The organism is Kineococcus haloalkalitolerans, assembly GCF_050871905.1.
Lineage (GTDB): Bacteria > Actinomycetota > Actinomycetes > Actinomycetales > Kineococcaceae > Kineococcus.
In genome coordinates, this window is record NZ_JBJLSH010000027.1 from 1 (window position 1) to 57,671 (window position 57,671).

The following is a 57,671-nucleotide window of genomic DNA, read 5'->3' on the forward strand; positions in this document are numbered from 1 at the left end:
GCCCCGGTCCCCTCAGGGGACCGGGGCCGCGTCGCGCCGGGACCTGCTCGTCCCGGGCGGGCTCGTCAGTCGTCCGCCGGCACCAGCCAGGTGACGCCCAGCGGCGGCACGCGCAGGGCGAGGGAGTGCTCGCGGCCGTTCCACTCCCGCTCCTCGGCGACGAGGGGGCCGGTGTTGACCACGCCGGAACCGGCGAAGCGCTCGGCGTCGGTGTTGAGCAGCTCGCGCCACGTCCCGCCGTGCGGCAGGCCGACGCGGAAGTCCTCGTACGGGCTGCCGGCGAAGTTGCAGACGGCCACCAGCGGCTTCCCGTCGGCCGACCAGCGCACGTAGGAGATGAGGTTGCGCTCGCTGTCGCCGCCGTCGATCCAGCTGAACCCGTCGGACGTGAAGTCCTGCGACCACAGCTCCGGGCGCGCCTTGTAGGTCGCGTTCAGCTCGCGCACGAGGTCGTGCAGGCCCTTGTGCCAGGGGGTGTCCAGCAGCCACCAGTCCAGCGAGCGCGCCTCCGACCACTCGGCCTCCTGGCCGAGCTCGGCGCCCATGAACAGCAGCTGCTTGCCCGGGTGGCTCCACATGTAGGCCAGGTAGGCGCGCACGTTGGCCAGCTGCTGCCACCGGTCGCCCGGCATCTTGCGCAGCAGCGATCCCTTGCCGTGGACGACCTCGTCGTGGGAGATGGGCAGGCAGAACTTCTCGCTGAAGGCGTACACGAGGCTGAACGTCAGCTCGCCGTGGTGGTACTGCCGGTGCACCGGGTCCTCGGAGACGTAGGCCAGCGAGTCGTGCATCCAGCCCATGTTCCACTTCAGCCCGAACCCGAGGCCGCCGCCGCTGGTGGGCGCGGTGACGCCGGGGAACGCGGTGGACTCCTCGGCGATCATCATGATGCCGGGGGTGCGCTTGTAGGCGGTGGCGTTGGCCTCCTGCAGGAAGCTGATCGCCTCCAGGTTCTCCCGGCCGCCGAACTGGTTGGGCAGCCACTGGCCCTCGGCGCGGGAGTAGTCCAGGTAGAGCATCGAGGCGACCGCGTCCACGCGCAGGCCGTCGGCGTGGAACTCCTCCAGCCAGTACAGCCCCGAGGCGACGAGGAAGTTGCGCACCTCGCTGCGGCCGAAGTCGAAGACGTACGTGCCCCAGTCCATCTGCTCGCCGCGGCGCGGGTCGGGGTGCTCGTACAGGGGGGCGCCGTCGAAGCGGGCCAGCGCGAACTCGTCCTTGGGGAAGTGCCCCGGGACCCAGTCGATGATGACGCCGATGCCCGCCTGGTGCAGGCGGTCGATGAGGTGGCGCAGCTCGTCGGGCGAGCCCCAGCGCGACGTCGGCGCGAAGTAGGAGGTCACCTGGTAGCCCCACGAGCCGCCGAACGGGTGCTCCATGACCGGCAGGAACTCCACGTGGGTGAACCCGGCGTCGGTGACGTACTCGACGAGCTCGTCGGCCAGCTCCCGGTAGCCCAGGCCCTGCCGCCAGGAGCCCAGGTGCACCTCGTAGACGGAGATCGGCCCGGCGTGCGGGTCGGTGGCCGCGCGGCGCTCCAGCCACTCCGCGTCGCCCCAGGTGTACGAGCTGTCCGCGACGACGGAGGCGGTGGCGGGTGGCACCTCGGTGGCCTGCGCCATCGGGTCGGCCTTCTGCCGCCAGTGCCCGTCCGCGCCGAGGATCTCGAACTTGTAGCGGCTGCCGGCGCCCACGCCGGGCACGAACAGCTCCCAGACGCCGGAGGAGCCCAGCGAGCGCATCGCGTGCTCGCGGCCGTTCCAGTGGTTGTGGTCCCCGACGACGCGCACGGCGCGCGCGTTGGGCGCCCACACGGCGAACGCCGTGCCCTCGACGGGGCCGATCGCGCCCGGCCAGCGCTTCACGTGCGCGCCGAGCACGTCCCACAGCTGCTCGTGGCGGCCCTCGCCGACGAGGTGCAGGTCGACCTCGCCGAGGGTGGGCAGGAACCGGTACGGGTCGTCGGCCGTGACCGGCTCCCCGCCCGGGTAGGACGTCTCGACGCGGTAGTCGCCGACCTCGGCGCCGGGCAGCACGCCGACCCACACGCCGTCGTACTCGTGCACGAGGCCGACGCGCGAGCCGTCCTGCGTGACGACGGTGACGGTGGAGGCGAAGGGGCGCAGGACGCGCCAGGTGACGGCGCCGTCGTGGGGGTGCGCGCCGAGCACCGAGTGCGGCGACCAGTGCGCACCCGCGGCGACCCTGGCCAGGTCGTCGGCGTCGACGGGGGCGGGGATGGGCGCAGAGCTCATGTCGGTCAGTCTCCCGGGGGGAACGGTGGGTCGCCTCTCGGCGCGGTCGCGGAGCCTCAGCTCAGCAGGCGGCGGACGGCGCCCAGGGGCACGTCCAGCCACGTGGGGCGGTTGCGGGCCTCGTAGACCACCTCGTACAGGGCCTTGTCCAGCTCCAGGGCGCCCAGCAGCACCTGCGCGGGGGAGCCGTCGACGCGGGCGTCGACGGCCGGACCGGTGCCCGCCACCTCCGCGTAGCCGGCGAGGAACGCCTCGCGGCAGGCCAGCGCCCAGGTCCGCGCCGCCTCCGGGTCGACCCCGGCGGCCGGACCGGCGGAGCTGCCGGCGTAGTCGAAGGAGCGCAGCATCCCGGCCACGTCGCGCAGCGCCAGGTCCGGCAGGCTGCGCTCGGCCAGCGGGCGCAGCGGCTCGCCCTCGAAGTCCAGCAGCACCCAGCCGCGCGCGGCCGAGTGCAGGACCTGCCCGAGGTGGTAGTCGCCGTGCACGCGCTGCAGGTCCGGCGCGCCGGTGACCGAGCGCACGGCCTCCACGCGCTCGCGGGCCGCTCCGGCCAGCTCGCGCAGCGCGGGCACCTCGGCGGCGGCCCACGCCACGCGGGCGGCGAGGGCGTCGGCGACGGCGGCGAGCCGCTCGGGGGTGGCCGGCTCGGTGGGCAGGGTGCCGGCCAGCACGGCGTGCACCTCGGCGGTGGCCCGGCCCAGGGCGGCGGCCTCGGTGTCGAAGGCGCGCCCACCGGCCACCGCGGCGGTGGCGACCCGCCAGGCGTCCTCGGAGCCGGCGAGGAACTCGGTCAGGTGCGCCAGGTGACCGCGCGCGCGGGTGCCGTCGGGCGCGGTCCACGTGCCGTCGACCCACCCGGCGGGGCGGGGCACGCGCTCGCAGCCGGCGGCGGCCAGCGCGGTCTGCACGACCACGTCGGGGTTGTCGCCGGCGTTGAGGACGCGGAAGACCTTGGCGATGAGGGCGGGACCGCCGTCGTCGGGGGTGATGACCAGGGAGGTGTTCGACTGCTCGCCCGACAGGACCTTCGTCCGGGCCTCCACCGGCACACCGAGCCCGCCGTCGGCGCTGGTGCCCTGCGCGCCGAACGCGCGGTCACCGGCGCCCTCCTCGGAGGCCACCAGGACGCGCAGCGCGCGGGTGAAGGTGGGGTCGTGGGGGCCGTCGTAGACCCACACGGGGAACCCGTCGACGTCGGGCAGGTGCCCGACGAGGGCGTGCGCGAGGGCGTCGTCGGGGGCGTGCCGCACGGTCACCGGGACCTGGTAGACGGTGGACACCGGTGCCGCGCCGCTCTCCGCCGGCGTCGTGGAGACGGTGAGCGCGACGAGGTGGGCCACGCCGGTCTCGTCGAGGGTGGTGCGCTCGAGGCGCTCCACGCGCACGGCGGAGCCCTTGTGGGCGAACCAGCGCTGGCGAGGAGCCCAGTCGGCCAGCAGGCCGGCGAGCGGGTCGGTGACCCCGGCCGCGGTGGTGGCGGGACCGGCGCTCACGCGGCGGCCCCCAGACCGAGCCAGTAGAAGCCGCGCGAGCCGAGGGTGACGGTCAGGCAGCCGTCGGCGTCGACCGCGGGGAACGAGGCGCCGCCGAACAGGTCCCGCACGGCGGCCCCGGCGTGGTCGGGCAGGCGCAGCCGCGCGGCCTGCGGGTTGTCGGAGAGGTTGTTGACGCACAAGACGGTCTCTCCCTCCAGCTCGGGGGTCGGGGCCAGGACGCGCAGGAACGCCAGGACGGCGTCGTTGTCGCACGTCGCGGCGGGGTGGTCGTCGCGCTCGTCGGGGGCGGGCCCGTCCACCCCGGCGGAGCGCCGGGACGTCAGGGGCCGGTACTCGCCCAGGCCGAACGCGGGGTGGCGCCGGCGCACGGCCAGGACGCTGCGCACCCAGTGCAGCAGCGAGCTGGACGTCGCCAGCTGCGCCTCCACGTTGACCGACTGGTAGTTGTAGACCAGCGACTGGATCGTCGGCAGGTACAGCTTGCCGGGGTCGGCGGAGGAGAAGCCGGCGTTGCGGTCCGGCGTCCACTGCATCGGGGTGCGCACCGCGTCGCGGTCGTCCAGCCAGATGTTGTCGCCCATGCCGATCTCGTCGCCGTAGTACAGGCACGGGCTGCCCGGCAGGGACAGCACCATCGCGTGGATGAGCTCGATCTCGGGGCGGGAGTTGTCCAGCAGCGGCGCCAGCCGCCGGCGGATGCCGACGTTGGCGCGCATGCGCGGGTCGGGCGCGTACCAGCCGTACATGGCGGCGCGCTCCTCGGTGGTGACCATCTCCAGCGTCAGCTCGTCGTGGTTGCGCAGGAACGTGCCCCACTGGCCGCTGGCGACGGGGATGTCGGGCGTCGCGGACAGGATGTCCGTGATCGGCGTGGCTCGGCCCTCGCGCAGCGCGTAGTACAGGCGCGGCATGACGGGGAAGTGGAAGCACATGTGGCACTCCGGCTCCTCCTCGGTGCCGAAGTACTCCACGACGTCGAAGGGCCACTGGTTGGCCTCGGCCAGCAGCACCCGGCCGGGGTACTCCTCGTCGACCATGCGCCGCAGCCGCCGCAGGAACGCGTGCGTCTGCGGCAGGTTCTCCCCGTCGGTGCCCTCCTCCTCGTACAGGTAGGGCACGGCGTCCAGGCGGAACCCGTCGATGCCCATGTCCATCCAGAAGCGGACGGTGTCGAACATCGCCTCCTCCACGGCCGGGTTCTCGTAGTTGAGGTCCGGCTGGTGGGAGAAGAAGCGGTGCCAGAAGAACTGCCGGCGCACCGGGTCGAACGTCCAGTTCGACGTCTCGGTGTCGACGAAGATGATGCGCGCCTCGGTGTACTTCTCGTCGGTGTCGCTCCAGACGTAGAAGTCCCCGTACGGGCCGTCGGGGTCGGAGCGGCTGGCCTGGAACCACGGGTGCTGGTCGCTGGTGTGGTTCATCACCAGGTCGATGATGATCCGGATGCCCCGCTGGTGGGCCTCCTGCACGAGCCGCTGGAACTCCGGCAGCGTGCCGAACTCGGGCAGGACGGCGTTGTAGTCGGAGATGTCGTACCCGCCGTCGCGCAGCGGCGAGGCGAAGAACGGCGGCAGCCAGAGGCAGTCCACGCCCAGCCACTGCAAGTAGTCCAGGCGGCTGACCAGGCCGGCGAAGTCGCCGCTGCCGGACCCGTTGGAGTCCGAGAACGCGCGCACCAGCGCCTCGTAGAAGACGGCCGTCTTGTACCACTGCGGGTCGTGCCGCAGTCCCGGTGCGGTGGCGGGGAGGGCGTCCACGGCTCAGGCGCCGCGGACGTGGAAGACGTGCGCCGGCTCGGTGTACGGGTCCAGGCGCACGTAGTCGTGCTCGCCCCACTCGTAGGTGGCGCCGGTGAGCAGGTCGGTCACGGTGAAGCGGTCCGACCACGTCCGGCCCAGGGCCGCCATGTCCAGGTGCACCGTCGTCTCGCGCACGGCGTGCGGGTCCAGGTTCACCACGACGATGATCAGGTCCTCGCCCTCAGCCGTGACCTTGCGCCGGGAGAACGCCAGGACGTTCTCGTCGTCGGTGGCGTGGAAGGCGGTGCCCCGCAGCTGCTGCAGCGCCGGGTGGTCGCGGCGGACCCGGTTGAGCTTCGTCAGGTACGGCGCCAGGCTCCAGCCCTCGCGCTCGGCGCGGGCGAAGTCGCGCGGGCGGTACTGGTACTTCTCGTTGTCCAGCTGCTCCTCGGCGCCGGGGCGGGCGGCGTGCTCGACGAGCTCGTAGCCGGTGTAGATGCCCCAGGACGGGCTCAGCAGCGCTGCGAGGACGGCGCGCAGCTTGAACACCGGCGGCCCGCCGTACTGCATCGTCGGGGTGAGGATGTCGTGCGTGGTGGGCCAGAAGCTGGGCCGCATGTAGTGGGCCGACTCGGTGGTCAGCTGCGTCAGGTACTCGCGCAGCTCCCACGCGGCGTTGCGCCAGGCGAAGTAGGAGTAGGACTGCTGGAAGCCCACCTTGGCCAGCGTGTGCATCATCGCCGGCTTGGTGAACGCCTCCGACAGCCACACCACCTCCGGGTGCTCGCGGTTCACCTCGGCGATGAGCCACTCCCAGAACTCCACCGGCTTGGTGTGCGGGTTGTCGACGCGGAAGAGCGTGACGCCGTGCTCGATCCACACGTCCACGACCCGCTTGACCTCGGCGTAGATGCCCTCGGGGTCGTTGTCGAAGTTCAGCGGGTAGATGTCCTGGTACTTCTTCGGCGGGTTCTCCGCGTAGGCGATGGTGCCGTCGGCCCGGGTGGTGAACCACTCCGGGTGCTCGGTGACCCACGGGTGGTCCGGGGAGCACTGCAGCGCCAGGTCCAGGGCCACCTCCAGGCCCAGCTCGCGGGCGCGGGCGACGAAGAAGTCGAAGTCCTCGAAGGTGCCCAGGTCCGGGTGCAGCGCGTCGTGCCCGCCCTCGGCCGCGCCGATGGCGTACGGCGAGCCGGGGTCCAGCGGGCCGGCGACGAGGCTGTTGTTCGGGCCCTTGCGGTTGGTGCGGCCGATGGGGTGCACGGGCGTGAGGTAGGCGACGTCGAAGCCCATCTCGGCGATCGCGGGCAGCCGCTCGGCGGCGGTGCGGAACGTGCCGGAGACCCAGCGGCCGGCCTCCTCGTCCCAGCGGGCGCCCTCGGAGCGCGGAAAGAACTCGTACCAGCTCGTGAAGGCCGCCAGCTGCCGCTCCACCCGCAGCGGGAAGGTCGGGGAGGGGCTGACCATCTCGCGCAGCGGCAGCCGCTCCAGGGCGGCGTGCACGTCGCCCGCCAGGCCGGCCTGCAGGCGGGTCTTGTCGTCCAGGGAGGTGTCGCGCAGCCGGGCCGCGGCGTGCCGCAGCGCCCCGGCGCCCTCCTCGTCGCGGCCCGGCAGCGCCGCGGCGCGCTCCAGCAGCCGGGCGCCCTCCTCGAGCATGAGGGCGCTGTCCACCCCGGCGCGCACCTTGATGGTGGCGTCGTGCTCCCACGTGCCGTACGGGTCGGACCAGCCCTCCACGCGCAGGCCCCACTCGCCGGGGGCGTCGGGCGTCAGGACGGCGTGGTGGTCGTCCAGGCCGGGGGTGCCCAGGGTCATCCGCGCGGTCAGCTCGCTGCCGTCCGGGCGCACCAGGACGGCCGTGGCCGCCACGGCGTCGTGGCCCTCGCGGAAGACCGTCGCCGAGACGGGCACCTGCTCGCCCGGGACGGCCTTGGCGGGCCAGCGGCCGTCGTCGACGACCGGGCTCACGCCCAGCACGGGGATGCGCCCGACCTTCGTGCCGCGCGCGGCCGTGCTCGCGCGCGCCGCCGTGGAGTGCTCCGTCGTCGTCACGTGCGGCAACCTACCGAGGACCGTGCCCGCCGTCGCGTCGTCGCGCCCGGGGGGCCGCGCCCGGCTCCGGCGCGGTCCCGGCGGGCGCGGGGGCGCGCGGGGGACGGGGTGCGGGGGAGCGCCCGGGGGAGCGCCCGGGGGAGCGCCCGGGGGAGCGCCCGGGGGAGCGCCCCGGGGAGCGCCCCGGGGAGTGCCGGAGGAGTGCCCGGAGGACTGCGCGCGGGCCCCCCGCGCGGCTACGTTGCTGACCGTGAGAGCCATCCGCCGCTTCACCGTCCGCACCGTCCTGCCCGCGCCGCTGGCGCCGCTGGGGGACCTGGCGAGCAACCTGCGCTGGTCGTGGCACAAGCCCACCCGCGACCTGTTCGAGTCGATGGACCCGGCCGCGTGGCAGGCGGTCCACCGCGAGCCCGGCGCCCTGCTGGGTGCCCTGAGCACCGAACGGCTCGACGCCCTGGCCGCGGACGCGGCGTTCGTCGCGCGCGTGGACGCCGCGGCGGCCGACCTGCGCACCTACCTGGCGCGGCCCGGCTGGTACGCGGACCTGGGCGCGGACGCCCCCGCGGCCGTGGCCTACTTCTCGATGGAGTTCGGCATCACCGGCGCGCTGCCGCAGTACTCCGGCGGCCTGGGCATCCTCGCCGGCGACCACCTGAAGTCCGCCAGCGACCTCGCGGTGCCGGTCGTCGGCGTCGGCCTCTTCTACGCCACCGGGTACTTCAAGCAGTCGCTCTCGCGCGACGGCTGGCAGCAGGAGACCTACCCGGTCCTCGACCCCGACGGCCTGCCGCTGTCGCTGCTGCGCGAGGACGACGGCACGCCCGCGAAGGTGTCCCTGGACCTGCCCGGCGGGCGCCGGCTCGTCGCGCACGTGTGGCGCGCGCAGGTCGGGCGCGTGCCGCTGCTGCTGCTGGACTCCGACGTGGAGGAGAACGACGAGGCGGCCCGGGGCATCACCGACCGCCTGTACGGCGGCGGCGGGGAGCACCGCCTGCAGCAGGAGCTGCTGTGCGGCGTGGGCGGCGTGCGCGCCCTGCGCCTGTGGTCGCGCCTGACCGGCGCCCCCGAGCCGGAGGCGTACCACACCAACGAGGGGCACGCCGGCTTCCAGGGCGTGGAGCGCATCGCCGAGCACGTGGCCCGCGGCCTGAGCTTCGAGGAGGCGCTGGAGGCCGTGCGCGCGGCCACGGTGTTCACCACGCACACCCCCGTGCCGGCCGGCATCGACCGCTTCGGCCGCGACCAGATCGAGCTGTACTTCGGCGCGCAGAACCCGCTGCCGGGCGTCCCCGTCGCCCGCATCCTCGCCCTGGGCGCGGAGGACTACCCCGGCGGCGACCCGGGCGTGTTCAACATGGCGGTGATGGGCCTGCGGCTGGCGCAGCGCGCCAACGGCGTCTCGCAGCTGCACGGCGCCGTCTCCCGCGGCATGTTCGGCGGCCTGTGGCCGGGCTTCGACGCCCCCGAGGTCCCGATCTCCTCCATCACCAACGGCGTGCACGCCCCCACGTGGGTGGCGCCGGAGGTCATGGAGATGGGCAAGCGCTACATCGGCCGCGAGCTGGTCGCCACCGGCGACGGCTTCGAGAAGGTCGACCAGGTGCCCGACGAGGAGGTGTGGCGCACCCGGCGCGTGCTGCGCGCCCGCCTCGTCGAGGACGCCCGCCGCCGCCTGCGCCTGTCGTGGCTGCAGCGCGGCGCCAGCGAGGCCGAGCTGGCCTGGACGCGGGAGGTGCTGGACCCCGACGTCCTCACCATCGGCTTCGCCCGCCGCGTGCCCACCTACAAGCGCCTGACCCTCATGCTGCGCGACCCCGAGCGCCTGAAGCGGCTGCTGCTGCACCCGCAGCGGCCCGTGCAGCTGGTCATCGCCGGCAAGTCGCACCCGGCCGACGAGACCGGCAAGCGCCTCATCCAGCAGATGGTGCGCTTCGCGGACGACCCGGAGGTCCGCCACCGCATCGTGTTCCTGCCCAACTACGACATCACGATGGCGCAGACCCTCTACCCCGGCTGCGACGTGTGGCTGAACAACCCGCTGCGCCCCTTCGAGGCGTGCGGGACCTCCGGCATGAAGTCCGCCCTCAACGGCGGGCTGAACCTGTCGATCCTCGACGGCTGGTGGGACGAGTGGTACGACGGCGGCAACGGCTGGGCCATCCCCACCGCCGACGGCGTCGACGACCCCGAGCACCGCGACGACCTCGAGGCCGCGGCCCTGTACGACCTGGTGGAGAACTCCGTCGCCGCGCGCTTCTACGACCGCGACGAGCGCGGCCTGCCCCCGCGCTGGCTGGAGATGGTCCGGCACACGCTGGCCTCGCTGGGCCCGAAGGTCCTGGCCAGCCGCATGGTGCAGGACTACGTGCAGCAGCTGTACCTGCCGGCGGCCGCGGCCGGCCGCGCCGCCGCCGCGGGCTCGGCGGCGGGCGCCCGCGAGGTGGCGCGCTGGAAGGCCGGGGTCCGCGAGCAGTGGCCGCTGGTGCGCGTGGACCACGTGGAGTCCTCCGGGGTGGGTGACTCCGCCGAGGTGGGCGACGTGCTGCACGTGCGCAGCTTCGTCACCCTCGGCGCGCTGGAGCCGGGCGACGTGCAGGTGCAGGTCGTGCACGGGCGGGTCTCCGAGTCGGACGTCCTGACCCCCTCCGGCGTGGTGACGCTGCGGCACGCGGAGGCGTTCGGCGACGGCCGGCACCGCTTCGAGGGCGAGCTGTCCCTGCGCCAGACCGGGCCGTTCGGCTACACGGTGCGCGTGCTGCCGCAGCACCCCGGGCTGGCCAACGCCGCGGAGCTCGGCCTGGTCGCCAACGCCTGACGGGTCCGGCCCACCCGCCGGACGGGTCCGGTGGGTGGGCCGGGGGGTCGGCCCGCCTCAGCCGTCCCGGGCGGGCCGCGCCGTCCCGGGCGGGTAGCGGGTGCCGGCCGGCAGGGCGTCCGGCGTGTCCGCGTCCCGCAGGGCGCCCGCCACCTCGACCTGGCGGCACCCCCGGCGCAGCAGTTCCCGCAGCCCCGCCCCGGACGCGGCGCACTCCGCCGCGCGGTCCCAGTGCCGGTGCCCCAGGAGCACCGGGTGCCCGCCGCGGCCCCGCCACCCGCCGCGCACGAGGGCGTCCGAGGGGTCCGGCGCGGCGGCGTCCAGCACCCGGGCCACGTCGGCCGCGGTGACGTCCGGCAGGTCCACCAGCGTCAGCAGCAGCGCCCGTGCGCCCACGGCCCGCCCGTGGCGCAGCGCCGCGAGGACGCCCGCTCCCGGGCCGCGGCGCCAGTCCGGCACCCCCAGCACGTCCACGTCGTCCGGCAGGCCCGCGCGGACCTCGTCCGCGGCGGCGCCGACGGTGACGGCGACCGGCGCGCAGCCGCCGGCGCGGAGCACCTGCGCCGTACGGGCCGCCCAGCCGGTGCCGTCCCGCGTGCGCAGCAGCGCCTTCGGCACCCCGGCGCGCGTCCCCGCACCCGCTGCGAGCACCACGCCCAGGACCGGCACGCGCCCATCCCACCACGGCACCGTCGGCCGGCCCGCGGGTCCTCGGTGGTCGGTCCGCTCCGGCGGGTCGGCGTCGACGGGGGCGCTGGACCGGCCGTGTTTCCGGCGGGTTTCCGGCGGGTTCCGCGCGCCGCACCGCTTGGTGGTTCCGACGACGCAGCGCGCCCGGGCCGCCGGAACGTTGGAGGTCCGGCCGCTGCGCTCCGCCGCCCCGCCCGGGAACACTGGCCGTCCCCCACCCGCAGGAGGACCCGTGGTGAGCACCACCGAGCGGGGCGCTCACGGCCCCGCCGCCGTGAACGGCCTCCCCGACGGCGAGTTCCGCGACCTGCTGCTGTCGTGCTGCCGCGCCCCCGGGTGGGCCGACGCCGTGGTGGCGCAGCGCCCGTTCCCCACCGCGACCGCGCTGCTGGACGCCGCCGACGCCGCGCTGGCCGCCGCCGCCGAGGAGGACGTGGACGTCGCGCTGGCGGCCCACCCCCGCATCGGGGAGCGGTCGGCGGAGGCGTCCTCGCGCCGCGAGCAGGCCGCGGCGCTGACCGCCGACCCGGCCGTGCTCGAGGAGCTCGCGGCCGGCAACCGCGCCTACGAGGCCCGCTTCGGCCACGTGTACCTGGTGCGCGCGGCCGGGCGCGGCGCGGACGAGCTGCTCGCGCTGCTGCGCGCCCGGCTGGGCAACGACCGGGCCACCGAGCGCGCCGTGCTGCGCCGGGAGCTCGCGGAGATCACCCGCCTGCGGCTGGCGCGCGTCCTGGCCGGCGCTGCGGACGGGGCTCCGGGCGCCGCCCCCGGGAGGACGTCGTGACGACCCTGTCCACCCACGTCCTCGACGCCGTCACCGGGACCGCGGCGGCGGGCGTCGGCCTCGTCCTCACCGGCCCCGGGCACGACGTCCTGGCGCGGGGCCGCACCGACGAGGACGGCCGCGCCGGGCTGGGCGCCGACCTCGGTGCCGGGCCGCACCGCCTGGCGTTCGCCACGGGGGAGTGGTTCGCCGCCGCCGGGCGCGAGACGTTCCACCCGGAGGTCGTCGTCGCCTTCACCGTCGCCGCGGACGGGCCCGCGCACCTGCACGTGCCCCTGCTGCTGTCGCCGTTCGCCTACTCCACCTACCGCGGGAGCTGACCGTGCCGATCGTGCTGGCGGACCACCGCTACGGCAAGGCCGAGAACCGGGTCGTCCGCTTCCGGCGGGACACCGCCCGCCACGAGGTCGTCGACCTCAACGTCACGACGACGCTGCGCGGGGACTTCGCCGACGCGTACCTGCACGGGGACCAGTCCAAGGTCCTGCCGACGGACTCGCAGAAGAACACCGCGTTCGCGTACGCCGCCGCGGACGGCGCCACGACCGTCGAGGGGTACGCGCTGGCCCTCGCCCGCCACTTCGTCGACGACGTCGCCCCCGTCAGCGCCGCGCGCGTCGACGTCGAGGCGTACCCGTGGACGCGGGCGCGGGTCGGCGGGGTGGAGCACGACCACACCTGGGTGCGCTCCGGCGCCGAGGTCCGCACGGCCGCCGCCGTCGTCAGCGACGAGGGCGGGGCGCGGGTCGTGCACCTGCTCGCCGGCCTGGAGGACCTCACGCTGCTGAAGTCCACCGGTTCGCAGTTCAGGGGTTTCCTCGTCGACGAGTACACGACCCTGCCGGAGACGGACGACCGGGTGCTGGCGACGTCCCTGGAGGCGACGTGGCGCTACGCCCCGGCGGCCGTGGCGGCCGGGTTCGACGTCGACGCCGCGCACGCGGCGGTCCGCGAGGCGCTGGTCGAGCAGTTCGCGACGCTGCACTCCCTGGCCCTGCAGCAGACCCTGTGGCACATGGGCCGCTGCGCCCTCGAACGCGTCCCCGAGGCGGTCGAGATCCGGCTGACGGCGCCGAACAAGCACCACGTCGGCTACGACGTGGCGCGCTTCGGCGTCCCGGACCGCGGCGAGGTGTTCCACGCCGACGACCGCCCCTACGGGCTGATCCGGGCCGTCGTCGCGGACGACGAGTTCCCGGCGGCGCCGGAGGCGTGGGCGTGAGCCCCGAGGGCGCCGACGCGCGCTTCCTGGACCGGGCCGTGGAACTGGCGACGCGCAACGTCGCCGAGGGCGGCGGTCCGTTCGGCGCGGTGCTCGTGCGCGACGGGCAGCTGCTGGCGACGGGGCAGAACCGGGTCACCCGCGACAACGACCCCACCGCGCACGCCGAGGTCCAGGCCATCCGGGACGCGTGCCGGCGCACCGGCACGTTCTCCCTGCACGGCAGCACGCTGTACTCCAGCTGCGAGCCGTGCCCGATGTGCCTGGCCTCCTCGCTGTGGGCGCGGGTGGACCGCGTCGTGTACGCCGCCGACCGCCACGACGCCGCCCGCGGCGGTTTCGACGACCGCACGTTCTACGAGCTGTTCTCCACCGACCGGGCGTCGTGGTCCACCGCGGTGCTCCAGCGGCGCGTCCCCACGGCCACCGACCCCTTCGACGCGTGGCTGACGAGCACTGCGCGCGTCGACTACTGAGGGGCCGCGCCGTGCCCGTCGAGGTCGCCCGGACCACCGGGGTCGTCGAGGTCGTCGTGCAGCCGCAGGGCGACGTGCACGTCGGCGAGGTCGGCGACGTCGCGCAGGTCCCGGCCGAGCAGCTCCTCCAGGCGGCCCACCCGGTAGCGGACGGTGTTCTGGTGCACGTGCAGCGCCTGCGCGGTGCGGGTGGGCGAGAGGCCGTGGCGCAGGTGCGCGCGCAGCGTCGTGAGCAGCTCGCCGTCGTCGAGGACCGGCCCCAGGACGCGGCGCGCGAACGCGGCGCGCTCGCGGGCCGGGACGGTGCGCAGCAGGTCCACGACCGTGCCGGTGGCGGTGTCCTGCACGACGGCGACGGGGCCCGCGGTCCTCTCGTGCGCGGCGGCGAGGGCGCGCCGGGCGCCGGCCACCGCGTCCTCGCCCCCCTCGCCGGCGCGGCTCACGCCGACGAGCAGCCGGCGGGCGCCGAGGGAGGGCGCCAGGCGCGACAGGCGCCGGCGCAGCAGCGCGAGGAGGTCGGGGCGGTCCTGGACGACGGCGGTGGCGCCGCTGGAGGTGACCTGCACCCGGTGCGGCACGTCGGCCAGGGCGTCGGCCAGGGCGCGCGCGGACCACGCCCCGCCGGCCAGGGCCACCACGACGTCCCCCCGCGGAGCCGGGGGTGCCGCGGCCGTGCGCCGGTGCACCGCGACCGCCCCGGCGAGCGCGTCGAGCAGCGCGCCCGCCGCGGCGGGGGCACCGGCGTCGGTGAGCACCCACCAGCGCTCGGCGGGGTCCTCGGCGGCCACCGGGCGCACCTGCGCCGCGCCGGCCACCAGGTGCACCAGGGCCGGGGCGGCGGCCGCGCGCGCCCCGGCGCGCACGGCGTCGTCGACCTCGTCCTCGCGCAGCGGCACCGGCCCGGGCACCACCTGCCGGCCGGTGGCCGACAGCACGCGCACGGGGCCGCCCAGGTGCGCGGCGACGTCCTCGGCCTGCTCGGCCAGGGGGCGCCCCTCGGCCAGGCCGCGCAGCAGCCGCAGCAGGGCGCCGTCGTCGGCCGGCCCGGTGCCCGCACCCCCGCCCGCGCCCGGCGCGACGGCGGCGGCCACGCGCGCGCTGACCTGGTGGAAGGGCAGGTCGGCGGGTACCGCGAAGACGGGCAGCCGGTGGCGGCGGGCGGCCCGCACGACGTCCTCGGGCACCTCCCCGAGCAGGCCCTCGCCGACCGCGAGGGCGCTGGCCCCGGCGTCGGCGACCGCGGCGACGAAGCGCTCGCTGTCGGCGCCGTCGCGGCGCCACGCCAGGCCGGTGAGCACCAGGTGGGCCACGCCGACGTAGCGGCCGGGGTCGAGCAGGTCCACGGTGCTGGTGCCGGTGACGGGGCGCTGCAGCGCCGCGGGCTCCCCGGCGATCATCCGCAGCCCGGCGCCCGCACCCGCGGGTCCCTCGCCGTCCCGTCCCGGCAGCAGGTCGCGGACCCGCACACGCACCTCCACCGTCTCGAGGGGGGCTCGCGCCCGTGGACCTGAACGCGGTCGAGGCCATCATCCCCGTGCGGGACCGCGCCGCGCTGGCCCTCGCGCACACCGGCGCGGCGGGCACCGCCGTCCTGGCCGGGGGCACGTGGCTGTTCTCGTGCGAGCAGCCGCACCTGCGCGTCCTGGTGGACCTGACCGCCATGGGCTGGGAGCCGTGGACCGTCTCGGCGCGGGGCCTGCGCTTGGCCGCGACCTGCCCCGTGGCCGAGCTGGCCGCCGTGCCGGCCCGCCCGGGCTGGTCGGCGCACCCGCTGCTGCGCTGGTGCGTGCGGGCGCTCCTGGCCTCCCCGGCGGTGCGGGCGGCGGCCACCGTCGGCGGCAACGTGTGCACGGCGCTGCCGGCGGGTGCCGTGACCTCCCTGGCGGTCGCCCTCGACGGCGCGGTGGAGCTGTGGGGCGCGGACGGGTCCACCCGGCGCCTGCCGGTCGAGGAGTTCGTGCTGGGGGACGGGCGCACCGCGCTGCGGTCCGGGGAGGTGGTGCGGGCGCTGGAGCTGCCCGAGCGGGCGCTGCGCGGGCGCACCGCCTCGCGCCGCACCTCGCTGCAGCGGCTGGGGCGCTCGGCGTCGCTGGTCACCGCCCGCGCCGACGAGGACGGCGGGTTCGTGCTCGCGGTGACGGCGGCGACGGCGCGGCCGGTGGTGCTGCGCTACCCGGCCGCCCCGTCCCCCGGGCGGGCGGTGCGGGACGTGCGCGCCGCCGTGCAGGAGGGGCCGGGGTGGTTCTCCGACGTGCACGGCGACCCGGACTGGCGGTGCGCCGTGACGCTGCGCAGCGTCGCCGAGGTCGTCGAGGAGCTGGACCGGCCCGGGGGTGCCCCGTGAAGATCACCGTGGACGGGACGGCCACCGAGGTGGAACCGCGGCCGGGCCAGTGCCTGCGCACCCTGCTGCGCGAGGGCTCCTGCACCGCGGTCAAGAAGGGCTGCGACAGCGGCGACTGCGGCGCCTGCACGGTGCTGGTGGACGGTTCGCCGGTGCGCTCGTGCCTGTACCCGGCGCTGCGCGCCGCGGACCGCGAGGTCACCACCGCCGCGGGCCTGGCCCCCGCGGGGTGCCTGCACCCGGTGCAGCAGCGGTTCGTGGACGCGGCCGGGTTCCAGTGCGGTTTCTGCACGCCGGGGATGGTCGTCACCGCCGCGGCGCTGGACGAGGAGCAGCGCGCCGACCTCGACGAGCACCTCAAGGGGAACCTGTGCCGCTGCACCGGGTACCGGTCCGTGCGCGAGGCGGTCGCGGCGGAGGGTGCGCCCCCGGCCCCGCTGGCCCGCAGCGGCGCGGTGGGCCAGGCGGTGGGCGCTCCGGCCGCGCACCGCGTCGTCACCGGCACCGAGCCGTTCACCCTCGACCTCGCCGACGGCGACGTCCCGCCGGGGCTGCTGCACGTGGCGGTGCTGCGCAGTCCGCACGCCCACGCCCGCGTCCGCTCGATCGACGTCCGCGCCGCTGCGGCGCTGGAGGGGGTGCACCTGGTCCTGACCCACCACGACGTCCCGCAGGTGCTGTTCTCCACCGGCCGCCACCAGGACCGCCTCGACGACCCCGACGACACCCTCGTGCTCGACCCCGTCCTGCGCCACCACGGCCAGCGGGTCGCGGTGGCCGTGGCGGAGTCCGTGGCGCTGGCGGAGGAGGCGCTGCGGGCGGTCGTCGTGGACTACGAGGTCCTGCCCGCCGTCCTGGACCCCCACCGGGCGAGCGAGCCCGGCGCGCCGCTGCTGCACGGCGACAAGGACGCCGCCGCCAGCCGCATCGCCGACCCCGGCGCGAACGTCGTCGCCGAGCTGCACAGCGAGGTCGGCGACGTGGCGGGTGCGCTCGCGGCCGCGCACGCCGTCGTGGAGGGCACCTGGCGCACCCAGCGCGTCGCGCACCTCGCGCTGGAGACCCACGGCGCCGTGGGCTGGCTCGACGAGGACGGGCGCCTGGTGGTGCGCAGCAGCACGCAGGTGCCGTTCCTCGTGCGCGACGAGCTGGCCCGCGTCCTGGGCCTGCCCCGCGAGCGGGTGCGGGTGCTGGCCGCCCGCGTGGGCGGGGGTTTCGGCGGCAAGCAGGAGATGCTCGTCGAAGACCTCGTGGCCCTGGCGGTGCTGCGCACCGGCCGGCCCGTGCAGTACGAGACCACCCGCCGCGAGGCGCTCACCGCCCTGCCGACGCGCCACCCGATGAGCGTGCGGGTGCGCCTGGGCGCGGACGCCGACGGCGTCCTGACCGCGCTCGCGGTGGACCTGCTCTCCGACGCCGGCGCCTACGGCAACCACTCCCCGGGGGTGATGTTCCACTCCGTGCACGAGTCGGTGGCGACGTACCGGTGCGCGAACAAGCGCGTGGACGCCAGGGCCGTCTACACGAACTCCGTGCCCTCGGGGGCGTTCCGCGGGTACGGCCTGGGGCAGGTCGTCTTCGCCCTGGAGTCGGCGCTGGACGACCTGGCGCGCGAGCTCGGCCTGGACCCGTTCACGGTGCGGCGCAGGAACGTCGTCGTCCCCGGCGACCGGTTCGTCGCGACCTCCGACCCCGCCGTCACCGGTGAGGACGACGGGCTGCGGTTCGGCAGCTACGGACTGGACCAGTGCCTGGACCTGGTGGAGCGGGAACTGCCGCGCGGCGGCGACCCCGTGCCGGAGGGCCCCGGCTGGCGCACCGGTTCCGGGATCGCCCTGTCGATGATCGCCACCGTCCCGCCGCGCGGGCACGTCGCCGAGGTCTCCGCCGCCCTGCTGGCCGACGGGACGTGGGAGCTGAACGTCGGCACCGCGGAGTTCGGCAACGGCACGACGACCGTGCACACCCAGATCGCGGTGCAGGCCCTGGGCACGACCGCCGACCGGTTGCGGTTGCGCCAGGCCGACACCGACGTCACCGGTCACGACACCGGGGCGTTCGGTTCTGCGGGTTCCGTCGTCGCCGGCCGCGCGCTGCTCACCGCCTGCGAGCGCCTCGCGGGGCAGGTGCGGGCCCTGGCCGCCGCCCGGTTCGGGGTGGAGGAGTCCGCGGTCGTCCTGGGACCGGAGGGGGTGCGCTGCGGGGACCGCTCGGTCTCCCTGTCGGACCTGCACGACGAGGCGGTGCGCGCCACCGGCGGCGGGCCGCGGGCCGAGGGCCGCGACGACGCGGCGCTGCGCTCGGTCGCGTTCAACGTCCAGGGGTTCCGCGTCGCCGTGCACCCCGGCACCGGTGAGGTGCGGGTCCTGCGCTCGGTGCACGCCGTGGACGCGGGGGTCGTGCTGAACCCGGTGCAGCTGCGCGGGCAGGTCGAGGGTGGGGTGGCCCAGGCGATCGGCTCCGCCCTCTTCGAGGAGGTGCACCGCCACGCCGACGGCAGCCCGGCCACGACGTCGCTGCGCGAGTACCACGCCCCGCGCGCGGCCGACCTCGGCGAGACGCAGGTCCTGTTCGCCGACACCGTCGACGCGGTGGGCCCGCTGGGGGCCAAGTCGATGAGCGAGGCGCCCTACAACCCCGTCGCTCCCGCCCTGGCGAACGCGGTGCGCGACGCCGTCGGGGTGCGCCTGCGGGAACTGCCGATGCGCCCCGACCGCGTGTGGCGCGCGCTGCGGGGGGTGGAGGAGCGTGCGTGAGCTGTTCCCCCGGCTGCGCCGGGTCCTGGCCGCGGGGGAACCGTTCGCCGTGGCGACCGTGTTCCGCGTGGAGGGTTCCGCGCCGCGACCGGTGGGCGCGTCCCTCGTCGTGACCGGCGACGGGGCCGTGAGCGGCAGCGTCTCGGGCGGCTGCGTGGAGGGCGCGGTCTACGAGCTGTGCCGACAGGCGCTGGAGGACGGGTGCGCCCGCACCGAGCGGTTCGGGGTGGAGCCCGGGCTGGACGACCCGTTCGCGGTGGGGCTGACCTGCGGCGGCACCCTGGACGTCCTCGTGCGGCCGGTCGCGGGGGCGGACGCGGACCTGTTGCGCCGGGCCGTCGAGGTGGAGGCGCTCGGGCGGGCCGTGGTGCTGGCGACCGTCGTCGGCCCGGCGGGCCCGGTGGGCCCGGCCGGTGCCGGCCTGCTGGGGCGGACCCTGCTCGTCGACGACCGGGGCGTGGCCGGGAGCCTGGGCGACCGGGTGCTCGACGAGGTCGTCGCGGGCGCGGCGGCCGGAGCGCTGCGCGGCGGCGGGGACGGCGGGTCCCTGGTGCGCGGGGGTCCCGGCGGGTGGCGCGCCGCGGTGGAGGTCCTCCTGGAGGTCCTCGCCCCGCCGCCCCGGATGCTGCTGTTCGGCGCCGTCGAACCGGCGGCGGCGCTGAGCCGGCTGGGCGCTTTCCTCGGCTACCGCGTGACCGTCTGCGACGCCCGGGCCGTCTTCGCCACCCGCGCCCGGTTCCCGGACGCGGACGAGGTCGTCGTGCAGCGGCCCGAGGCGTACCTGCGCGCGACGGCCGTCGACGAGCGGACGGTCGTGTGCGTCCTGACCCACGACGAGAGGTTCGACGTGCCGGTGCTGCGCGAGGCGCTGCGCGGGCCGGCCGGGTTCGTCGGCGCCCTGGGCTCGCGGCGCACGCACCGCGACCGCCTGGCCCGGCTGGTGGCCGCGGGCGCGGGTCCGCGGGAGCTCGCGCGGCTGTCCTCACCGGTCGGCCTGGACCTGGGCGGGCGGACCCCGGAGGAGACCGCCCTGTCGATCGTCGCGGAGGTCGTCGCGCAGCGGCGCGGGGGCAGCGGGGTCCGTCTCAGCGGCACCGCCGGGCCGATCCACCACGCCGGCACCGCGCTGCCCGCGCTCGTCGAGGAGGTGCGCCGGTGCTCGTGAGCGGTCGGACGGACGGGACGGCGGCGGAGGCGGTGCCGCCGGTGGGCGGTGCGCCGCGGCCGGACCTGGTGGTGCGGGCGGCGCGGGCCGTGGTGGGCGGGACGGTGCGCGCGGTGTCGGTGGCCGTGCGCGACGGGCGGGTCGCCGGGATCGAGGCGCTGGAGCACCCCTGGGACGCGGCGGGGGAGGTGGTCCTGGCCGCCGACGAGGTCCTGCTGCCGGGGCTGGTCGACACCCACGTCCACGTCAACGAACCCGGGCGCACCGAGTGGGAGGGTTTCGCCTCCGCGACCCGCGCGGCGGCCGCCGGGGGCATCACGACCCTGCTGGACATGCCGCTGAACAGCGTGCCCGCGACCCTGGACCCGGACGCGCTGGCCACCAAGCGGGCCGCGGCCCGGGGGCGGTGCGCGGTCGACGTCGGTTTCTGGGGCGGGGCGGTCCCCGGCAACGCCGGCGGGCTCGCGGCGCTGCACGAGGCCGGGGTGTTCGGCGTGAAGTGCTTCCTGCTCGACTCGGGGGTCGAGGAGTTCCCGCCGCTGGACGCCGCCGGCCTGCGCGGGGCCCTGGCCGAGCTGGCGCGCTTCGACGGCCTGCTGCTGGTCCACGCCGAGGACCCCGGCGAGATCGCCGCCCACGCCCACGACGGCGGCCGCCGGTTCGCCGACTTCCTCGCCTCCCGCCCGCCCTCCGCCGAGGCCGTCGCGGTGCGCGCGGTCGCCGAGGCCGCCGCCCGCGCCGGCGCCCGGGCCCACGTCGTCCACCTGTCCTCCGCCGCGGGGGTGGCCGAGGTGCGCGCCGCCCGGGCGGCCGGGACGCGGCTGTCCACCGAGACCTGCCCGCACTACCTGACGCTCGACGCCGCCGCCGTGCCCGACGGGGACACGACGTTCAAGTGCTGCCCCCCGGTCCGGGGACGGACCGAGCAGGACGCGCTGTGGGCCGGGCTGCTCGACGGGACGATCGACTGCGTCGTCTCGGACCACTCCCCGTGCACGGTGGAGCTCAAGCGCCTGGAGGAGGGCGACTTCGGCACCGCGTGGGGCGGCATCGCCTCGGTGCAGCTGGGACTGCCCGTCGTGTGGACCGCCGCCCGCGAGCGGGGGGTGGGCCTGGAGACCGTGGTGGGCTGGATGTCCTCGGCCCCGGCCGACCTGGTGGGCCTGACCGGCCGCGGCCGGATCGCCGTGGGCGCCGTCGCCGACTTCGCCGTGTTCGCGCCCGAGGAGGAGTGGACGGTCGACGCGCGCTCGCTGCGGCACCGCAACCCGGTGACGCCCTACGACGGTCGCGCGCTGACCGGCGTCGTCCGCTCCACCTGGCGGCGCGGGCAGCGGGTCGACCTGGACGGCGAGGCCCGGGGGCAGCTGCTGGAGCGCCCGGCGGGCGCGGGGGGAGGGTGAGCGCGGTGGACGGTCGAGGGGTTCGTCGAGAGGTCCGGGTGAGGGGGTCGCTGGTGGGGGAGCCGTCGCACGGGGTCCGCGTCGCGGGACCGGTGGTCCGCGACACCCGCCTGCTGCGCACCGCGGTCGGTGCCCCGGTGGCACCGCCCCCGCGGCTGCTCATGGGTCCCGGCCCCGTCACCGTCGACCCCCGCGTCCTGCGCGCGATGTCCGCGCAGCTCGTCGGGCAGTACGACCCGGCGATGACGGCGTACATGGACGAGACCCGGGCCCTGTACCGGGAGGTGTTCGCGACGGACAACGAGGCGACCGTCCTCGTCGACGGCACCTCCCGCGCCGGGATCGAGGCCGCGCTGGTCTCGCTCATCACCCCCGGCGACACCGTCCTCGTCCCCGTGTTCGGCCGCTTCGGGCACCTGCTGCGCGAGATCGCCGAGCGCTGCGGCGCCGACGTCCACGTCCGCGAGGTGCCGTGGGGGCGGGTGTTCACCCCCGAGGAGCTCGAGGCGGCGGTGCGGGAGGTCCGCCCATCGCTGGTCGCGCTCGTGCAGGGCGACACCTCCACGACGATGAACCAGCCGCTGGAGGGCGTGGGGGCGATGTGCCACCGGTACGGCGCCCTGCTGTACGTGGACGTCACCGCGTCGCTGGCGGGCAACCCCTTCGAGATGGACGCCTGGGAGGTCGACGCCGCCACGGCCGGGTTGCAGAAGTGCCTCGGCGGCCCCTCGGGCAGCGCCCCGCTGTCGCTGTCGCCGCGGGCGGTCGAGGTGGTCCGGCGCCGCCGCAGCGTCGAGGCGGGCCTGCGCGCCGACCCCGGCCCGGGCGGGCGGACCGCGGCGGGCGACGCGCGCATCCGCTCCAACTACTTCGACCTCGCGATGATCCTCGACTACTGGGGCGAGGAGCGGCTGAACCACCACACGGAGGCCACCACCATGCTCTACGGCGCGCGCGAGTGCGCGCGGCTCCTGCTGGAGGAGGGCCTGCCCGAGGTCCTCGCCCGGCACCGCCTGCACGGGGCCGCGATGCTCGCCGGGGTCCGGGGGCTGGGCCTCGCCGTGTTCGGCGACGTGGAGCGCAAGATGCACAACGTCGTCGCCGTCCACGTGCCCGCGGGCGTCGACGGCGACGCCGTGCGCGCAGAACTGCTGCAGGACTACGGCATCGAGATCGGCACGAGCTTCGGCCCGCTGGCCGGGCGGGTGTGGCGCATCGGCACGATGGGCTACAACGCCCGCAAGGACGCCGTGCTGGTGACGCTCGCCGCGCTGGAGCAGGTGCTGCGCCGCCACGGCGCGCCCGTCGAGCCCGGGGGCGGGACGGCTGCCGCGCAGGAGGTGTACGCGTGAGCGCGGCGACCGGTACCTCGGTGGACGTCCGGCGCGGCGCCGGCGCCGGTGCGCGGCGGGTCCTGGACCGCTGCGACGAGCTCGCCGCGGTCTCGGCGCTCGCGCACGGGATCGAGCGCGTCCACCTCTCGCCCGAGCACGCCCGGGCCAACGCGCTGGCCGCGGGCTGGTTGCGCGAGTGCGGGGCGCGCACGTGGACCGACCAGGCCGGCAACCAGTGGGGCCGGCTGGAGGGCCGCGAACCCGGCCTGCCGGCCCTGGTGCTCGGCTCGCACCTGGACACCGTCACGGACGCCGGGCGCTACGACGGCGTCCTGGGCGTGCTCAGCGCCGTCGAGGTCGCGCGGCGGATCGCCCCGCGGGCCGGGGACCTGCCCTTCGCGCTGGAGCTCGTCGCGTTCTCCGACGAGGAGGGCACCCGGTTCGCCACCGCGCTGACGGGCAGTTCCGCGGTCGCCGGGACGTGGGACGAGGACTGGTGGGAGCGCCGCGACCGGGACGGCACGAGCGTGCGGCGGGCGGCCGAGGAGTTCGGGCTGGACCCCTCCCGGATCGCCGAGGCCGCCCGCGCGCCGCAGGACCTCGTCGGCTACCTGGAGCTGCACATCGAGCAGGGCCCGCTCCTGGAGGCCGCCGGCCGCCCCCTCGGGGTGGTGACCTCCATCGCCGGGGCGCGGCGGTTCGCCGGCCGCGTCGTCGGGGAGGCCCGGCACGCCGGCGGCACCCCGTACCCCGCGCGCCGCGACGCCCTCGTCGGCGCCGCCGACGTCGTGCTGGCCGTCGAGCGCCTCGCCGTCGAGCGCGGCGGCATCGCCACCGTCGGCCGGTTGCAGGCCCACCCCGGCGGGGTCAACGTCGTCCCCGGGCTGGTCGAGTTCTCCCTCGACGTCCGCGCCGAGCGCGACGAGGACCGCGACGCCCTCGTCGCGGCCGTCGAGGCGCACGCGCAGCGGGTCTGCGCCGGCCGCGGGCTCGGGTTCGAGCTGACCGAGGTCCACCGCGCGGCGGGGGTCGGCTGCGACGCGGAGCTGACGGCCTCGGTGGTGGCGGGCATCGCCGCCACCGGCGACGCGGACCCGCTGCGGACCTTCTCGCGCGCCGGGCACGACGCGATGGCGATGGCCGCCCTCACCCCGGTCGCCATGGTGTTCGTGCGCTGCGAGGGCGGCGTCAGCCACGCCCCCGCGGAGGCCGTCACCGCCGCCGACGTCGCGGCCGGTCTCGACGCCCTCGAGGCGGCCGTGCTCGACGTCGCCGCCCGCCGCTCGTGAGCGCGCCGGACCCCGGCGCGCTCACCTGGCGCCCCCCGGACGCCGCGCCCCTGCCCGCGGGCAGCGGGACCGGGCCGCTGGCCGGCGTCCGCGTCGCGGTCAAGGACGTCGTCGCCGTGGCGGGGCAGCGCACCGGCGGCGGGGTGCCCCGCTGGCTGGAGCGGGCCCGGCCCGCGGTGGCCAGCGCCCCCGCGCTGCAGGCCCTCCTGGACGCCGGCGCCGCCGTGGCCGGGATCGCCCGGACCGACGAGCTGGCCTTCTCCCTGCTGGGCGTCAACGCCCACTACGGCACCCCGCCGAACCCCGCGGCGCCCGGGCGGGTCCCCGGCGGCTCCTCCTCCGGCTGCGCCGCGGCGGTGGCCTCCGGTGCCGCCGACCTCGGCCTGGGCACCGACACCGCCGGGTCGCTGCGCGTGCCCGGCTCCTTCAGCGGCCTGCACGCCTGGCGGCCCACCCACGGCGTCGTCGACACCACCGGCGTCCTGCCGCTGGCCCCCTCGTTCGACACGGTGGGGCTCCTGGCCCGCGACGCCCGGCTGCTCGCCGCGGCGGCGCGGGTGCTGCTGCCCTCGTCCGCGCCCGTCCGGCGCCCGGCGGCCCTGCTGCGCAGCCGCACCCTCCTCGGGCTGGCCGAGCCCGCCACCGCGCGGGCGGTCGAGGCGGCGCTGGCGGCGCTGGCCGGGCGCACGGGCCTGCCCCTGCGCGACGTCGACGACGACGTCACCGCCGACGAGGTCGAGGCCTGGACGGCCGCCTTCCGCACCGTCCAGGCCGCCGAGGCGTGGGCCGCCCACGGCGCCTTCGTCACCGCCGAGCCCGGCGCCCTGTCCCCGGCGGTCGAGGCGCGGTTCCGGGCGGGGGAGCGCACGAGCGCCGCGGAGCTCGCCGCCGCGCGGGCGACGGTCGAGCGGACCCGCGCGCGCCTGGAGGCGGTCCTCGGGGCGGGGTGGTTGTGCCTGCCGAGCACCGCGGCGCCGGCACCGCCGGTCGACGCGGCACCGGAGCGGTTCGAGGCCGCGCGCGCCGGGACGCTCCCGCTGACGACCCTGGCCTCCCAGACGGGGGTGCCCGCCGTCGGCCTGCCGTCGGCGAGGGTCGGGGACCTGCCCGTCGGTCTGTGCGTGCTGGCCCCGCGCGGCGAGGACCGCTCGCTGCTGGCGCTGGTCGCCGGCCCGGGACCCGTGGAGCGCCGCGCCGCTGGACGCTGACCCGCAGCGGGTCGCGCGGCCTCAGGCGGCCAGCCACTCCTGCACGCGCGCCACGTGGGTGGCGGCGAAGCCCTCCGGGGCCGCCGCCCCCTCCAGGGAGGCCGTCGCGCACGAGGCGAGCTGCTCGTCGTCGAGGCCCAGCGCGGTGCGGGCCGTCTCGTACTCCTCCAGCAGGCCCGGCCCGAACAGCAGGGGGTCGTCGCCGTTGAGGGAGCAGCGCACGCCCGCCTCGAGCAGCGCGGGCAGCGGGTGCCGGCCGATCTCGGGCACCACGGCCAGCTCGACGTTGGAGGTCGGGCACACGTCCAGGACGACGCCCTCGGCGGCCAGCCGCTCGAGGAGCGCGGGGTCCTCCACGGCCCGCACCCCGTGCTGCACGCGCCGGGCGCCCAGCAGGTCGAGGGCGTCGCGGACGCTGTCCGGCCCCAGCAGCTCGCCCGCGTGGGGCGCCGCGAGCAGCCCGCCCTCGCGGGCGATCGCGAAGGCGCGCTCGAAGGGCGCCGGGGGGAACAGCGACTCGTCCGCGGCCAGGCCGAAGGAGACCACGCCGTCGCCGGCGTAGCGGACCGCGAGGCGGGCGAGGTCCTCGGCGTCCGCGGGGGGCTGGTGGCGCAGCCCGCACGCCATCCAGCCGAACCCGATCCCGAGCCGCGCCGCCGTGGTGAGCCCCTCGTCCAGCACGGCCTCCAGGACCGCCTCCGGGCCGCCGAGCGCCTCGGCGTACGGCACCGGGTTGCCCTGCGGCTCCACCCACACCGCCCCGTCGCGCGCGGCGTCCTCGACGACCTCGCGCACCAGCCGGCGCAGGTGCGCCTCGGTGCGCACGAGGCGCACCGCGCCGTCGTACACCGCCACGAACTCGGAGAACGAGGTGAACCCGCGGACCGGGGGTTCCGGCGCCCCGGCCTCGGCCGCGAGGTCGGCGAGGGTCGAGGGGCGCATCGCCCCCTCGAGGTGGACGTGCAGGTGGGCCTTGGGCAGGTCGACGAGGGCGCGCACGGGGTCTCCGGGTGTCCGGGCGCGGGCGTGGCCCGCGGCCTGGTGGGGGCGTGGTGGGGGCGGGGGTCAGGCTCTCACGCGACGGGCGCCGGGCCGTCGACGCGGTCGCGGTCCCGCCGGCCGCCGGGCAGCCGCGGGCCGGGGGAGCCGAGCCGCTGGCGCAGCGTCGGGCCGGGCAGCGCATCGGCGGCCGGCAGCCGCCCGCGCCGGCGCAGCTCGGGCACGACCAGGTCGCAGAACAGGCGGTGGTCGGCCGGTGAGAACACGGCCTCCAGGAGGAACCCGTCCACGTCGGTGACCTCGACGAGCTCCTCGAGCTGGTCGGCCACCTCGCGTGGATCGCCGACCACGGTGAAACCCCGGGTGCCGCGGCCGCGCAGCTCCTGCAGGACCTCCCGCACCAGCGGCGTCGTGCCGTCGGGGCGCCGGAACCGGTCGATGTTGCTCTGCCCCATCTGACCCACGCGCGAGGCCGCGGGTCCGGTGAGGACCTGGTCCAGCGGGCGGTCCGGGTCGAGGGCGGTCAGGTCGATCCCGGTGTTCCCGGCGTAGATCACCGCGGCGACCTCGTCGGTCTGCATCGCCTCGAACTCGGCCCGGCGCTCCGCCGCCGCGGCCGACGTCTCGGCCACGGTGACCGTCGCCCCGACGAGGACCTTCACCGACGCCGGGTCGCGCCCCTGCCCGGCGGCGCGGGCGCGGATGTCCGCCACGTTGCGGGCGGCGTGGCCGGGCGTCGTCCCCTGCAGGAACACGCACTCGGCGTGGCGGGCCGCGAACGCGCGGCCGCGCTCGGAGGACCCGGCCTGGAACAGGACCGGGGTGCGCTGCGGCGACGGCGGCACCGTGAAGTAGCCGGAGGAGCGGAAGTGCGTGCCCCGGTGCTCGATCCGGTGCAGCCGCCGCGGGTCGGCGAAGACGCCGGCGGCCTTGTCCTCGACGAGGGCGCCGTCCTCCCAGCAGTCCTCCCACAGCCGCCGGCACAGCTCGACGTGCTCCTCGGCGATCTCGTAGCCGGTGTCGTGGGCGGTCATCGTCGCGTGCCCGAACAGGGCGGCGACGGTGTCCTGCGACGCGCCGGTGACGACGTTCCAGCCGATCCGACCGCCCGTCAGGTGGTCCAGCGTGGCGAACCGGCGCGCCATCGCCACGGGGTGGTCGACGCCGGTGGAGGCGGTGACGACGAACCCCAGCCGCTCGGTGGCGCGGGCGAGGGCCGGGACCAGCAGCATCGGGTCGAGCCCGGAGAAGTTCAGCCCGCCCCGGACCGCGGCGTCGGGCAGGTCGCCGTCCACGCTGGGGTAGCCGTAGCCGTCGGCGAAGAACAGGAAGTCGAAACCCGCGGACTCCAGCAGTCGCGCGACCCCCACCCAGTGCTCGACCTCCCGGTGGTGCACGGAGTCGCTCCACGGGTGCGACCAGCTGAGGGTGCCGCCCACCTGGGGCGCGGCCACCTCGAAGACTCCCAGGTGCATGCGTCGCACCGCGGACCACCTCTCGCTCTGCGGCGCGCGCCGCGCGGACCAGCCGGTCCGAAGGAGAGCACACCCGTGTTTCCTCCGTGTGACGCCGGCCGGAGCCGGGGCCGCGCGGGAGGTGGGGCGGGACGGGGGAAACACGGCGTTCACACGACTGGAACGCCGCTGCCGCGCGCGGCTGGTTCAGTACCGACGGCCGGTCCGTCCGGCCCGTCCGCGCGCCCCGTGCCCGCAGCCCTCCCACCTCCGGAGCCGCCCCGTGAACGCACCCGCACCCCGCACCCGCACCGCCGTCCCGGCGGGGCTCGCGCTCCCGGCCAGCCGCCGATCCCTGCTGCGCGGTGCGGGGCTGGGGGTCCTGGGCGTGGCCGCCCTGGCCGCGTGCGGCGAGGAGTCGGGGGCCGCTGGCACCACCGACGGCGGTGGGGAGGGTTTCGGCGACATCGCCGTCCAGCTCTCCTGGATCAAGAACATCGAGTTCGCGGGGGAGTACTTCGCCATCGAGCGCGGCTACTACGCGGAGGAGGGTTTCGGGACGGTCGACCTGCTCGCCGGTGGTGCCGCGGGCACGGCCGCGGAGGCCATGGTGCTGTCCCGGCGCGCGCAGGTCGGCCTGTCCGCACCGACCCTGACGGCCCCGGCGATCGTCAACGAGGGCGCCCCCCTGAAGATCATCGGCGCGACGTTCCAGCTGAACCCCTTCTGCCTCGTCTCGGTCGAGGAGCGCACCCCCGTCCGCACGGTCGAGGACCTGGCCGGCAAGCGCATCGGCGTCCAGACCGGCGGCAACGAGCAGATCTTCGCGGGCTTCTGCACCGCCAACGGCGTCGACCCCTCGACCTTCACGATCGTGCCGGTCCAGTACGACCCGTCGGTGGTGGCCTCGGGCGAGGTGGACGCGTTCATGGCGTACCTGACCAACGAGCCGATCCTGCTCGCGGGGCAGGGCCTGACCCCGGTGACCCTCGGGTTCGCCGAGCAGGGACTGCCCTTCGTCGCCGAGACGTTCACGGTCCTGCAGTCGACCATCGACGACCAGCGGGACATGCTCAAGGCGTTCCTGCGCGCCGAGGTCCGCGGCTGGACCGACGCCGTCGCCGACCCGGCCGAGTCCGCGCGCCTGGCCGTCGAGGTCTACGGCGCCGACCTGGACCTGGAGCTGGAGGAGCAGACGGCCGAGGCCGAGGCGCAGAACGAGCTGGTCGTCACGGACGACACCCGCGCCAACGGGCTGTTCACGATGACCGAGGAGCTGGTGCAGCAGAACGTCGAGGCCCTCGCCGTCATCGGCACGGACATCACGGCCGAGCAGCTGTTCGACCTCACGCTGCTGGAGGAGGTCTACGCCGAGGACCCCGGCCTCGTCACGGGCTGAGACCGCCCCGCCGTCCGCCACCCACCCGCGCGAGAGGGGCCCGACCGTGTCCCACGACACCACCGCCGCCGCTGACGCCACCGCCGCTGACGCCACCGCCGCTGCCGCGGCGCCCGCCCCGGCACCCCGGGCGCCGTCGGCCACCACGACGCCGTCGCTGCACCCCGCGGCCGCCACCGGCTTCCACCTGCAGGGCCTGAGCAAGCGGTTCACCCTGGGCCGCAGGACGGTCCAGGCCCTCGACGAGACCCACCTGGGGACGCGCAAGAACGCCTTCCTGTCCCTGCTGGGCCCCTCGGGCTGCGGGAAGTCGACGGTCCTGCGCGTCCTCGCCGGCCTGGAGGAACCGACCAGCGGGACCGCGCTCGTCAACGGCCTCACCACCCGGGAGCTGCAGCGGCAGCACGAGCTGGGGATCGCGTTCCAGGACTCCGCCCTGCTGCCGTGGCGCACGGTGGAGAGCAACATCCGCCTCCCGCTGGAGGTCGCCGGGGTCCGCCCGGACCGCGGGCTGGTGAGCGACCTCGTCGACCTCGTCGGCCTCCGGGGTTTCGAGAAGGCCAAGCCCGCGCAGCTGTCGGGCGGCATGCGCCAGCGGGTGTCCATCGCCCGCTGCCTCGTCGTGCAGCCCAGCGTGATGCTGCTGGACGAGCCGTTCGGCGCGCTGGACGACATGACGCGCCAGCGGATGAACGTGGAGCTGCTGCGCATCTGGACCGAGAAGCCGGCGACCACGCTGATGGTGACGCACGGGATCGCCGAGGCGGTGTTCCTGTCCGACGTCGTGGCCGTGATGAGCCCGCGCCCGGGGCGGGTCGTGGAGGTCGTCGAGATCGACCTGCCCCGGCCCCGGACGCCCGGCCTCATGCGCACCCCGGAGTTCCACGCCTACCACGACCGGCTCTCGGAGCTCCTGTTCGGCGGCGGCGCCGGCGGGCCGGAGGAGGAGCGGTGAGCACCACGAGCCTGGGCGCGGCGGCCCGGCAGGCTCCCCCCGCGGCGGTGCCGGCCGCCCGCCGCGGCCTGCGCGACCTGCCCCCGTGGTCGGGGGGGATCGTCGGCGCGGTGGTCGTCCTCGCCGTCTGGACGGTCCTGGCCCTGACGGTGTTCCGCGCCAGCGGCATCGTCCCGACGCCCTGGGCGGTCGTGGGCAGGGTCGTCTCGGACGGCCCGGACGTGTACTGGGCCAACCTGTCGGTGACGACGTGGTCCGCGCTGCAGGGGTACCTGTGGGGCAACCTGGCCGCGTTCGCCCTGGCCGTCGTCGTCCTGCTCGTCCCCGCCTCCGAGGGGGCGGCCACGCAGGTGGCCGTCATCTCGTACTGCGTCCCCATGACCGCCGTCGGGCCGATCGTCCTCATCGTGTCCGAGCCGGGCTCGCGCACGACCTCGGTGTTCCTCGCGGCCCTGAGCGTGGTGTTCACCTCGGTCGTCGGCTGCCTGCTCGGCCTGCGCGCCGCCGACCGCACCGCCCTGGACGTCGTCCGCGCCTACGGCGGCACCCGCTGGACGCAGCTGGTGAAGGTCCGCTCCGTCGCCGCGCTGCCGAACGTGTTCGCCGCGCTGAAGCTCGCCGCGCCCGCCGCCTTCCTCGGCGCGGTGCTGGGCGAGTACTTCGGCGGGGTGGACTCCGGCCTCGGCCTGCTCATCACCGCGGCGCAGACGCAGCTGCGCTACTCGCAGCTGTGGGCGCTGGCGATCGCCTCCGGCCTCGTGGCCGGTGCCGGCTACCTGCTCGTCGGGTTGGTGGCCCGGCTCGTCACCCCGTGGTCCTCGACCGGTCAGCGGACGGGAGGGGTCTCCTGATGGCGAGCACGAGCACGAGCACCAGCGCGGCCGTCCGCCCCGCGGCGGGCGCCGGCCCGGCGCACGAGGACCGCAGCGCCACGTCGGTGGCCGGGTCCGCGGCGCGGCGGATCGCGGTCTCGGTGCTCACGCTCGTCGTGTCCACCGTCGTCCTCGTCCTGGCCTGGTACGCGCTGCTGGCGCTGCTGGACGTCGACCCCTTCGTGGGCAAGCGGCCGCTGGACGTCCACGCGTACCTGGTCACCGCCGAGGGCGCGGCCGCGAACCGGGCGGAACTGGCCGGCCTGCTGCTGGTGACGCTGGGCAACGCGGGTACCGGGTTCGCGGCCGGCCTCGTCTCCGCCGTCGCCGTCGCCTCGCTGTTCACGCTGTTCCGGCCGCTGGAGTTCGCGTTCATGCCGCTGGCCATGCTGCTGCGCTCGGTGCCGCTGGTGGCGATGGCCCCGCTCATCGGCATCGTCTTCGGCCGCGGTGCGGCGGGCGCAGCCGCCATCGGCGGTGTCGTCGTGTTCTTCCCGGTGCTGGTGAACCTGGCGCTCGGGCTGCGCTCGGCGTCGCCGCAGGCCGTCGACCTGGTCCGGGTCAACGGCGGGACGCGGTGGACGGCGCTGCGGAAGGTGGCGGTGCCCAGCGCGCTGCCGAACCTCTTCGCCGCGGTGCGCATCTCCGTGCCGGGCGCGGTGATCGGCGCGATGCTCTACGAGTGGCTGTTCAGCGGCCGGGGCCTGGGCGCGGAGATCTTCCGGGCCAACTCGCAGGTCCAGTACTCCAAGCTGTGGGCCATCGTCGTCGTCGTCACGTTCACCTCGATCCTGCTGTACACGCTGGTCACGATCGTCGAGACCCTCGTCCTGGCCCGGTGGGGCCCGGACGCGGGGCGCCGCTGACCGGCGCAGCTGGGAGACGGCTGGGCGCCCGCCGGGTGCCGACGGGGTGCGGGCTGGGCGGAAACGCCCCGCCGCGGCACCGCGCGCGGTTAGGGTCGCGGCGGCGGTCGCGCTCGTCCGTGCCCGCCGGTGCCCGTCCCGTCCCGTCCCGCCCGGAGGCCCCTGCGCCGTGCCCGAGGTCCCCGTGGTGCCCGCGGCGCGGCGGCCCCCCGCCGCGGCCCTCGCCCGCCGCGAGGAGTTCGGCCCCTACGACCGGCTGGCCGAGCTGGCCTTCGCCCAGTACCTCGCCGGGTCCTGGGACGCGGCCCTGCGCGCCTGCCGCGAGGGCGTCGCGCTGTGCACCGCCGCCGGTGACGAGACGACCGTGCGCTACCTGTCCTTCACGACCGCGGCGTGCCTGCTGGAGGTGCTCGACCCCTCGGGCGCGGCCGCGGAGGCGCAGGCCCTCCTGGACCGCCTCCCGGAGCAGGAGACCGCCTGGCGCGCCAAGACCCTCGCGCTGCTGGCCGACGCGCGCCTGGCCCTGGGGCGCACGTCGGCGGCCATGGACGCCCTCGCGCGGGCGCACGCCCTGGCCGCGGACCCCGGCCGCAGCTACAACGGCATGTCGGCGGCGTTCTCCACGGCCACCGCGTTCCGCTCGCTGCTGCTGTTCGAGCTGTGCCAGGAGCTGCTGGAGGGCGTGCGCCGCTCGCCCTGGCTGGACGTGGCGCGCACGGCCGTCCTGCGCGCGGTGGCCGTCAACCGCACCCTGTGGGGCTGCTGCCTGGCCCTCAGCGGCGACCCCGCCGCCGCCCGCGCCCAGCACGTGGCCGCGCTCAGCGACGTCGCCGCCCTGGCGGCCGCCGCCCGCGAGGGCGGCGACGCCGCGATGGCCCGCCGCGCGCTGGCGCTGGAGGGCTTCCTGCTGCACCGCCTCGGCGAGGACCCGCTGGCCCTGGCCCGGGTGCGGGAGGCCCTGGCCGGCGGCGGGGTGCGCGACGGGCTCGTGGAGCTGCGCGCGGCCCGGCTCGCCCTGGCGGTGGTGCTGGCCCGGTCGGGGGAGCCCGAGACCGCGCGGGCGGTCCTCGCGGAGGTCGCCGCCGTGCACGTCCACGAGGACCGCGAGCTGTGGGAGGCGCTGGGCCACGAGGCGCTGGCCGAGGTGGAGAGCGCCGCGGCCGCCGTGCCCGCGCCGGTCGTGCGGGCGTGGCGGCAGCTGGCCCGCGCCTCGACCGCGCGGCTGTGGCGCGACCGCGAGTCGCGCTTCGAGGCCCTGACCGACCGCATCCGCCTGCGCGCGCTGGACGAGGAGGCGGCACGCGCCTCCCGCGAGCTGCGCACCGACCCGCTGACGGGCCTGGGCAACCGGCGCGAGCTGCAGCGCCTGCGCGAGCGCGCCGGCGCCGCAGCGCCCGCCGCGGGGGGCGCGGCCGCGGTGCTGTTCGTCGACGTCGACGACTTCAAGGCCGTCAACGACACCTTCTCCCACGCGGTCGGCGACGCCGTCCTGCGCCGGCTGGCCGACGTCGTGCGCGGCGCGTGCCGGGGCGCCGACGTGCCGCTGCGCTACGGCGGCGACGAGTTCGTCGTCGTCCTGGCCGACCCCGCCGGCGCTGGCCCGGCCGCCCGGCGGGTGCTGGAGGCCGTCCGCCGGCTGGCGTGGGACGAGGTCGCGCCGGGGCTGCGGGTGCGGGTGTCGGTCGGCTCGGCCACCCGCGGCGACCTCGCGTCGGCGCTCGCCGCGGCCGACGCCGCCATGCTGGCGGCCAAGCGCTCCGGCCGCGACCGCCTCGTCACCGGCTGAGCCTCCCGTCAGCGGCGCGGGCCGCGCCGCACGTCCGCGGCACCGGGACCGGACAGCTCGTCCGGGCCGACCGGGCGCCCGCTGAGCAGCAGCAGGAGCGCCTCGCCGCTGCCGCGCACCTCCGGTCCCTGCCCGTGCTGCCAGCCGACGTCCTCGGCGACGAGGCGGCGCCCGCGCACCCGGGCGCCCGCGCTGCCGCCCACGGTGACGTTCAACGGCCAGCGCGTGCGCACCAGGACGTCCGCGGCGGTCCGCACCGCGCGGAGGTCCGTCCGGTGCCCCAGGCCCAGCGGCCGCCGCACGTCGAGCCCGTGCAGGACGGCCTCGAGGACCGCCGCGGCGCGGGGGACGCCGGGCGGTGCGGCCAGCGTGACGGCGTTCTCGCGCAGCTGCGCCAGGACCGCCGCCCGGCCCCGGGCGGTCCACGCCGTCGCCGTGCGGCGGTTGAACCGGTTCGGGTCGAAGCCCGCGCCGGCCAGGCCGCGCAGGGCGGCCCCGGGTCGCAGGACCGGCGCCCAGGCCAGGTGAGCGGCGACGTGCTGCACGGTCCACCCCGCGCACAGCGACGGCACGGCCCACGCCGCCTCGTCGAGCACCTCCAGCTGCTCCAGCAGCGCGAGGCGCTCGGCGCGCAGCAGCTCGTCCAGCAGGGCCCGGTCAGCACCGCTCACGACGCCTCCCCTCGGGTGGGAGGTGAGGGTCGACCCGGGCGCCGGCGGTGTCAAGGGCCGGTGGCGGTGTCGAGGGCCGGCGGCGCCGGGCAGCGGCGAGGTGGGACCGCGGGTCAGCGCCCGGGGCCGCGCCGCGCGTTGCGCCTCGTGGCGTCGAGCGCGAGCTCCACCAGCAGGACCAGGACGGCCACGACGAGCGCCACCAGCGCGGCCTCCCCGCCGCCCAGGCCCAGCACCGTCCCGCCCAGCAGCGCCGCGGCGAACCCGGCCAGCGCCCACAGGACGGGCCGGACCAGGGCGCGCAGGGGCCGGGACGGCGGCCGGTCCGGCGGGTCCGGCAGCCCGGCGGTCACCGGAGCGCCCCGGCGGAGGGCCGGCCGACCGCGCCGCGCAGGAAGTCGCGCAGCCGGGCGGTGACGGCGTCCGGCTCCAGCAGGTGCGGCCAGTGCCCGGCCCCCAGGTGCCGCAGGTCCACCGAGCGGGCGCGCGGGTTCAGCGCCGCCAGCGCGGCGGCGTCGACGTCGCGCGTGGTGCGCAGGTGCAGCAGCGGCGCGCGCACGACTGCCAGCAGCGGCCGCGGGTCCAGCTTCAGGACGTCGGTCCACAGCGGCCGCAGCACCTCCTCGGGCGTGGCGGCGATCCCGGCGACGACCTCCTCGCGCAGCTGCGGCTCGCGCTCGCCCCAGGCGGTGCGCATCGACGTCACGAGCACGTCCGGCCACGGCCCCGAGCGCACCCGCCCGGCGCGGGCGCGCTTGGCGGCCAGCGCGTCCGCCGTGACGGGCACGTTGGAGTCCACGAGCACCAGCCCCGCGACCAGCTCGGGGCGGCGGGCGGCCACCACCAGGGCGACGACCCCGCCGGTGCTGTGCCCCACGAGGACGGCCGGCCCCGCGGGCCCGTCGGCCGGTCCGCCCGCGAGCCCGTCCGCCAGGCTGTCGGCGAGGTGCGCCGCGACGGCCTCCAGCGACACCGCCCCGGGCAGCGGCGGCGCGCCGTGGTGCCCGGGCAGGTCCCGCGCCTCGACGTCGTGGTCACCGGCCAGGGCCGCCGCCACCGCGGCCCACTGACCGGCGTCGCAACCGGCGCCCGGCAGCAGGACGACGCGGCGCCTCCCCGGGACCGCGGGGTGCACCACCGTCAGCGCGAGGCCAGGACGCGCACGGTCCACGGCGCCACGCGCAGCGCCCGGCCCGCGGGCGCGGCTCGGCGGCGGCGGTCCGGCGCGGAGCTCCACCGCGGCAGGTACCGCGGCAGGCCCTCCACCTCGGGGACGACGACGTCGCGCTGGCGGGCTCCGCCGTTGAGGACGACGAGGACGGACGCCTCGCCGCGGTCGCGGCCGTCCACCAGCACCTGCAGCACGCGCCGCTCGCCCTCGTGCCAGCGGTCCACGTTCATCGGCTCCCCGTCCTCGCCGAACCACAGCAGGTCCGAGCGCTGCTCGCGCACCGGGTGGCCGCGCAGCACCCCCGCCGTGCGCAGCACGGGGTAGCGCCGGCGCAGCTCCAGCAGCGCGCGGGTGTCCTCCAGCAGCTCCCGCTGCCAGGGCGCGAGGTCCCAGTCCACCCAGGACACCGGCCCGTCCTGGCAGTAGGCGTTGTTGTTGCCGCCCTGCGAGCGGCCGAACTCGTCGCCGGCCGTGAGCATCGGCACCCCGCTCGACAGGACGAGGGTGGCCATGAGGTTGCGCACGCTGCGCCGGCGCGCCTGGAGCACCTCCGGGTCGGAGGTGTCGCCCTCGACGCCGTGGTTGTAGCTGGTGTCGGAGTCGCTGCCGTCGCGGTTGCCCTCGCCGTTGGCCTCGTTGTGCTTGCGGTCGTAGGAGACCAGGTCGGCCAGCGTGAACCCGTCGTGGGCGGTCACGAAGTTCACGCTCGTCAGCCGCCCGCGCCGCACGTCGAACGTGTCGGCCGAGCCGGCGAAGCGGGTCGCCAGCTCCCGCAGGCCCCGTCCGCCCATCGCCGGCGCGCCGTGCCCGAGGGCGGTGTCGCGCGCGTCGGTCAGCCAGAAGCGGCGCACCCCGTCGCGGAAGCGGTCGTTCCACTCGTGCACGGGGGCGGGGAACTGCCCCGTGCGCCAGCCGGACGGGCCGACGTCCCACGGCTCGGCGACGAGCTTGACGTCGGCCAGCACCGGGTCGGCGGCCAGCGCCACGAGGAACGGGTGGTCGGGGGTGAACCCGTCGCGCCCGCGCGCCAGCGTCGTCATGAGGTCGAAGCGGAACCCGTCGACGCCGTGCTCGGTCACCCAGTACCGCAGCGAGTCCAGGGTGAACTGCACGACCCGCGGGTCGGTGAAGTCCAGCGAGTTGCCGCAGCCGGTGACGTCCAGCGGCCGCCCGCCCGCGTCGCGCAGGTAGTACGTCGCGTCGTCCAGCCCGCGGAAGGACAGGTGCGGGCCCTCGGGGCCCTCCTCGCAGGTGTGGTTGTAGACGACGTCGAGGAGCACCTCGATCCCGGCCGCGTGCAGCGAGCGCACGGCGCGCCGGAACTCCTCGCGCACCCCCTCGGGCCCGGCGGCGCGGGCGCGGCGGGTGGCGTAGGGGGCGTGCGGGACGTTGAACGCCAGCGTGTTGTAGCCCCAGTAGTTGCTCAGCCCGCGCCGGCGCAGCGCCACCTCGGAGGTGCTGGCGTGCACCGGCAGCAGCTCCAGGGTGGTGACGCCCAGGGAGCGCAGGTGCTCCACGACCGCCGGGTGCGCCAGCGCCGCGTACGTGCCGCGGTCCTCCTCGGGCACCTCGGGGTGCTGCTGCGTCAGACCGCGCACGTGGGCCTCGTAGACGACCGTGTCCGCCCACGGCACGCGCGGGCGCTCGCCGGGGGTGGGGCGCAGGTGCCGCGGCAGGGGACCCAGGACGACCGAGCGCGGCACGTGCGGGGCGCTGTCGCGCGGGTCGGGCACGGCGAGGTCGCCGCGCAGGTCGTCGTCGACGGCGTGCCCGAACACCTCCGGGCGCAGCGCCACCTCCCCGTCCAGGCCGCGCGCCCACGGGTCCAGCAGCAGCTTGGCGGGGTTGTGCCGCAGACCGCGCTCGGGGTCCCAGCGCCCGTGCGTGCGCAGGCCGTAGCGGGAGCCGACCGCCAGGTCCGGCACGTGCCCGTACCAGACGCCGTGCTCGACGTCGGGCAGCGCGGTGCGCGTCTCGCGGCCGTCGGCGCTGAAGACGCACACCTCCACGCGGTCGGCGTGCGCGGCCAGGACGGCGACGTCGGCGCCACCGCCCTCCTCGGCGCTGCGCGGGGTCACGCCCAGCGGGTGGGGCCTGGCGGGGCGCGTCGGCGGGGACGGTGCTGGCACCCGCCGCAGTCTGCCCGACCCCGCCCCCGCTCTTACACTCGAGACGTGCGGACGGCCTACCTGGACCACGCGTCGACGGCGCCCACCCGGCCCGAGGCCGTGGCGGCCTGGACCGAGCGGGCGGGTCTGGTGGGCAACCCCTCGTCGCTGCACTCGGCGGGCCGGCGGGCGCGCAGCGCCGTGGAGGAGGCCCGCGAGGAGGTCGCCGCCGCCCTGGGCGCGCGCGCGGGGGAGCTCGTGTGGACCTCGGGGGGCACCGAGGCCGACAACCTGGCCGTCAAGGGCCTGTGGTGGGCGCGCCGGGCGGAGGACCCGCGCCGGCGCCGCGTCCTGGTCAGCGCGGCCGAGCACCACGCCGTCCTGGACCCCGCCGAGCACCTGCGCGAGCACGAGGGCGCCGACGTGCGCCTGCTGCCCGTGGACGCCGAGGGCCGCACCGACCTGGACGCGCTGGCCGCGGAGCTGGCGCAGGCCCCCGAGGAGGTCGCCCTCGTCTCGGTGATGTGGGCCAACAACGAGGTGGGCACCGTGCAACCGGTGGCCGAGGTGGCGGCGCTCGCGCGCGCCGCGGGCGTGCCCGTGCACACCGACGCCGTGCAGGCCGTGGGGCACCTGCCGGTGGACTTCGCGGCCGCGGGCGTGGACGCGCTGTCGCTGTCGGCGCACAAGTTCGGCGGGCCCGTGGGGGCCGGGGCGCTGCTCCTGCGGCGCGGGACGCCGCTCGTCCCGCTGCTGCACGGCGGCGGGCAGGAGCTGGGCGCCCGCTCGGGCACGCTGTCGGCGCCGGCCGCCGCCGCGACGGCCGCGGCCCTGCGGGCGGCGCTGGCCGGCCAGGACGCCGAGCGGGCGCGCGTGGCGGGCCTCCGCGACCGGCTGCTGGCCGGGCTGGCCGAGCGCGTGGACGGGGTGCGGGTGCGCGGCTCGCTGACCGACCGGCTGCCCGGCAACGCGCACGTGACGGTCGACGGCTGCCAGGGCGACTCGCTGCTGTACCTGCTGGACGCCGCCGGGGTGGAGTGCTCCACCGGCTCCGCCTGCCAGGCGGGGGTGCCGCAGCCCAGCCACGTGCTGCTGGCGATGGGCGTTCCGGCCGCCGATACGCGGGGGGCCCTGCGCTTCTCCCTCGGCTGGTCCTCCACCGAGGAGGACGTCGACGCAGCGCTGGCGGCCGTCGGCCCGGCCGTGGAGCGCGCCCGCCGCGCCGCGGCCGGCTCCTCGCGCGCCGGGCGGCGCCGTCCCGCCGCGGTGGCGTCCTGATGCGCGTCCTGGCCGCGATGAGCGGCGGGGTGGACTCGGCGGTGGCCGCCGCCCGCGCGGTGGACGCCGGGCACGACGTCGTCGGCGTGCACATGGCGCTGAACCGCTCGCCGGGCACCCTGCGGACCGGCTCGCGCGGCTGCTGCACGATCGAGGACGCCCTCGACGCGCGGCGGGCGGCGGACCTGCTCGGCATCCCGTTCTACGTGTGGGACCTGTCGGAGGACTTCGTCGCCGACGTCGTGGAGGACTTCGTCGCCGAGTACGCCGCCGGGCGCACCCCGAACCCGTGCGTGCGCTGCAACGAGCGGATCAAGTTCGCGGCGCTGCTGGACAAGGGGATCGCCCTCGGCTTCGACGCGGTCTGCACCGGTCACTACGCGCGCGTGCTGCCCGGCCCGCGCGGCCCGGAGCTGCACCGCGCCGCCGACGCCGCCAAGGACCAGTCGTACGTGCTCGCCGTCCTGGACGCCGACCAGGTCGCGCACGCGATGTTCCCCCTGGGCGACGCGCCCGCCAAGGAGCGGGTGCGCGCCGAGGCGGCGGCGCGCGGGCTGCCGGTGGCGGCCAAGCCCGACAGCCACGACATCTGCTTCATCCCCGACGGCGACACCCGCGGTTTCCTCGCCGACCGGCTCGGCGAGGAGCCCGGCGAGGTCGTCGACGCCGACGGCGCGGTGCTGGGCACCCACACCGGCACGTACGGCTTCACCGTCGGCCAGCGCAAGGGGCTGGGCCTGACCCGGCCGGCGCCCGACGGCCGGCCCCGGTACGTGCTGTCCATCGAGCCGGTGCGCCGCACCGTCGTCGTCGGGCCCGCCGAGGCGCTGCGCGTGGACGGGCTGTCCGCCGCGGACGCGGTCTGGTGCGCGCCGCGCCCGGCCGGTCCGGTCGAGGTCCACGTGCAGGTCCGCGCGCACGGCGAGCCCGTGCCGGCCGTCGTCGAGGCGACGGCCGGCGACGGGCTCGAGGTCGCGCTGCGCTCACCGCTGACGGGGGTCGCGCCGGGGCAGACCGTCGCGGTCTACGACGGCACCCGCGTGCTGGGCTCGGCCACCGTCAGCGCGACCCGCTGACGGCGGCCGGCGCGGTCCAGGGTTCAGGCCGCCCGCGGCTGGTGGTCCGCGGGGACGACCTCCTCGGGGACCGGCGGCGGCGGCGGGGTGCCGTCGCCGAACGGACGACCGCCCAGCTCCTCGCGCCCGTGCGGTTCCAGCCACCCGGACAGGTCGGGGCCCGTCGGGAAGATCCCCGTCGGGTTGATGTCGCGCTGCACCTCGTAGTAGTGCCGCTTGATGTGGTCGACGTCGATCGTGTCGCCGAACCCGGGCGTCTGGTATAGGTCGCGGAAGTACGCCGACAGCACCGGCATCTCGGACAGCTTGTGCCGGTTGCACTTGAAGTGCCCGTGGTAGACGGGGTCGAAGCGCGCCAGCGTCGTGAACAGCCGCACGTCGGCCTCGGTGATGGTGTCGCCCACGAGGTAGCGCTGGCGCGACAGCCGCTCGGACAACCAGTCGAGGCGGGAGAACAGGCGGTCGTAGGCCTTCTCGTACGCCTCCTGCGTCCCGGCGAAACCGCACTTGTAGACGCCGTTGTTCACGTCCCGGAAGACGTGCGCGTTGACCTCGTCGATCTCGGACCGCAGGTGCTCGGGGTACAGCTGCGGCGCGCCCTCGCGGTGGTGCTCGGTCCACTCCAGCGACAGGTCGATCGTCATCTGCGGGAAGTCGTTCGTGACGACCTGCCCGCTCGGCACGTCGACGATCGCCGGGACGGTGATGCCGCGGTCGTAGTCGGGGAAGCGGGCGAAGAACGCCTCCTGCAGCCGCTCGTAGCCCAGCACCGGGTCCCGGCCGCCCTCGTCGAGGTCGAACGTCCAGCTGCGCTCGTCGTGCGTGGGACCGGCCACCGCCATCGACAGCACCGGTTCCAGGCCCAGCAGCCGCCGCACGACGATCGCCCGGTTCGCCCACGGGCACGCGCGGCTGACGACGAGCCGGTAGCGGCCCGGCTCGACGGGGTAGCCGTCGCGGCCGTCCGCGGTGATCCGCGTCGTGATGTACCGGGAGTCCCGGTCGAAGCCGCCTGACGGGTTCACGTACGGGCTCATGCCCGCGACGGTAGTGCGTCAGCCGACCAGCAGCACCGTGAGACCGTGGATCACCAGGCCGACCAGGGCCCCGACGACGGTGCCGTTGATGCGGATGAACTGCAGGTCCCGCCCGGCGAGCAGCTCGATCCGGTTCGCGGCCTCGCGCCCGTCCCAGCGCTGCACGGTGTCGGAGATGACGCTGGACAGCTCGGGCGCGAAGCGGCGCACGAGGAACCCCGTGGCGTCCGTCAGGTGCCCCTCGACGCGGCGGGCGAACACCTCGTCGTCCACCAGGCGGTGCCCGACGTCGGTGACGGCCTCCAGGGTGCGCGCGCGCAGGGAGGACGTCGGGTCCTGCACCGCGTCCAGCAGGTAGCCGCGCAGCGAGGTCCACACGCCCTGCACGGTGTCGGCCAGGCCGGGGGAGGACAGCAGCCGCTGCTGGAACTCGTCGGCCTTGGCCCGGGTCACCGGGTCGTGCTGCAGCGCCTCGGCGTAGCGGGCCAGCAGGTCGTCGATGGCCCTGCGGCCGGGGTGGTCGCGGTCGGCGACGACGTCGTCGACCCAGCGGGTGGCCTCGGTGTGCACGCGCCGGCCCAGCCGCTCGTTGAGCCAGTTCGGCGCCCACTCCGGCGCCCGCTCCTCGACCAGGCGCCGGACGGTCAGCTCGTTGGCGCGCAGCCAGCGCTGGGCCTCGGCCAGCGTGAGGTCCACGACGGGGTGGTGGGTGCCGTCGCGCACCACCTCGGCCAGCAGCCGGCCCAGGGCCGGGCTCCACGGCTCGGCGGCGAAGCGCTTGACGAGCACCTGGTCGAGGACGGCGGTCACCTCCTCGTCGCGCAGCACCCCCAGCGCGCCGCCGACGACGCTGGCGGCCTCCTGCACGACGCGCTCGGCGCCCCCCTTGCGGGTCAGCCAGAGGCCGACCCGCCGGGGGACGCCGGCGCGGGCCACCTTGTCCCGCACGACCTCCTCGGCGAGGAAGTTGTCGCGCACGAACTCCTGCAGGGTCGCCCCGAGGGCGTCCTTGCGGCGCGGGATGAGCGCCGTGTGCGGGATCGGGATCCCGAGGGGGTGCCGGAACAGCGCGGTGACGGCGAACCAGTCCGCCACCGCGCCGATCATCGCGGCCTCGGAGGCGGCGTTGACCCACTCCCAGGCGCCGTCGCGCCCGGCGGTCGCCCAGTAGACGACCGCCGCGAGCACCAGCAGACCCGTCGCCACCACGCGCATCCGGCGCAGGCCGCGCCGGCGCTCCTCCTCGCCGGCCGCGCCCGCCCACGAGGGCGCGGCGGGGGGAGGCGTCGCGGCGGGAGTCGTCGCGGCGGGGACGGGCGGGGTGCTCACGGCTCCATCATCGGGTCAGGCCGCCGGTGCCGCTCAGGCGCCGGGCAGCAGGTCGCGCAGCGGGGTGTCCAGCAGCCGCGCCAGGCCCGGGTCGGGGATCCCGGTGCCCTCGCAGGTCACGTCGCCCGCCGGCGCCTCGCCGGTGACGAGGAACGTCGTGACGACCTCGTCGACGCAGGCGTTGCCGACGGTCCCGTAGAGGCCGTGGTCGCCCTCCCCGGTGACGGTCACCATCCGGGAGCTGGGCAGCGCCTCGCGCGTGGCCCGGGCGCCCTCGACCGGGGTCGCGGGGTCGTTCTCGGACTGCACGACGAGCAGGGGCGGCAGGTCGCGGCCGTCCGGGCGCGGCAGGGTCAGCGCGGGGCGGTCCCAGTACCCGCACGGCTGCTGCAGCGTCGCCCACCCGCGCAGCGGGTACGCGCTGCCCTGGCGCTCGCTGAGCTCCTCCCAGAACGCGCTGCCGCGCGACCAGGCGGTGTCGTTGCAGGTGGTGGCGAGGAAGGTGGCCTGGAGGGTGAACGGGTGCGGCGGGACCCCGCCGTCCTCGGCCCCGGCGTCCTCGGCGCTCATCAGCTCGGGCGGCAGCAGCTCCTCCAGGCGCCGGGTCAGCTCCGCGGTGGCGCGCTCGGCGCCGGCGCGGTCACCCCAGGCGGCGAGGTCGGCCACCGTCCGCAGGCCGCGCAGCGTCCAGGCGAGCGTCTCGAAGTTCGCCTTGCCGTACATCGACTGCAGCACGAGCGCGTCCAGGAGCGGACCGTCGACGCTCAGGCCGAGGACGGGCACCTGCAGGGGACGCGCGGCCAGGTCGGCGCGCAGCCGCTCGTAGGTGGCGCCGACCTCCTCGGGCGTGGCGCCGAGGTGGAACAGCCGCGCGTGCTGCGCCGCCCACGGCGCGAAGTCCTGCTCGAAGCGGCGCTGGAAGGCCGGCGGCTGGTTCTCGGCGAAGACGCTCTGGAAGGCGGCGGTCACGTCGACGGCCGAGTCGAGGACGAAGCGGCCCGTCCGCGCGGGGAAGTACGTCGCGTACTGAGCGCCCAGCCAGGTGCCGCCGGAGTAGCCGACCCAGTCGATCGTCTCGCGGTCCAGGACGTGGCGGACGAGGTCGATGTCGGCGACGGTCTGCTCCGTGGTCACGACGTCCACCAGCGGGTCGTCGGCGCAGGCCGCGGCGGTGGCGGCCATCGCGTCGGCCGTCGCCACCAGCGCCTCGGCGGAGCGGTCGCGGTAGTCGGGGGCGGAGGCCTGCGCGAGCGCGGCCGCCTGGCCGCAGCGCAGCGGGGAGCTGGCGCCCGTGCCGCGCACGTCCAGGCCGACCACCTCGGTGCCCTCCAGCCCGGGCACGGCGCCGATCGCGGCGGCCAGCTCCAGGCCGGACCCGCCCGGCCCGCCGGGGTTGGTGACCACCGTCCGCGCGGGGCGCTCGCCCTCGGGGCGCGGCAGGCGGCTGATCGCCACGCGCAGCGGCTCGCCCTCCTCGGGAGCACCCCAGTCGCGCGGCACCTGCACGGCGGCGCACTCCAGCAGCTCGGCGGACTGCGGCAGCTGCAGCCACTCCGGCGGGCACGGCGCCCAGACGACCTCCTGCTCGGCGTAGCGGGCCGGGGTGCGGGCCAGGAACTGCTCCTGCGCGGCCGCGAGCGTGGCCGGGCGCGCCGTGGCCAGCGCCGACAGCTCGCCCGTGCCGGGCAGCCCAGCCGTGGGCGGGGCCTGCGGGGGAGCGGGCGGGGCGGGGGCCGCGGCGGCCGGGCCCGCGCCCAGCAGCACGGTCGCGGCGAGCGCCGCGCCCGTGCCGGCCGCCAGCGCGGCGGTGCGGCGGGCGGGCCGGGACGGGCTGGCGGGCGGGGTGGGGGCCGGGGAGGTGGACCGTGGTGCGGTCGGGTGCATGGTGCGCCTTCCGTGCGGGAGCTGTGCGGGTCCTGGGTGATCACATCCACTCGCACCCCGCGCGCCCGTGGCGACGGACGAGCGGTGCGAGCCGGGTCCCCCGATCGGCCGACCCGCGGGTAGCGTCCGGCGACGTGCCCGACCGCCCCGACCACGCGCCCGACTCCCCGCCGGAGGAGGGGCCCGCCGCGGTCCACCGGCTGCGGGGGACGGCCGCCGCCCCCGGCCCCCTGCCCGGCACCGACCCCCGCGAGGCGCTGCGCACTGTCCTCGGGGAGCTGGGCGAGGCCCCGCACGCGCCGGCGCTGCCGCAGCTGCCGGCCCGCGGTCCGGGCGCCGACGCGACCGGCCGCACCGCCGCTCTGCTCGTGGAGCTGCCCGTGGACCTGCAGCCGGCCGGGTGGCGCTTCGTGGACCGCCCGGGCCGCGACCTGGAGCGCGCCCGATCCTTCCTGCGCGCCGACCTCGACGAGCTCGCCGAGGCCGCGCAGGACTGGCGCGGCCCGCTCGTGGTGCGGGTGCTGGGGCCGTGGTCGCTGCTGGCGGCCGTCGAGCTGGCCCGCGGGGAGCGCAGCGTCTCCGACGCCGGGGCGCGCAGGGACGTCGCGGCGTCGCTGGCCGAGGGCGTGGCCGCGCACGTGGCCGACGTGCGCCGCCTCGTGCCGGGCGCCGACGTCGTCGTCCAGCTCGACGAGCCGTCGCTGCCGGCCGTCCTGGCCGGGCGCCTGCCCACCCAGAGCGGGTACGGCACGCTGCGCGCGGTCGAGGAGCCGGAGGTGCGGGCGGTGCTGACGTCGCTGGTGGACGCCGTGCGCGCCGCCGGGGCGGGCGCGGTCCTGCGGCTGCCGGCGCAGGAGACGCCCTGGCCGCTGGCCCGCTCCTGCGGCGCCGACGCGCTCGCCGTGGACGTCACGGGGCTGGGCGACGCCGGCTGGGAGTCGGTGGCCGCCACCGTGGAGTCCGGGGTCCGGTTGTGGGCGGAAGTGCTGCCGGCGCGCGCCGCGCTGCCGCCCGTGCCGGAGGTCGTCGACGCGCTCCGCGCGCCCTGGCGGCGGGTGGGCCTGCCCGCCGCGGACCTGGCCGACGTGGTCGTCGCCCCGGCCGGTGGCCTGACCGGTCTGTCCCCGGCGGCGGTCCGCCCGCTGCTGGGACGGTTGCGCGACGTCGCCGCGGCCGTGCTGGAGTCCTCCGGTGACTGAGCGACCTCCCGCCCCGGACCTGCGGGTGCGCCCCGCCGGCCACGACGACGTGCCCGCCGTGGTGGCCCTCGTGGAGTCGGCCTACCGGGGCGAGGCCAGCCGCGGGGGCTGGACCACCGAGGCGGACCTGCTCGACGGCCGGCGCACCGACGAGGCCGCGGTCGCCGCGGTCGTCGACGCGCCCGACGCCCTGGTCCTGCTCGCGCTGGACCCCGCGGACGCCGGGGACGACGCCGCTCCGGTCGGGTGCTGCGAGCTGCGCCGCGCCGGCCAGGACGCCTACTTCGGCATGTTCGCCGTCGACCCCTCGCGCCAGGGCCGCGGCACGGGCCGGGCCCTGCTGGCCGCCGCGGAGGCGGAGGCCGTGCGCCGCTGGGGGGCCGGGGCGCTGGAGATGACCGTCATCGCCCAGCGCACCGACCTCGTCGCCTGGTACGAGCGGCTCGGGTTCCGCGCCACGGGGGAGCGCCGGCCGTTCCCCTACGGCGACGAGCGCTTCGGGGTCCCGCGCCGCGACGACCTGGAGTTCGCGGTGCTGCGCCGGCCCGTGGCGCGGACCGCCTGAGGCGGGTACGCGCCACGGGCCGGGGTGCGTGTCAGGACAGGTCGGCCTGCACCTCGATGGTGAAGAACTCGTTGTCGTCCGGCACGCCCTCGGCGCGCCCGGCCGAGAACGGGTAGTTGTTGTCGTTGCTGACGACGACGGTGTGCGGGCCGGCGACGTCGACGCCCTCGATGGTCTGGAACGGGAACGTCGCGAACGGCGCGTCCCCGGCGACCCCGTCCGGGTCCGGCACCGCCATGAGGTTGACGAGCAGTTCCTTGCGCGGGTGCCCGGCGGCGTCGCGCCGGGAGGTGTCCACGAGGAACAGCGCCTTGAACACCGCCGTCGGCCCCTCGCCGTTGTCGCGCTCGAGGACGAGGAACCGGTGGTCGTCGACGGCCGTCAGGTCGCCGATGGCGTTGGCCGGCGACTCCAGCCGGTAGGTGAACTCCTCGCCGCGGTAGCGGCCCTGGACGGTGTCGTAGCGCAGCACGCGCAGGTCCTGCGGGTCGTCGCCGGCGACGGGGCCCTCGAGCACCGGGAACAGGTAGCGGCCGTCGGCGGACAGCGCCATGCCCTCGAAGCCCTTGCTGCGGCCCAGGGTCGGCTCGCCCCCGCCCAGCAGCGGGGAGTCGGGCGAGGTGACGCCCGGCAGCGGGACGGGCGCCTGCAGGACGCGGCCGGCGGCGTCGGTGCGCAGCAGGAACGGGCCGAACTCCTCGCCGAACCAGAAGGTGCCGTCGGGCGCCTGCCGGAAGCTCTCCAGGTCGAAGTCGGCGCCGGTGAGGCGCCGGTCCTCGCGCGCGAGGTCCCACGGGACGTGGCGGTACGGGTCGGACAGGCCGAACCCGCCGGGGACGACGTCGACGGAACCGTCGTCGGCGGGCTGCAGGCGGTGCACGGCCAGCAGGAAGTCCGCGCTGTTGGCCTTCGCGCCGTAGCCGTTGTCGGACAGCGCCAGCCAGGTGCCGTCCTCCTGCAGCAGCAGCCCGGAGAACCCCTGGACGGGCTGGGCGTCGAAGGGCACCTCGACGCCGTTGGCGCCCTCGACCGCCGCGCCGCTGGGGACGGGCTCGCCGAACGTGTCGGCGGGCAGCACGTGGCGCTCGACGAGCCGGGCGGACTGGGCGGGGGCGGTCGTGCCGGAGGGCTCGCCGGCGGGCTGGCCGGCGGCGGTGGCCAGGGTGGTGCCGGTGACGAGCCCGACGAGAGCGGCGGCGGCGCCGAAGCCGGCGGCGCGCGCCGCGGACGGGCCAGCGGGGGTGCGGAGCGTCATGGGCGCGGACGCTAGGCAGCCGCGCCGACGGCGCGGCGTCGGCGACGTGTCACGCGCGGGTGTCGGAGGTGAACGGCAGGATGGCCCCGTGAGCACGAGCGAGACGGCGGGGGACGTGGCGGGGGACGTGGCGGGCGCGGCGGCGGGGGGTCCCGACCCCGCGGCCCGGCACCGCTGGCAGGAGCTGGTCCGCGAGGTCGAGGCCGCCCGCTTCGCCTACTACGTGCGCGACGCCTCCCCGCTCAGCGACGCCCAGTACGACGCGCTGGAGCGCGAGCTGCGCGAGCTGGAGGAGCGCCACCCGGAGCTGCGCACCCCGGACTCCCCGACGCAGACGGTCGGCGGCACGTGGTCGACGGAGTTCACGCCCGTCGACCACCCCGAGCGGATGCTCAGCCTCGACAACGCCTTCACCACCGACGAGCTGTCCGCGTGGGCGGCCAGGGTCGAGAAGGAGGTCGGCGAGGGCGCCCGCTACCTGTGCGAGCCGAAGATCGACGGCCTGGCCGTGGACCTCGTGTACGAGGACGGGCTGCTGGTGCGGGCGGCCACCCGCGGCGACGGGCGCACGGGGGAGGACGTCACCCTCAACGTGCGCACCATCGCCGACGTCCCGCAGCGCCTGGCCGAGGTCCCGGACCTGCCGGTGCCCGAGCTGCTGGAGGTGCGCGGGGAGGTGTTCTTCCACGTCGACGCCTTCGCCGCCCTCAACGAGCGGCTCGCCGACGCGGGCAAGCCGCCCTTCGCCAACCCGCGCAACGCCGCCGCCGGGTCGCTGCGGCAGAAGGACCCGCGGGTCAGCGCGACGCGCCCGCTGCGCTGCCTCGTGCACGGCATCGGCGCGCGCCGGGGGTTGGAGAACGCCACCCAGTCCGAGGCGTACGACAAGCTCGGCCGCTGGGGCCTGCCCGTGCCCGCGCGCGCCCGCGTCGTCGACACGCTGCCCGAGGTCGCCGAGTACGTGCGGTACTACGGCGAGCACCGCCACGACGTCGAGCACGAGATCGACGGGGTCGTCGTCAAGGTCGACCAGGTGCCGCTGCAGCGCCGCCTGGGCGCCACCTCCCGCGCCCCCCGCTGGGCCATCGCGTTCAAGTACCCGCCGGAGGAGGTGACGACGAAGCTGCACGACATCCGCGTCAACGTCGGGCGCACCGGCCGGGTCACCCCGTTCGCGTTCCTGGAGCCGGTCAAGGTGGCCGGCTCGACGGTGCAGCTGTCGACGCTGCACAACGCCGACGAGGTCAAGCGCAAGGGCGTGCTCATCGGCGACACCGTCGTGGTCCGCAAGGCCGGTGACGTCATCCCCGAGGTCGTCGGCCCGGTCGTGGACCTGCGCACCGGCGACGAACGCGAGTTCGTCTTCCCCACCGAGTGCCCCGAGTGCGGCACGACGCTGCGCCGGATGCGCGCCGACGACGTGGACATCCGCTGCCCCAACGCCCGCAGTTGCCCCGCCCAGGTGCGCGAGCGCATCTTCCACGTCGCCGGCCGCGGCGCCTTCGACGTGGAGGCGCTGGGCTACGAGGCGGCCACCGCGCTGCCGGCGGCCGGGGTCGTCACCGACGAGGGCGACCTGTTCGACCTCACCGAGGACGACCTGCTGCGGGTGCCGCTGTTCACCAACAAGAACGGCACCCTGTCGGCCAACGGGCGCCGGCTGCTGGCCAACCTCGAGGCCGCCAAGTCGCAGCCGCTGTGGCGGGTGCTGGTCGCGCTGTCGATCCGCCACGTCGGGCCGACCGCGGCGCGGGCCCTGGCGGGGCGGTTCGGCTCGCTCGCGGCGATCGAGGCCGCCTCGCCGGAGGAGCTGGCCGCCGCCGAGGGCGTCGGCCCGACCATCGCCGAAGCGGTGCGCGAGTGGCTGGAGGTCGACTGGCACCGCGCCGTCGTCGACAAGTGGCGCCGGGCCGGGGTCCGCACGGAGGACGAGCGCGACGAGTCCGTCCCGCGCGTGCTGGAGGGGCTCACCGTGGTGGTGACCGGCTCGCTGAGCGGGTTCACCCGCGACGAGGCGAAGGAGGCGGTCCTGGCGCGCGGGGGCAAGGCCTCCAGCGGGGTGTCGAAGAAGACGTCCTTCGTGGTGGTCGGCGAGGCTCCCGGTTCCAAGGCCGACAAGGCCGAGCAGCTGGGGGTGCGGATCCTCGACGAGGACGGGTTCCGCGCGCTGCTCGAGGGCGGTCCCGAGGCCGTCGCCGGGCCGGCGGAGGACGCCGCGGGGGCGTGAGGTCTCAGCGGCGCAGCACGAGCACGCAGCACTTGGCGCCGCCACCGCCGCGCAGCAGCTCCGACAGGTCGACCGGCACGGGCTCGTACCCGCGCTCGGCCAGCTGCGCGGCGTAGCGCTGAGCGCGGGGGGACAGCACGACGTGCCGGCCGTCGCTGACGGCGTTCATGCCCAGGACGCGGGCGGTCTCCTCGTCGGTGCGCAGACCCCGCGGGAACAGCGTCTCCAGCACCCCGCGGGACTCCTCGTCGAACGCTCCGGGGAACCAGGCGACGTCGGGGTGCTCCGGGTCGTCGTCCAGGACGGTCAGGGCGGTGTCGAGGTGGTAGAAGCGGGGGTCCACCAGCCGCAGCGACGTCACCGGCCGGCCCAGGACGGCCTCCACCTCGCGGTGGGCGGCGAGCTCGGTGCGGAACCCGTGCCCGGCCAGCAGGTGCTCGCCGACCACGAGCAGGTCGCCCTCGCCCTCGTTGACGTGCTCGGGGCGGTGCACCGGGCCCAGCCCGGCGTCCTCCAACCAGCGCGCGTACGCCTCGGCCTCCCCGGCCCGCTCGGGGTGCGCGAAGCGCACCCCGACGGAGCCCTGAGCGGCCACCAGCGCGCCGTTGGCGGCGTAGACCATGTCGGGCAGCCCCGGCAGGCCGGGCAGCACCCGCACGCCGTGGCCCAGCCGTTCGAACGTGCGGCGCAGCGCCGTCCACTGCGCCAGGGCCCGGCCGGTGTCGACGTCGGTGGCGGCGTCCATCCACGGGTTGATCTCGTAGGAGACGGTGAAGTGCTCCGGGGAGCACATCAGCAGCTCCAGCCGGCGGGCCGCGCGCCTGCCCGTCGCGGTGGTCCCCGGGCGTCCGGCGGTCGTCGCCACCGCGCCGACGCTACGGCGCGGTGACGACGACCGCGAGGCGACGGGGGCGACCCGGGGCGGGCCGGGGCGTCAGCCCTTGACGGACCCGGCGAGCAGGCCGCGCACGAAGAAGCGCTGCAGGGCGATGAACACCACGAGCGGAACGAGCATGGCCAGGAACGCGCCCGGTGCGAGCAGGAACCAGGCGTTGCCGCGGGTTCCGGCGAGGTCGGCGATGGCCGACGTCAGCGGCGTCGCGCCGCTGCCGGCGAAGGTCAGCGCCACCAGCAGGTCGTTCCACACCCACAGGAACTGGAACACCCCGAACGCCGCGATGGCCGGCACGAGCAGCGGCATCAGCACCTTGAAGAAGATGGTGACGTGCCCGGCGCCGTCCATCCGGGCGGCCTCCACGAGGGAGGCGGGGATGTCCTTCATGAAGTTGTGCAGCAGGAAGATCGCCAGCGGCAGGCCGAACATGGCGTGCGAGAGCCACACCGTCCAGAACGAGCCGGCGATCCCCGTGTCGACGTACAGCGACAGCAGGGGGATGAGCGTGACCTGGATGGGCACGACCTGCAGCGCGAAGACGGCGACGAACAGCAGCTCGCGGCCCCGGAAGGGGATCCACGCGAACGCGTAGGCGGCCAGCAGCGCCAGCGTGATGGGGATGACCACCGCCGGCACCGTGATGACGAGGGTGTTGACGAAGTTCTCGCCGAGCCCCGTCTCCAGCGCCGAGGTGTAGTTGAAGCCGGTGAACAGCGGCCGGGTGAACGCGTTCCACCAGCCGTCGGCCTGGATGTCGTTGCGGGTGCGCACGCTGGTGACGAACAGCCCCAGCGTGGGCACGGTCCACAGCACCGCGATGAGCAGGGCGATGATGGAGGCCGCCGGCGAGCTGAGCCGGTTCTTGGCCTCCACCGCCCGCTTCTCCGCGCGGGTCAGCTTGCGCGGCCCCGTCGGGTCGATCTGGGCGGTCTCGGACGCGACCACCCGGGTCTGCTCGGTCTGCCCGCTCACCGGACCTCCTCCGCCAGGCGCATCTGCCGCACGTTGTAGACGATGATCGGCACGACGAGGGCGAACAGCAGGACCGCCAGCGCGGCGCCGATGCCCTGGTTGAACTGCCGGAAGGACTGCGAGTAGAACTCGCTGGCCACGACGCCGGTGCCGAACTGCCCGCCGGTCATGACGTAGACGACGTCGAAGGCCTTCAGGGTGCTGATCGCCACGGTGGTGAGGACCACGACGAGGGCGGGCCGGATGCTCGGCACGGTCACCGACCGGAACATCTGGAAGCCGCTGACGCCGTCGAGCCGGGCGGCCTCGACGATGTCGTCCGAGATCGCCTTGATGGAGGCGGACAGCACCGTCATGGCGAAGCCGGCGTTGATCCACACCATGACGACGATGAGGAACAGGGTGTTCCACGGCTGCCCGAGCAGGAACTGGTACGGCTCGAGCCCCAGCCACACCAGCAGCTGGTTGAGCAGGCCGATCTGCTCGATGCCCGGCTGGTCGGGGCGGTACTCGTAGACGAACCGCCAGATGAGGCCGGCCGCGACGCCGGAGATGGCCATCGGCAGGAAGATCAGGGCCTTGGCCAGCGCCTCGAACCGCGTGCGGTCCACCAGGTAGGCGTAGACCAGGCCGAAACCGGTGGCGATGAGGGGGATGAGGACGACCCACAGCACGGTGTTGCGCAGGACGACCTGCAGGCCGGTGGTGGTGAAGACCTGCTGGTAGTTGGCCAGGCCGACCCAGGCGCTGCCGTCGGCGGACTGGAACGACAGCCACAGGGTGCGCAGGGCCGGGTAGACCAGGCCGACCGTCACGAGCAGCAGGGCGGGGCCGACGAAGGCGCTGACGACGAGCCAGGTGGGCACGCGCTTGGGGCGGTCGACGGCGAAGAGGATCAGGCCCATGACCGCCGCGAAGGCGACGACCGCGAAGACCATGAGGGCGAGCTTGTGGGGTGTGCTGTCGGCGTCGAGCAGCCAGTCCACGGAGGGGACCTCCTCGTCGAGGCGTGGTGGGGGTGGCCGGCGGGGGCGGATGGGGACGGCAGGGGCCCACCGGGGCCGGGCGCCCGCGGGTGCCCGGCCCCGGTGGCGGGGTCAGCCGGCCGTCAGTTCGGCCAGGCCGCCTCGATGTTGTCCAGCGTCGTCTGCGTGTCCTGCCCGTTGGCGATCCAGGCCGTCAGCTCCCGCCACTCCGCGGCCGAGCCGACCGCGGCGGGCATGAGGTCGGAGGCGTCGAAGCGGAACGTGACGTTCTCGTCCTGCAGCTGCTCGGCCGCCAGCTGGTCGATGGGGCTGACCAGGTTCTCCACGTCGAGGCCCGTGTTGGCGGTCAGCCAGCCGGGCCCGGACGCCTGGGCCTTGAGGTTGGCCCACTCGGCGGTGGACAGGTAGTACTGCAGCGCCTGCACCTCGGGCCGGTCGGCGAACGCCGCGACGAACTCGCCGCCGCCCACGACGGCCTGGCCGACCTCGCTGTTGATCTCCGGGAACGGGAAGGCGAAGACGTCGCCGTCCTCGGCGACCTCCGTGCCGTCGGGCCAGTTGGCCTGGTAGAAGGACGCCTGGCGGTGCAGCCAGCAGTTGCCCTGCGTGATGGGGACGCCGGCGTCCTGGAAGGTCGTCGTGGCGATCGAGGCGACGTCGCCGAAACCGCCGTTGACGTAGTCGGGGTTGCGCAGGATCGAGCCGACGCGGTCGAGCGCGGCGACGATCTGCGGGTCGTTGAACGGGATCTCGTGCGCGATCCACTGGTCGTAGACGTCGGGGCCGAGCTCGTGCAGGACGACGTCCTCCAGCCAGTCGGTCGCCGGCCAGCCGGTCGCGTCGCCGGAGCCGATGCCGGCGCACCACGGCTTGACGTCGGGGTTGTCGGCGACCATCTGGTCCGTGAGGGCGATGAGCTCGTCCCACGTCTGGGGGATCTCGTAACCGGCCTCCTCGAAGGCCGTGGGCGAGTACCACACGAAGGACTTGGTGTTGGCGCCCAGCGGTGCGGCGTAGAAGGTCCCGTCGACGGACCCGTACTCGCGCCAGGCCTCGCTCCACAGCTCGTCGACGTTGTCCGAGACCGCCTGCGGCGGCTCGACGACCTGGCCGGTGCCGACCATCTGCGCCAGCAGGCCGGGCTGCGGCAGGAAGGCGATGTCGGGCGCGTTGCCGCTCTGCACGCGCACGGGCAGCTGCGCCTCGAACTGGCGCGAGCCGTTGTAGTTCACCGTGATGCCGGTGCACTCGGTGAACGGCTGGAAGGTGTCCAGGAACGGCTGGTCCTCGGGCGTGACGATGGAGGTGTAGACCTCCACCTCCGTGCCGTCGAGGTCCTCGCCGAACTGCTCGAACTGCGAGCAGTCGATCTCGCTGCCGGTGACGTCGGTGCCGCCGCCGGTGCCCTCGCCGACGCCGGCCTCCTCGGCGCTGGCGCAGCTGCTCAGGGCGACCACGAGCCCGAGGCCGCCGGCGACGAGCGCGAGCCGGCGCGCGCGCGTGAGGACAGTCATCTGTGTTCTCCCTTCAGGTGCGGCACCGTCGCCGCACCGGGTGTGGGGACATGATGACCCACGCCCGCGGCCCCTGCACGCAGGTCCGGATCACAGCTCGGACACGTCACCCCCCGACGGGGGCCGGACGTGTGACGGGAGCTGCGACGAGCGACGGACGCGCACGCGCGGTGGCCGGGCCAGACTGCGCCGGTGGCCCCGCCGACGCCCCCCGCGACGACCCCCGAGGTGCTGCCGCTGCGCGCGGCGGCGCGCCTGCTCCTGCCCCACCTGCGCCCGCACCGGCCGGGCATCGCCGTCGCGGTCGTCCTCTCCCTCGTCGGCGCGGCGGCCGCGCTGGCCCAGCCGCTGCTCGTCGGGCAGGTCGTCGCGGCCGTCGGGCAGGCCCGGCCCGTCGCCGGGCTCGCCGGTCTGCTCGTCGCCGTCGCCGTCACCGCCGCCCTGCTCGACGGCGTCCGGCAGTACCTGCTGGAGCGCGCGGGGGCGGGCGTCGTCCTCGGCGTGCGCACCTCGCTGGTCTCGCGGCTGGCCCGCCTGACCATCGGCGCGCGCGACACCCGCACCTCCGGGGACCTGCTGTCCCGGGTCGGCAGCGACACCACCGCGCTGTCGGCCGTGGTGACCTCCGGCCTGTTCGACCTCGTGGGCACCGTCCTGACCTTCGCCGGCGCCGTGGTGCTCATGGCGCGCCTCGACGCCGTCCTGCTCGGCGTCACCCTCGCCGCGGTCCTGCTGGCCGTCGGCGTCATCGCCGCCGCCTCCTCCCGCCTGGGCCGGCTCAACCTCGCCACCCAGACCGAGGTGGGGGCCATGAGCTCCGCGGTGGGCCGGCTGCTGTCGGCCCTGCGCACGGTCCGCGCCAGCGGCGCCACCGACCGCGAGCTGGCGGTCGTCGTCGCCGCCGCGCACCGCGCCCGCGACGCGCAGGTGCGTGCCTCCCGGGTCCGCGCCCTGCTGGGTCCCGCCCTGCAGATCGCCTTCCAGGGCTCCTTCCTCGCCGTCCTGGGCCTCGGCGGGGCCCGCGTCGCCTCCGGCGCCACGCCGCTGGCCGACCTCGTCAGCTTCCTGCTCCTGCTGTTCGTCCTCGTGGTGCCGCTCGGCGCCGTCGTGCAGGTCTGGACGGTCGTCCAGGCCGGGGTGGCCGCCCTGACCCGCGTGCAGGAGGTCCTGCGGCTGCCCGTGGAGGAGGAGCCGCCGGGGTCGGTGCCCGCCGCCGTGCCCGGCGCGCCGCTGCTGGAGGTCGACGACGTCTCCTTCACCCACCCCGGCGGCACCACGGCCCTGCGCGGGGCCAGCCTGCGTGTCGAGCGCGGCACCCGCACGGCCCTCGTCGGGCCCTCCGGCGCCGGCAAGTCCACCCTGCTGTCCCTCGTGGAGCGCTTCGCCGACGTCGACGCCGGCGCCGTGCGCCTGGAGGGCGTCGACGTGCGCGACCTGCCCCGCGCCGCGCTGCGCGCCCGCCTCGGCTACGTCGAGCAGGACGCCCCCGTCCTCGCCGGCACGCTGCGCGACAACCTCGTGCTCGCCGCGCCCAGCGCCACCGACGACGACGTGCGCGCGGCCCTGGCCGCCGTCGGTCTCGCCGAGCTCGCCGACCGCTCCGGCGCCGGCCTGGACGCCGAGGTGGGCGAGGGCGGCGTCCTGCTCTCCGGCGGGCAGCGCCAGCGCCTCGCCATCGCCCGCGCGCTGCTCTCGCCCGGCGACCTGCTGCTCCTCGACGAGCCCACCGCGAGCCTCGACGCCCGCAACGAGGCCCTGCTGCGCGACGCCCTGGCCGCCGCCGGGGACCGGCGCACCCTCGTCGTCGTCGCCCACCGGCTGTCCACCGTCGTGGACTCCGACCAGATCGTCGTCCTCGACGCCGGCCGCGTCCTGGCCACCGGCCGCCACGAGGAGCTGCTGGTCACCTCCCCGCTGTACCGCGAGCTCGCCACCACCCAGCTGCTCGTGCCGCCGGGGACGCCGGGCGGTGGCGGAACGACCCCGCCCGGTGCCGCCTAGACTCGGCCGACGTGTCAGCCATCACCCGTTCCGAGGTCGAGCACCTCGCGCGCCTGGCGCGCATCGACATGAGCGACGAGGAGCTGGACCGCCTGGCCGGCCAGCTCGGCGCGGTCCTGGACGCCGTCGCCCAGGTGTCCGCGGTCGCCACCGACGACGTGCCCGCGACCTCGCACCCCGTGCCCCTGACCAACGTGACGCGCCCCGACGTCGTCCGCCCCGGCCTGAGCGCCGAGGAGGCGCTGGCCATGGCGCCGGCCGCCGAGGACGGCCGCTTCCGCGTCCCGCAGATCCTCGAGGAGGACGCGTGAGCGTCGCCGAGCTCGTCCGCTGGGACGCCGCCCGCCTCTCGGAGGCGCTGCGCGCGCGCGTGGTGTCCTCCGAGGAGGTCGTGCGCGCCCACCTGGACCGCATCGCCGCCGTCGACCCCGCCGAGCAGGGGGGCGTCAACGCCTTCCTGCACGTGGCCGCCGACTCGGCCCTGGCCCGCGCCCGCGAGGTCGACGCCGACCGCGCCCGCGGCGCCGAGCTGGGTCCCCTGGCCGGAGTGCCGGTCGGGGTCAAGGACGTCCTGACCACGCGGGGCATGCCGACCACCTGCGGCTCGCGGATGCTCGAGGGCTGGGTGCCGCCCTACGACGCGACCGTCGTGCGCGAGCTGCACGCCGCCGGGCTCGTCGTCCTGGGCAAGACCAACATGGACGAGTTCGCGATGGGCTCCACGACGGAGCACTCCGCGTTCGGGCCCACCCGCAACCCGTGGGACCCCACCCGCATCCCCGGCGGCTCCGGCGGCGGGTCGGCCGCGGCGCTCGCCGCCTTCGAGGCGCCGCTGACGGTCGGCTCGGACACCGGCGGCTCCATCCGCCAGCCCGCCGCCGTCACCGGCACCGTCGGCGTCAAGCCCACCTACGGCGGGGTCTCCCGCTACGGCCTCGTGGCGCTGGCCAGCTCGCTGGACCAGGCCGGCCCGTGCGCGCGCACGGTGCTCGACACCGCCCTGCTGCACGCGGTCATCGCCGGCCACGACCCGTACGACTCCACGTCGATCCCCGCCGCGGCGCCCGACGTCGTCGGCGCGGCCCGCCGCGGCGCGGACGGCGACCTGACCGGGGTGCGGGTCGGCGTCGTGCACGAGCTGTCCGGCGAGGGGTACGAGCCCGGCGTGCTGGCCCGCTTCGGCGAGGCCCTGGACGAGCTGCGCGCCGCCGGCGCCGAGGTCGTCGAGCTGAGCCTGCCGAACATCGTGCACGCGCTGGCCGCGTACTACCTGATCCTGCCCAGCGAGGCCTCCAGCAACCTCGCCAAGTACGACGGCATGCGCTACGGCCTGCGCGTGACGCCCGAGGGTTCCGGTGTCACCGCCGAGCAGGTCATGCGCGCCACCCGCGCCGCCGGGTTCGGCGACGAGGCCAAGCGGCGGATCATCCTCGGCACCTACGCCCTCTCGGCCGGGTACTACGACGCCTACTACGGCAGCGCGCAGAAGGTCCGCACGCTCGTGCAGCGCGACTTCGCCGCCGCGTTCGGGCAGGTCGACGTGCTCGTCTCGCCGACCGCCCCCACGGTCGCGTACCGGCTGGGGGAGAAGCTGGACGACCCGCTGGCCATGTACGCCGGCGACGTCGCCACCATCCCCGCCAACCTGGCCGGGATCCCCGGCATGTCGCTGCCGGCGGGGCTGTCCGACGGCCTGCCCGTCGGGCTGCAGCTGCTGGCCCCGCAGCAGGCCGACGACCGCCTGTACCGGGTCGGTGCGGCCGTGGAGGCGCGGCTGGTGCAGCGCTGGGGCGCGCCGCTGCTCGAGCAGGTCCCCGAGTGGAAGGGGGTGCCGGCGTGAGCGCCGCACCGCAGGAGCTGGACCTCGTCGACTACGACGAGGCCGTCGCGCAGTTCGACCCGGTGCTGGGCCTGGAGGTCCACGTCGAGCTGTCGACCGTGACGAAGATGTTCTCCGGCGCGCCCACGGAGTTCGGCGCCGCGCCGAACACGCAGGTCGACCCGGTCTCCCTCGGCCTGCCCGGCGCGCTGCCGGTGCTCAACGCCAAGGCGCTGGAGTCGGCCGTGCGCATCGGCCTGGCGCTGAACTGCCGGATCGCCGAGCGCTGCCGGTTCGCCCGGAAGAACTACTTCTACCCGGACAT

At 76.4% G+C, this 57,671-nt stretch carries 46 protein-coding genes (1 of these 46 running past the window's edge); 26 read left to right on the top strand and 20 right to left on the bottom strand.

All coding sequences use genetic code 11. The annotated features are described in order from the left end of the window. Window positions 1-65: 65 nt before the first annotated feature. From glgB to ACRYMY_RS11845, 4 genes are read right to left on the bottom strand one after another with little or no spacing between them, the layout of a single operon-like run. Window positions 66-2,255 (bottom strand): 1,4-alpha-glucan branching protein GlgB, encoded by a 2,190-nt coding sequence (gene glgB / locus ACRYMY_RS11830; RefSeq protein ID WP_432547454.1) that lies wholly within the window; start codon window positions 2,253-2,255, stop codon window positions 66-68. A 56-nt stretch (window positions 2,256-2,311) separates the two neighbouring features. Then, window positions 2,312-3,748: a maltokinase N-terminal cap-like domain-containing protein gene (locus ACRYMY_RS11835; protein WP_432547455.1), complete on the bottom strand. Its 1,437-nt coding sequence runs from the start codon at window positions 3,746-3,748 to the stop codon at window positions 2,312-2,314. Further along, on the bottom strand, window positions 3,745-5,508 hold the full coding sequence (treS, locus tag ACRYMY_RS11840; RefSeq protein ID WP_432547456.1) for a maltose alpha-D-glucosyltransferase: 1,764 nt from the start codon (window positions 5,506-5,508) through the stop codon (window positions 3,745-3,747). Before treS ends, ACRYMY_RS11835 begins: the two co-directional genes overlap by 4 nt. Before the next feature lie 3 nt (window positions 5,509-5,511). After that, complete coding sequence (locus ACRYMY_RS11845) at window positions 5,512-7,542, bottom strand: alpha-1,4-glucan--maltose-1-phosphate maltosyltransferase (RefSeq protein ID WP_432547457.1); 2,031 nt, start codon at window positions 7,540-7,542, stop codon at window positions 5,512-5,514. A gap of 250 nt (window positions 7,543-7,792) precedes the next feature. Here ACRYMY_RS11845 and glgP point away from each other — a divergent pair, with 250 nt between their 5' ends. Continuing rightward, on the top strand, window positions 7,793-10,357 hold the full coding sequence (glgP, locus tag ACRYMY_RS11850) for an alpha-glucan family phosphorylase (protein ID WP_432547458.1): 2,565 nt from the start codon (window positions 7,793-7,795) through the stop codon (window positions 10,355-10,357). A 57-nt stretch (window positions 10,358-10,414) separates the two neighbouring features. Here glgP and ACRYMY_RS11855 read toward each other — a convergent pair whose 3' ends face one another. Next, window positions 10,415-11,026, bottom strand: a complete 612-nt coding sequence (locus tag ACRYMY_RS11855; RefSeq protein WP_432547459.1) for a nucleotidyltransferase family protein — start codon at window positions 11,024-11,026, stop codon at window positions 10,415-10,417. Between the two features lie 253 nt (window positions 11,027-11,279). On the opposite strand from ACRYMY_RS11855, the gene uraD reads away from it, so the two are divergent. Genes uraD through ACRYMY_RS11875 form a run of 4 tightly spaced genes read left to right on the top strand, consistent with a single transcriptional unit; the run spans window position 11,280 to window position 13,529 of the window. Continuing rightward, window positions 11,280-11,831 (top strand): 2-oxo-4-hydroxy-4-carboxy-5-ureidoimidazoline decarboxylase, encoded by a 552-nt coding sequence (gene uraD, locus ACRYMY_RS11860; protein WP_432547460.1) that lies wholly within the window; start codon window positions 11,280-11,282, stop codon window positions 11,829-11,831. Continuing rightward, window positions 11,828-12,151: a hydroxyisourate hydrolase gene (gene uraH / locus ACRYMY_RS11865; RefSeq protein ID WP_432547461.1), complete on the top strand. Its 324-nt coding sequence runs from the start codon at window positions 11,828-11,830 to the stop codon at window positions 12,149-12,151. Before uraD ends, uraH begins: the two co-directional genes overlap by 4 nt. A 2-nt stretch (window positions 12,152-12,153) precedes the next feature. Then, window positions 12,154-13,053, top strand: coding sequence for a factor-independent urate hydroxylase (pucL, locus tag ACRYMY_RS11870; RefSeq protein WP_432547462.1), 900 nt, complete (start codon window positions 12,154-12,156; stop codon window positions 13,051-13,053). Next, a complete protein-coding gene (locus ACRYMY_RS11875; RefSeq protein ID WP_432547463.1) occupies window positions 13,050-13,529 on the top strand; it encodes a nucleoside deaminase in 480 nt (159 codons plus the stop codon). Before pucL ends, ACRYMY_RS11875 begins: the two co-directional genes overlap by 4 nt. Here ACRYMY_RS11875 and ACRYMY_RS11880 read toward each other — a convergent pair. Then, the gene (locus ACRYMY_RS11880) at window positions 13,523-14,995 is read right to left on the bottom strand and encodes a helix-turn-helix domain-containing protein (protein WP_432547464.1); all 1,473 of its coding nucleotides are present in this window, start codon (window positions 14,993-14,995) and stop codon (window positions 13,523-13,525) included. The two genes, ACRYMY_RS11875 and ACRYMY_RS11880, sit on opposite strands and share 7 nt — an antisense overlap. Before the next feature lie 35 nt (window positions 14,996-15,030). On the opposite strand from ACRYMY_RS11880, the gene ACRYMY_RS11885 reads away from it, so the two are divergent. The 7 genes from ACRYMY_RS11885 (at window position 15,031) to ACRYMY_RS11915 (ending at window position 25,028) form a co-directional block, all read left to right on the top strand. Beyond that, entirely contained in the window at window positions 15,031-15,873 is an 843-nt protein-coding gene (locus tag ACRYMY_RS11885) for an FAD binding domain-containing protein (protein WP_432547465.1), read from the top strand. After that, on the top strand, window positions 15,870-18,629 hold the full coding sequence (locus ACRYMY_RS11890; protein WP_432547466.1) for a molybdopterin-dependent oxidoreductase: 2,760 nt from the start codon (window positions 15,870-15,872) through the stop codon (window positions 18,627-18,629). The genes ACRYMY_RS11885 and ACRYMY_RS11890 overlap by 4 nt, the downstream gene beginning before the upstream one ends. Continuing rightward, a complete protein-coding gene (locus ACRYMY_RS11895) occupies window positions 18,622-19,794 on the top strand; it encodes an XdhC family protein (RefSeq protein ID WP_432547467.1) in 1,173 nt (390 codons plus the stop codon). The genes ACRYMY_RS11890 and ACRYMY_RS11895 overlap by 8 nt, the downstream gene beginning before the upstream one ends. Further along, window positions 19,791-21,197 (top strand): allantoinase AllB, encoded by a 1,407-nt coding sequence (gene allB, locus ACRYMY_RS11900; protein ID WP_432547468.1) that lies wholly within the window; start codon window positions 19,791-19,793, stop codon window positions 21,195-21,197. The genes ACRYMY_RS11895 and allB overlap by 4 nt, the downstream gene beginning before the upstream one ends. Before the next feature lie 161 nt (window positions 21,198-21,358). After that, window positions 21,359-22,549 carry a pyridoxal-phosphate-dependent aminotransferase family protein gene (locus ACRYMY_RS11905; protein ID WP_432547496.1) on the top strand — a complete coding sequence of 397 codons (1,191 nt, stop codon included), beginning with the start codon at window positions 21,359-21,361 and terminating at the stop codon, window positions 22,547-22,549. Further along, the gene (locus ACRYMY_RS11910) at window positions 22,546-23,820 is read left to right on the top strand and encodes an allantoate amidohydrolase (RefSeq protein ID WP_432547469.1); all 1,275 of its coding nucleotides are present in this window, start codon (window positions 22,546-22,548) and stop codon (window positions 23,818-23,820) included. Before ACRYMY_RS11905 ends, ACRYMY_RS11910 begins: the two co-directional genes overlap by 4 nt. Continuing rightward, the gene (locus tag ACRYMY_RS11915; RefSeq protein WP_432547470.1) at window positions 23,817-25,028 is read left to right on the top strand and encodes an amidase family protein; all 1,212 of its coding nucleotides are present in this window, start codon (window positions 23,817-23,819) and stop codon (window positions 25,026-25,028) included. The genes ACRYMY_RS11910 and ACRYMY_RS11915 overlap by 4 nt, the downstream gene beginning before the upstream one ends. Before the next feature lie 21 nt (window positions 25,029-25,049). On the opposite strand, the gene add is transcribed toward ACRYMY_RS11915, so the two are convergent. Both add and ACRYMY_RS11925 read right to left on the bottom strand, forming a co-directional pair. Beyond that, on the bottom strand, window positions 25,050-26,027 hold the full coding sequence (add, locus tag ACRYMY_RS11920; protein ID WP_432547471.1) for an adenosine deaminase: 978 nt from the start codon (window positions 26,025-26,027) through the stop codon (window positions 25,050-25,052). A 74-nt stretch (window positions 26,028-26,101) separates the two neighbouring features. Further along, window positions 26,102-27,502: an NtaA/DmoA family FMN-dependent monooxygenase gene (locus ACRYMY_RS11925; protein ID WP_432547497.1), complete on the bottom strand. Its 1,401-nt coding sequence runs from the start codon at window positions 27,500-27,502 to the stop codon at window positions 26,102-26,104. 262 nt (window positions 27,503-27,764) lie between these two features. Between ACRYMY_RS11925 and ACRYMY_RS11930 the strand changes: the two genes are divergently transcribed. From ACRYMY_RS11930 to ACRYMY_RS11950, 5 genes are all read left to right on the top strand, one after another. Continuing rightward, on the top strand, window positions 27,765-28,880 hold the full coding sequence (locus ACRYMY_RS11930) for an ABC transporter substrate-binding protein (protein WP_432547472.1): 1,116 nt from the start codon (window positions 27,765-27,767) through the stop codon (window positions 28,878-28,880). A gap of 157 nt (window positions 28,881-29,037) precedes the next feature. Continuing rightward, window positions 29,038-29,835, top strand: a complete 798-nt coding sequence (locus ACRYMY_RS11935) for an ABC transporter ATP-binding protein (RefSeq protein ID WP_432547498.1) — start codon at window positions 29,038-29,040, stop codon at window positions 29,833-29,835. Further along, window positions 29,832-30,686, top strand: a complete 855-nt coding sequence (locus ACRYMY_RS11940) for an ABC transporter permease (RefSeq protein ID WP_432547473.1) — start codon at window positions 29,832-29,834, stop codon at window positions 30,684-30,686. Before ACRYMY_RS11935 ends, ACRYMY_RS11940 begins: the two co-directional genes overlap by 4 nt. Next, entirely contained in the window at window positions 30,686-31,573 is an 888-nt protein-coding gene (locus ACRYMY_RS11945) for an ABC transporter permease (RefSeq protein ID WP_432547474.1), read from the top strand. Before ACRYMY_RS11940 ends, ACRYMY_RS11945 begins: the two co-directional genes overlap by 1 nt. A gap of 169 nt (window positions 31,574-31,742) precedes the next feature. Further along, window positions 31,743-33,359: a diguanylate cyclase gene (locus ACRYMY_RS11950; protein WP_432547475.1), complete on the top strand. Its 1,617-nt coding sequence runs from the start codon at window positions 31,743-31,745 to the stop codon at window positions 33,357-33,359. Window positions 33,360-33,367: 8 nt separating this feature from the next. Here the strand turns inward: ACRYMY_RS11950 and ACRYMY_RS11955 are convergent, their stop codons facing one another. From ACRYMY_RS11955 to glgX, 4 genes are all read right to left on the bottom strand, one after another. Then, the gene (locus ACRYMY_RS11955) at window positions 33,368-34,030 is read right to left on the bottom strand and encodes a maleylpyruvate isomerase family mycothiol-dependent enzyme (protein WP_432547476.1); all 663 of its coding nucleotides are present in this window, start codon (window positions 34,028-34,030) and stop codon (window positions 33,368-33,370) included. A 113-nt stretch (window positions 34,031-34,143) separates the two neighbouring features. Continuing rightward, window positions 34,144-34,383: a hypothetical protein gene (locus ACRYMY_RS11960; protein ID WP_432547477.1), complete on the bottom strand. Its 240-nt coding sequence runs from the start codon at window positions 34,381-34,383 to the stop codon at window positions 34,144-34,146. Continuing rightward, window positions 34,380-35,165, bottom strand: a complete 786-nt coding sequence (locus tag ACRYMY_RS11965) for an alpha/beta fold hydrolase (protein ID WP_432547478.1) — start codon at window positions 35,163-35,165, stop codon at window positions 34,380-34,382. The genes ACRYMY_RS11960 and ACRYMY_RS11965 overlap by 4 nt, the downstream gene beginning before the upstream one ends. A 5-nt stretch (window positions 35,166-35,170) precedes the next feature. Then, window positions 35,171-37,399 carry a glycogen debranching protein GlgX gene (glgX, locus tag ACRYMY_RS11970; protein WP_432547479.1) on the bottom strand — a complete coding sequence of 743 codons (2,229 nt, stop codon included), beginning with the start codon at window positions 37,397-37,399 and terminating at the stop codon, window positions 35,171-35,173. On the opposite strand from glgX, the gene ACRYMY_RS11975 reads away from it, so the two are divergent. Both ACRYMY_RS11975 and mnmA read left to right on the top strand, forming a co-directional pair. Further along, window positions 37,376-38,587: a cysteine desulfurase family protein gene (locus tag ACRYMY_RS11975; protein ID WP_432547480.1), complete on the top strand. Its 1,212-nt coding sequence runs from the start codon at window positions 37,376-37,378 to the stop codon at window positions 38,585-38,587. The genes glgX and ACRYMY_RS11975 overlap by 24 nt on opposite strands. Then, window positions 38,587-39,663, top strand: coding sequence for a tRNA 2-thiouridine(34) synthase MnmA (gene mnmA, locus ACRYMY_RS11980; RefSeq protein WP_432547481.1), 1,077 nt, complete (start codon window positions 38,587-38,589; stop codon window positions 39,661-39,663). The genes ACRYMY_RS11975 and mnmA overlap by 1 nt, the downstream gene beginning before the upstream one ends. A gap of 23 nt (window positions 39,664-39,686) precedes the next feature. On the opposite strand, the gene ACRYMY_RS11985 is transcribed toward mnmA, so the two are convergent. From ACRYMY_RS11985 to ACRYMY_RS11995, 3 genes are read right to left on the bottom strand one after another with little or no spacing between them, the layout of a single operon-like run. Further along, the gene (locus ACRYMY_RS11985; protein WP_432547482.1) at window positions 39,687-40,700 is read right to left on the bottom strand and encodes a glutathione S-transferase family protein; all 1,014 of its coding nucleotides are present in this window, start codon (window positions 40,698-40,700) and stop codon (window positions 39,687-39,689) included. An 18-nt stretch (window positions 40,701-40,718) separates the two neighbouring features. After that, window positions 40,719-42,029 (bottom strand): DUF445 domain-containing protein, encoded by a 1,311-nt coding sequence (locus ACRYMY_RS11990; protein WP_432547483.1) that lies wholly within the window; start codon window positions 42,027-42,029, stop codon window positions 40,719-40,721. A gap of 33 nt (window positions 42,030-42,062) precedes the next feature. Then, window positions 42,063-43,913 carry an alpha/beta fold hydrolase gene (locus ACRYMY_RS11995; protein ID WP_432547484.1) on the bottom strand — a complete coding sequence of 617 codons (1,851 nt, stop codon included), beginning with the start codon at window positions 43,911-43,913 and terminating at the stop codon, window positions 42,063-42,065. A gap of 134 nt (window positions 43,914-44,047) precedes the next feature. Here ACRYMY_RS11995 and ACRYMY_RS12000 point away from each other — a divergent pair, with 134 nt between their 5' ends. Further along, entirely contained in the window at window positions 44,048-45,112 is a 1,065-nt protein-coding gene (locus tag ACRYMY_RS12000) for a uroporphyrinogen decarboxylase/cobalamine-independent methonine synthase family protein (RefSeq protein WP_432547485.1), read from the top strand. After that, complete coding sequence (locus tag ACRYMY_RS12005) at window positions 45,105-45,677, top strand: GNAT family N-acetyltransferase (protein ID WP_432547486.1); 573 nt, start codon at window positions 45,105-45,107, stop codon at window positions 45,675-45,677. The genes ACRYMY_RS12000 and ACRYMY_RS12005 overlap by 8 nt, the downstream gene beginning before the upstream one ends. Before the next feature lie 31 nt (window positions 45,678-45,708). On the opposite strand, the gene ACRYMY_RS12010 is transcribed toward ACRYMY_RS12005, so the two are convergent. After that, complete coding sequence (locus ACRYMY_RS12010) at window positions 45,709-46,932, bottom strand: esterase-like activity of phytase family protein (RefSeq protein ID WP_432547487.1); 1,224 nt, start codon at window positions 46,930-46,932, stop codon at window positions 45,709-45,711. On the opposite strand from ACRYMY_RS12010, the gene ligA reads away from it, so the two are divergent. Then, on the top strand, window positions 46,931-49,159 hold the full coding sequence (ligA, locus tag ACRYMY_RS12015) for an NAD-dependent DNA ligase LigA (protein ID WP_432547488.1): 2,229 nt from the start codon (window positions 46,931-46,933) through the stop codon (window positions 49,157-49,159). The genes ACRYMY_RS12010 and ligA overlap by 2 nt on opposite strands. 4 nt (window positions 49,160-49,163) lie before the next feature. Here the strand turns inward: ligA and ddaH are convergent, their stop codons facing one another. The 4 genes from ddaH to ACRYMY_RS12035 form a co-directional block, all read right to left on the bottom strand. Beyond that, window positions 49,164-50,024 carry a dimethylargininase gene (gene ddaH, locus ACRYMY_RS12020; RefSeq protein ID WP_432547489.1) on the bottom strand — a complete coding sequence of 287 codons (861 nt, stop codon included), beginning with the start codon at window positions 50,022-50,024 and terminating at the stop codon, window positions 49,164-49,166. Window positions 50,025-50,093: 69 nt separating this feature from the next. Then, window positions 50,094-51,026: a carbohydrate ABC transporter permease gene (locus ACRYMY_RS12025; RefSeq protein WP_432547490.1), complete on the bottom strand. Its 933-nt coding sequence runs from the start codon at window positions 51,024-51,026 to the stop codon at window positions 50,094-50,096. Beyond that, on the bottom strand, window positions 51,023-52,012 hold the full coding sequence (locus tag ACRYMY_RS12030; RefSeq protein WP_432547491.1) for a carbohydrate ABC transporter permease: 990 nt from the start codon (window positions 52,010-52,012) through the stop codon (window positions 51,023-51,025). The genes ACRYMY_RS12025 and ACRYMY_RS12030 overlap by 4 nt, the downstream gene beginning before the upstream one ends. A gap of 122 nt (window positions 52,013-52,134) precedes the next feature. Beyond that, the gene (locus tag ACRYMY_RS12035) at window positions 52,135-53,526 is read right to left on the bottom strand and encodes an ABC transporter substrate-binding protein (protein ID WP_432547492.1); all 1,392 of its coding nucleotides are present in this window, start codon (window positions 53,524-53,526) and stop codon (window positions 52,135-52,137) included. A 192-nt stretch (window positions 53,527-53,718) separates the two neighbouring features. On the opposite strand from ACRYMY_RS12035, the gene ACRYMY_RS12040 reads away from it, so the two are divergent. The 4 genes from ACRYMY_RS12040 to gatB all read left to right on the top strand — a co-directional run. Beyond that, a complete protein-coding gene (locus tag ACRYMY_RS12040; RefSeq protein WP_432547493.1) occupies window positions 53,719-55,527 on the top strand; it encodes an ABC transporter ATP-binding protein in 1,809 nt (602 codons plus the stop codon). 11 nt (window positions 55,528-55,538) lie between these two features. Continuing rightward, window positions 55,539-55,838: an Asp-tRNA(Asn)/Glu-tRNA(Gln) amidotransferase subunit GatC gene (gene gatC / locus ACRYMY_RS12045; protein WP_369056088.1), complete on the top strand. Its 300-nt coding sequence runs from the start codon at window positions 55,539-55,541 to the stop codon at window positions 55,836-55,838. Beyond that, window positions 55,835-57,367 (top strand): Asp-tRNA(Asn)/Glu-tRNA(Gln) amidotransferase subunit GatA, encoded by a 1,533-nt coding sequence (gene gatA / locus ACRYMY_RS12050; protein ID WP_432547494.1) that lies wholly within the window; start codon window positions 55,835-55,837, stop codon window positions 57,365-57,367. Before gatC ends, gatA begins: the two co-directional genes overlap by 4 nt. Beyond that, window positions 57,364-57,671: part of an Asp-tRNA(Asn)/Glu-tRNA(Gln) amidotransferase subunit GatB coding region (gene gatB, locus ACRYMY_RS12055; protein ID WP_432547495.1), annotated on the top strand (this coding region is incomplete at its 3' end). Its footprint extends 879 nt past the window's final position; the window shows 308 of its 1,187 annotated nt. The genes gatA and gatB, both read left to right, overlap by 4 nt.

Excerpts from the sequence above, each read along its gene's own strand:
- glgB (WP_432547454.1), bottom strand. The coding sequence starts at position 2,255 with ATGAGCTCTGCGCCCATCCCCGCCCCCGTCGACGCCGACGACCTGGCC.
- ACRYMY_RS11905 (WP_432547496.1), top strand. The coding sequence starts at position 21,359 with ATGGGTCCCGGCCCCGTCACCGTCGACCCCCGCGTCCTGCGCGCGATG.
- ACRYMY_RS11925 (WP_432547497.1), bottom strand. The coding sequence starts at position 27,502 with ATGCACCTGGGAGTCTTCGAGGTGGCCGCGCCCCAGGTGGGCGGCACC.
- ACRYMY_RS11945 (WP_432547474.1), top strand. The coding sequence starts at position 30,686 with ATGGCGAGCACGAGCACGAGCACCAGCGCGGCCGTCCGCCCCGCGGCG.
- mnmA (WP_432547481.1), top strand. The coding sequence starts at position 38,587 with ATGCGCGTCCTGGCCGCGATGAGCGGCGGGGTGGACTCGGCGGTGGCC.
- ACRYMY_RS11985 (WP_432547482.1), bottom strand. The coding sequence starts at position 40,700 with ATGAGCCCGTACGTGAACCCGTCAGGCGGCTTCGACCGGGACTCCCGG.
- ACRYMY_RS11995 (WP_432547484.1), bottom strand. The coding sequence starts at position 43,913 with ATGCACCCGACCGCACCACGGTCCACCTCCCCGGCCCCCACCCCGCCC.
- ligA (WP_432547488.1), top strand. The coding sequence starts at position 46,931 with ATGGGCGCGGACGCTAGGCAGCCGCGCCGACGGCGCGGCGTCGGCGAC.
- ACRYMY_RS12010 (WP_432547487.1), bottom strand. The coding sequence starts at position 46,932 with ATGACGCTCCGCACCCCCGCTGGCCCGTCCGCGGCGCGCGCCGCCGGC.
- ACRYMY_RS12035 (WP_432547492.1), bottom strand. The coding sequence starts at position 53,526 with ATGACTGTCCTCACGCGCGCGCGCCGGCTCGCGCTCGTCGCCGGCGGC.